Source organism: Leucobacter chromiireducens subsp. chromiireducens (assembly GCF_016758255.1).
GTDB classification, from domain to species: domain Bacteria; phylum Actinomycetota; class Actinomycetes; order Actinomycetales; family Microbacteriaceae; genus Leucobacter; species Leucobacter chromiireducens.
The window spans coordinates 169,899-226,222 of the sequence record NZ_QYAD01000001.1 but is presented as its reverse complement, the minus strand read 5'-3'; the positions used below and the strand labels follow the sequence as shown (position 1 = coordinate 226,222).

The 56,324-nt window shown below is 69.0% G+C and carries 54 protein-coding genes (2 of these 54 cut by a window edge); 24 read left to right on the top strand and 30 right to left on the bottom strand.

The window, feature by feature from the left end:
- The 4 genes from D3226_RS01085 to D3226_RS01070 all read right to left on the bottom strand — a co-directional run.
- Positions 1-858, bottom strand: the 5' portion of a protein-coding gene (locus D3226_RS01085) for an SMP-30/gluconolactonase/LRE family protein (RefSeq protein ID WP_202380590.1). The gene continues 27 nt to the left of window position 1, outside the view; the window shows 858 of its 885 coding nt (coding positions 1-858); the start codon lies at positions 856-858; its stop codon lies off the left edge, out of view.
- 2 nt (positions 859-860) lie between these two features.
- Positions 861-1,532, bottom strand: coding sequence for a GntR family transcriptional regulator (locus tag D3226_RS01080; RefSeq protein WP_202380589.1), 672 nt, complete (start codon positions 1,530-1,532; stop codon positions 861-863).
- Positions 1,533-1,665: 133 nt separating this feature from the next.
- On the bottom strand, positions 1,666-2,556 hold the full coding sequence (locus D3226_RS01075) for an aldose epimerase family protein (RefSeq protein ID WP_202380588.1): 891 nt from the start codon (positions 2,554-2,556) through the stop codon (positions 1,666-1,668).
- Positions 2,557-2,593: 37 nt separating this feature from the next.
- Positions 2,594-3,175, bottom strand: a complete 582-nt coding sequence (locus D3226_RS01070; protein WP_202380587.1) for a TetR family transcriptional regulator — start codon at positions 3,173-3,175, stop codon at positions 2,594-2,596.
- A gap of 97 nt (positions 3,176-3,272) precedes the next feature.
- On the opposite strand from D3226_RS01070, the gene D3226_RS01065 reads away from it, so the two are divergent.
- Both D3226_RS01065 and D3226_RS01060 read left to right on the top strand, forming a co-directional pair.
- Positions 3,273-3,659, top strand: coding sequence for a DUF1304 domain-containing protein (locus D3226_RS01065; protein ID WP_202380586.1), 387 nt, complete (start codon positions 3,273-3,275; stop codon positions 3,657-3,659).
- Positions 3,660-3,758: 99 nt separating this feature from the next.
- Positions 3,759-4,781 carry an NADP-dependent oxidoreductase gene (locus D3226_RS01060; protein WP_202380585.1) on the top strand — a complete coding sequence of 341 codons (1,023 nt, stop codon included), beginning with the start codon at positions 3,759-3,761 and terminating at the stop codon, positions 4,779-4,781.
- A gap of 29 nt (positions 4,782-4,810) precedes the next feature.
- Here D3226_RS01060 and D3226_RS01055 read toward each other — a convergent pair whose 3' ends face one another.
- The 5 genes from D3226_RS01055 to D3226_RS01035 all read right to left on the bottom strand — a co-directional run bounded on the left by D3226_RS01055 (position 4,811) and on the right by D3226_RS01035 (position 9,251).
- Positions 4,811-5,134, bottom strand: coding sequence for a thiamine-binding protein (locus D3226_RS01055; RefSeq protein ID WP_202380584.1), 324 nt, complete (start codon positions 5,132-5,134; stop codon positions 4,811-4,813).
- A gap of 51 nt (positions 5,135-5,185) precedes the next feature.
- Positions 5,186-6,688, bottom strand: coding sequence for a DHA2 family efflux MFS transporter permease subunit (locus D3226_RS01050; protein WP_474197892.1), 1,503 nt, complete (start codon positions 6,686-6,688; stop codon positions 5,186-5,188).
- A gap of 43 nt (positions 6,689-6,731) precedes the next feature.
- The gene (locus tag D3226_RS01045; protein WP_202380583.1) at positions 6,732-7,133 is read right to left on the bottom strand and encodes a cytidine deaminase; all 402 of its coding nucleotides are present in this window, start codon (positions 7,131-7,133) and stop codon (positions 6,732-6,734) included.
- 121 nt (positions 7,134-7,254) lie between these two features.
- On the bottom strand, positions 7,255-8,355 hold the full coding sequence (locus D3226_RS01040) for an ABC transporter permease (RefSeq protein WP_202380582.1): 1,101 nt from the start codon (positions 8,353-8,355) through the stop codon (positions 7,255-7,257).
- The gene (locus tag D3226_RS01035) at positions 8,352-9,251 is read right to left on the bottom strand and encodes an ABC transporter ATP-binding protein (RefSeq protein ID WP_202380581.1); all 900 of its coding nucleotides are present in this window, start codon (positions 9,249-9,251) and stop codon (positions 8,352-8,354) included. The genes D3226_RS01040 and D3226_RS01035 overlap by 4 nt, the downstream gene beginning before the upstream one ends.
- Before the next feature lie 148 nt (positions 9,252-9,399).
- On the opposite strand from D3226_RS01035, the gene D3226_RS01030 reads away from it, so the two are divergent.
- Positions 9,400-10,695 carry a sensor histidine kinase gene (locus D3226_RS01030; protein WP_202380580.1) on the top strand — a complete coding sequence of 432 codons (1,296 nt, stop codon included), beginning with the start codon at positions 9,400-9,402 and terminating at the stop codon, positions 10,693-10,695.
- Positions 10,692-11,423, top strand: a complete 732-nt coding sequence (locus tag D3226_RS01025; protein WP_202380579.1) for a response regulator — start codon at positions 10,692-10,694, stop codon at positions 11,421-11,423. Before D3226_RS01030 ends, D3226_RS01025 begins: the two co-directional genes overlap by 4 nt.
- Positions 11,424-11,454: 31 nt before the next feature.
- Here D3226_RS01025 and D3226_RS01020 read toward each other — a convergent pair whose 3' ends face one another.
- Positions 11,455-12,459, bottom strand: coding sequence for a LacI family DNA-binding transcriptional regulator (locus D3226_RS01020; protein WP_202380578.1), 1,005 nt, complete (start codon positions 12,457-12,459; stop codon positions 11,455-11,457).
- A gap of 215 nt (positions 12,460-12,674) precedes the next feature.
- On the opposite strand from D3226_RS01020, the gene D3226_RS01015 reads away from it, so the two are divergent.
- From D3226_RS01015 to D3226_RS00980, 8 genes are all read left to right on the top strand, one after another.
- Entirely contained in the window at positions 12,675-14,204 is a 1,530-nt protein-coding gene (locus tag D3226_RS01015; protein WP_202380577.1) for a sugar ABC transporter ATP-binding protein, read from the top strand.
- Positions 14,201-15,241, top strand: a complete 1,041-nt coding sequence (locus D3226_RS01010) for an ABC transporter permease (RefSeq protein ID WP_202380576.1) — start codon at positions 14,201-14,203, stop codon at positions 15,239-15,241. The genes D3226_RS01015 and D3226_RS01010 overlap by 4 nt, the downstream gene beginning before the upstream one ends.
- Complete coding sequence (locus tag D3226_RS01005) at positions 15,238-16,308, top strand: ABC transporter permease (RefSeq protein WP_202380575.1); 1,071 nt, start codon at positions 15,238-15,240, stop codon at positions 16,306-16,308. Before D3226_RS01010 ends, D3226_RS01005 begins: the two co-directional genes overlap by 4 nt.
- Positions 16,309-16,368: 60 nt before the next feature.
- Positions 16,369-17,418: a rhamnose ABC transporter substrate-binding protein gene (gene rhaS, locus D3226_RS01000; protein ID WP_202380574.1), complete on the top strand. Its 1,050-nt coding sequence runs from the start codon at positions 16,369-16,371 to the stop codon at positions 17,416-17,418.
- Between the two features lie 80 nt (positions 17,419-17,498).
- The gene (locus D3226_RS00995; RefSeq protein WP_202380573.1) at positions 17,499-17,834 is read left to right on the top strand and encodes an L-rhamnose mutarotase; all 336 of its coding nucleotides are present in this window, start codon (positions 17,499-17,501) and stop codon (positions 17,832-17,834) included.
- A 28-nt stretch (positions 17,835-17,862) separates the two neighbouring features.
- Positions 17,863-19,032, top strand: a complete 1,170-nt coding sequence (gene rhaI / locus D3226_RS00990) for an L-rhamnose isomerase (RefSeq protein WP_202380572.1) — start codon at positions 17,863-17,865, stop codon at positions 19,030-19,032.
- A 48-nt stretch (positions 19,033-19,080) separates the two neighbouring features.
- The gene (locus D3226_RS00985) at positions 19,081-21,114 is read left to right on the top strand and encodes a bifunctional aldolase/short-chain dehydrogenase (RefSeq protein ID WP_202380571.1); all 2,034 of its coding nucleotides are present in this window, start codon (positions 19,081-19,083) and stop codon (positions 21,112-21,114) included.
- Complete coding sequence (locus D3226_RS00980) at positions 21,111-22,544, top strand: rhamnulokinase (RefSeq protein ID WP_202380570.1); 1,434 nt, start codon at positions 21,111-21,113, stop codon at positions 22,542-22,544. The genes D3226_RS00985 and D3226_RS00980 overlap by 4 nt, the downstream gene beginning before the upstream one ends.
- Before the next feature lies 1 nt (position 22,545).
- On the opposite strand, the gene D3226_RS00975 is transcribed toward D3226_RS00980, so the two are convergent.
- Entirely contained in the window at positions 22,546-23,175 is a 630-nt protein-coding gene (locus D3226_RS00975; protein ID WP_202380569.1) for a GNAT family N-acetyltransferase, read from the bottom strand.
- Between the two features lie 108 nt (positions 23,176-23,283).
- On the opposite strand from D3226_RS00975, the gene D3226_RS00970 reads away from it, so the two are divergent.
- On the top strand, positions 23,284-24,093 hold the full coding sequence (locus D3226_RS00970; RefSeq protein ID WP_202380568.1) for a DUF1684 domain-containing protein: 810 nt from the start codon (positions 23,284-23,286) through the stop codon (positions 24,091-24,093).
- Here the strand turns inward: D3226_RS00970 and D3226_RS00965 are convergent.
- The 8 genes from D3226_RS00965 to D3226_RS00930 form a co-directional block, all read right to left on the bottom strand.
- The gene (locus D3226_RS00965) at positions 24,077-26,146 is read right to left on the bottom strand and encodes an FAD/NAD(P)-binding protein (RefSeq protein ID WP_202380567.1); all 2,070 of its coding nucleotides are present in this window, start codon (positions 26,144-26,146) and stop codon (positions 24,077-24,079) included. The two genes, D3226_RS00970 and D3226_RS00965, sit on opposite strands and share 17 nt — an antisense overlap.
- Positions 26,143-27,186, bottom strand: coding sequence for a transporter substrate-binding domain-containing protein (locus tag D3226_RS00960; protein WP_202380566.1), 1,044 nt, complete (start codon positions 27,184-27,186; stop codon positions 26,143-26,145). The genes D3226_RS00965 and D3226_RS00960 overlap by 4 nt, the downstream gene beginning before the upstream one ends.
- 62 nt (positions 27,187-27,248) lie before the next feature.
- Positions 27,249-28,268, bottom strand: coding sequence for an ABC transporter substrate-binding protein (locus D3226_RS00955; RefSeq protein ID WP_202380565.1), 1,020 nt, complete (start codon positions 28,266-28,268; stop codon positions 27,249-27,251).
- Positions 28,269-28,360: 92 nt separating this feature from the next.
- Entirely contained in the window at positions 28,361-29,281 is a 921-nt protein-coding gene (locus D3226_RS00950) for an amino acid ABC transporter ATP-binding protein (protein ID WP_202380564.1), read from the bottom strand.
- 58 nt (positions 29,282-29,339) lie between these two features.
- Entirely contained in the window at positions 29,340-30,383 is a 1,044-nt protein-coding gene (locus D3226_RS00945) for an amino acid ABC transporter permease (RefSeq protein ID WP_237462167.1), read from the bottom strand.
- Positions 30,380-30,907: a GNAT family N-acetyltransferase gene (locus tag D3226_RS00940; protein WP_202380563.1), complete on the bottom strand. Its 528-nt coding sequence runs from the start codon at positions 30,905-30,907 to the stop codon at positions 30,380-30,382. The genes D3226_RS00945 and D3226_RS00940 overlap by 4 nt, the downstream gene beginning before the upstream one ends.
- The gene (locus tag D3226_RS00935; protein WP_202380562.1) at positions 30,904-32,349 is read right to left on the bottom strand and encodes an NtaA/DmoA family FMN-dependent monooxygenase; all 1,446 of its coding nucleotides are present in this window, start codon (positions 32,347-32,349) and stop codon (positions 30,904-30,906) included. The genes D3226_RS00940 and D3226_RS00935 overlap by 4 nt, the downstream gene beginning before the upstream one ends.
- A complete protein-coding gene (locus D3226_RS00930; RefSeq protein ID WP_202380561.1) occupies positions 32,346-33,626 on the bottom strand; it encodes an LLM class flavin-dependent oxidoreductase in 1,281 nt (426 codons plus the stop codon). Before D3226_RS00930 ends, D3226_RS00935 begins: the two co-directional genes overlap by 4 nt.
- A 252-nt stretch (positions 33,627-33,878) precedes the next feature.
- Between D3226_RS00930 and D3226_RS00925 the strand changes: the two genes are divergently transcribed.
- Together D3226_RS00925 and D3226_RS00920 are read left to right on the top strand one after the other, a co-directional pair.
- On the top strand, positions 33,879-34,400 hold the full coding sequence (locus D3226_RS00925) for an NAD(P)H-dependent oxidoreductase (RefSeq protein WP_202380560.1): 522 nt from the start codon (positions 33,879-33,881) through the stop codon (positions 34,398-34,400).
- Positions 34,397-34,915 (top strand): flavin reductase family protein, encoded by a 519-nt coding sequence (locus tag D3226_RS00920; protein ID WP_202380559.1) that lies wholly within the window; start codon positions 34,397-34,399, stop codon positions 34,913-34,915. Before D3226_RS00925 ends, D3226_RS00920 begins: the two co-directional genes overlap by 4 nt.
- Positions 34,916-34,922: 7 nt before the next feature.
- Here D3226_RS00920 and D3226_RS00915 read toward each other — a convergent pair whose 3' ends face one another.
- Entirely contained in the window at positions 34,923-35,855 is a 933-nt protein-coding gene (locus tag D3226_RS00915; protein WP_202380558.1) for an alpha/beta fold hydrolase, read from the bottom strand.
- Positions 35,852-36,469, bottom strand: coding sequence for a TetR/AcrR family transcriptional regulator C-terminal domain-containing protein (locus tag D3226_RS14520; RefSeq protein ID WP_202380557.1), 618 nt, complete (start codon positions 36,467-36,469; stop codon positions 35,852-35,854). Before D3226_RS14520 ends, D3226_RS00915 begins: the two co-directional genes overlap by 4 nt.
- A gap of 127 nt (positions 36,470-36,596) precedes the next feature.
- On the opposite strand from D3226_RS14520, the gene D3226_RS00905 reads away from it, so the two are divergent.
- The 5 genes from D3226_RS00905 to D3226_RS00885 all read left to right on the top strand — a co-directional run bounded on the left by D3226_RS00905 (position 36,597) and on the right by D3226_RS00885 (position 42,243).
- On the top strand, positions 36,597-37,802 hold the full coding sequence (locus tag D3226_RS00905) for an MFS transporter (RefSeq protein ID WP_202380556.1): 1,206 nt from the start codon (positions 36,597-36,599) through the stop codon (positions 37,800-37,802).
- A gap of 163 nt (positions 37,803-37,965) precedes the next feature.
- Positions 37,966-39,606, top strand: coding sequence for an amidohydrolase (locus D3226_RS00900; protein ID WP_202380555.1), 1,641 nt, complete (start codon positions 37,966-37,968; stop codon positions 39,604-39,606).
- Positions 39,607-39,735: 129 nt separating this feature from the next.
- Positions 39,736-40,605 carry an alpha/beta fold hydrolase gene (locus D3226_RS00895; protein ID WP_202380554.1) on the top strand — a complete coding sequence of 290 codons (870 nt, stop codon included), beginning with the start codon at positions 39,736-39,738 and terminating at the stop codon, positions 40,603-40,605.
- A 67-nt stretch (positions 40,606-40,672) separates the two neighbouring features.
- On the top strand, positions 40,673-41,722 hold the full coding sequence (locus tag D3226_RS00890) for a lipoate-protein ligase LplAB (RefSeq protein ID WP_202381471.1): 1,050 nt from the start codon (positions 40,673-40,675) through the stop codon (positions 41,720-41,722).
- Between the two features lie 47 nt (positions 41,723-41,769).
- Complete coding sequence (locus D3226_RS00885) at positions 41,770-42,243, top strand: P-loop nucleotide/nucleoside kinase family protein (protein WP_202380553.1); 474 nt, start codon at positions 41,770-41,772, stop codon at positions 42,241-42,243.
- Here D3226_RS00885 and D3226_RS00880 read toward each other — a convergent pair.
- Genes D3226_RS00880 through D3226_RS00870 form a run of 3 tightly spaced genes read right to left on the bottom strand, consistent with a single transcriptional unit; the run spans position 42,240 to position 48,247 of the window.
- Positions 42,240-43,205, bottom strand: a complete 966-nt coding sequence (locus D3226_RS00880) for a quinone oxidoreductase family protein (protein ID WP_202380552.1) — start codon at positions 43,203-43,205, stop codon at positions 42,240-42,242. The genes D3226_RS00885 and D3226_RS00880 overlap by 4 nt on opposite strands.
- 9 nt (positions 43,206-43,214) lie before the next feature.
- Positions 43,215-45,425: a YhgE/Pip domain-containing protein gene (locus tag D3226_RS00875; RefSeq protein ID WP_202380551.1), complete on the bottom strand. Its 2,211-nt coding sequence runs from the start codon at positions 45,423-45,425 to the stop codon at positions 43,215-43,217.
- Positions 45,422-48,247 carry an MMPL family transporter gene (locus D3226_RS00870; protein ID WP_202380550.1) on the bottom strand — a complete coding sequence of 942 codons (2,826 nt, stop codon included), beginning with the start codon at positions 48,245-48,247 and terminating at the stop codon, positions 45,422-45,424. The genes D3226_RS00875 and D3226_RS00870 overlap by 4 nt, the downstream gene beginning before the upstream one ends.
- Before the next feature lie 165 nt (positions 48,248-48,412).
- Here D3226_RS00870 and D3226_RS00865 point away from each other — a divergent pair, with 165 nt between their 5' ends.
- Both D3226_RS00865 and dcd read left to right on the top strand, forming a co-directional pair.
- Positions 48,413-49,108, top strand: a complete 696-nt coding sequence (locus tag D3226_RS00865) for a TetR/AcrR family transcriptional regulator (RefSeq protein ID WP_202381470.1) — start codon at positions 48,413-48,415, stop codon at positions 49,106-49,108.
- A 10-nt stretch (positions 49,109-49,118) separates the two neighbouring features.
- Complete coding sequence (dcd, locus tag D3226_RS00860; protein ID WP_202380549.1) at positions 49,119-49,724, top strand: dCTP deaminase; 606 nt, start codon at positions 49,119-49,121, stop codon at positions 49,722-49,724.
- Positions 49,725-49,782: 58 nt separating this feature from the next.
- Here the strand turns inward: dcd and D3226_RS00855 are convergent, their stop codons facing one another.
- The 6 genes from D3226_RS00855 to D3226_RS00830 all read right to left on the bottom strand — a co-directional run bounded on the left by D3226_RS00855 (position 49,783) and on the right by D3226_RS00830 (position 53,998).
- On the bottom strand, positions 49,783-51,777 hold the full coding sequence (locus D3226_RS00855; protein ID WP_202380548.1) for a cytochrome c oxidase assembly protein: 1,995 nt from the start codon (positions 51,775-51,777) through the stop codon (positions 49,783-49,785).
- Between the two features lie 149 nt (positions 51,778-51,926).
- Complete coding sequence (locus D3226_RS00850) at positions 51,927-52,205, bottom strand: HU family DNA-binding protein (RefSeq protein ID WP_105805591.1); 279 nt, start codon at positions 52,203-52,205, stop codon at positions 51,927-51,929.
- Positions 52,206-52,431: 226 nt separating this feature from the next.
- Positions 52,432-52,737 (bottom strand): 30S ribosomal protein S14, encoded by a 306-nt coding sequence (rpsN, locus tag D3226_RS00845; protein ID WP_025134217.1) that lies wholly within the window; start codon positions 52,735-52,737, stop codon positions 52,432-52,434.
- Between the two features lie 2 nt (positions 52,738-52,739).
- Positions 52,740-52,907 (bottom strand): 50S ribosomal protein L33, encoded by a 168-nt coding sequence (rpmG, locus tag D3226_RS00840; RefSeq protein ID WP_025134216.1) that lies wholly within the window; start codon positions 52,905-52,907, stop codon positions 52,740-52,742.
- Positions 52,907-53,143, bottom strand: coding sequence for a 50S ribosomal protein L28 (rpmB, locus tag D3226_RS00835; protein WP_202380547.1), 237 nt, complete (start codon positions 53,141-53,143; stop codon positions 52,907-52,909). The genes rpmG and rpmB overlap by 1 nt, the downstream gene beginning before the upstream one ends.
- A gap of 225 nt (positions 53,144-53,368) precedes the next feature.
- A complete protein-coding gene (locus D3226_RS00830; RefSeq protein WP_202380546.1) occupies positions 53,369-53,998 on the bottom strand; it encodes a hypothetical protein in 630 nt (209 codons plus the stop codon).
- Between the two features lie 122 nt (positions 53,999-54,120).
- On the opposite strand from D3226_RS00830, the gene D3226_RS00825 reads away from it, so the two are divergent.
- Together D3226_RS00825 and D3226_RS00820 are read left to right on the top strand one after the other, a co-directional pair.
- Entirely contained in the window at positions 54,121-54,918 is a 798-nt protein-coding gene (locus D3226_RS00825; protein WP_202380545.1) for a GDSL-type esterase/lipase family protein, read from the top strand.
- A gap of 218 nt (positions 54,919-55,136) precedes the next feature.
- Positions 55,137-56,324 carry the start of an efflux RND transporter permease subunit gene (locus D3226_RS00820; RefSeq protein ID WP_202380544.1) on the top strand. Its footprint extends 2,682 nt past the window's final position, so the window shows 1,188 of its 3,870 coding nt (coding positions 1-1,188); its start codon is at positions 55,137-55,139; its stop codon lies beyond the right edge, outside the window.

The following is a 56,324-nucleotide window of genomic DNA, read 5'->3' as shown; positions in this document are numbered from 1 at the left end:
CGCGCGCACGCGGGCCACGTCGGCGGCAGAGACGACGGCGAGTGCGCCATCGCCCGCATCGTCCGCTGCGCGAGTGATCACCAGCCCGCCGTCTGGCAGCTCGGCGAGGGCGCTCGGCCGCGCACCGGGTACGCGAATCGCGCCCACCGCACGCCCATCACGGAGCCGCAGCACCGCACCGCCGCCCCACATCGCGCTCCACAGGGCACCACTGTCGTCAACGATCAGGCCGTCGGGCAGCACGCTACTGTCCGCGCCGGGCACGGGGAATCGGCCGAGCGGCTCCCCGTGCGCGGAGTAGCGACGGATCTCGCCGCCAAGGGTGTCCGTGACGTACGTCTCGCCACCGTCCGGGCGCCAGCCGATCCCGTTCCAACAGGCGACCGGCGCGTCGAGCGCGGCCACCTCACCGCCCGCGGCGCGATAGAGCACGCCGGCTGGGGGATCTTCCGCACGCAGATTCATCGTGCCGAACCACACCGCGCCGTCGGCCGCCACCGCCCCATCGTTGATGCGCACCGGCACTTCGGCCGCGGGCAACGCGCGCGCGAGCTGCAGCTCGCCGCTCACCCAGTCGAAGCGGTACAGACCATCCGGCAGGCCCACGGTTACGATCCCATCGGCGTGAGCGTCGGGCGCGACGAAGCCGGGCTCGCCGAGCAGCTCCCGCGACTCGTAGGCCGCGCGATCGTGCAGCCGCGCAATCGGCACGCGCCAGAGCTGCTGCGCCGTGATGTCCACAAACCAGAGCGTGCGCCCGTCAGCGGACACCCGTGGCGACTCGGGAAGTTGCAGGCCGCGCGGGCCCGCCAGATCGCTCGCCGTGGCCTCCGCCCCGGCGGGCCAGACGGCGCGCACGGTTAGCTCGCGTCGTCTCGGCCGGTGGCGGAGACGCGCGTCACCGCGTCCTCGATGTGCTGCGTCATCGACTCCTGCGCGCGAGCCAGGTCGCCGCTCGCGATCGCCGTAATGAGGTCGGCGTGCGCCTGTACGTGGCGCTCAAGCTCGTCGCGCGCCAGTGCCGCGTTCGCGGCCTTCAGGAAGCTGTTGATGCGGCCGCGTAGCTGCGAGGCGATGTCCGCCAGCACCGAGTGCTCGGCAAGCGTCCAGAGCGCCTCATGGAACCGACGATCCTGCGTGAAGAGCAGATCGACGTCACCCGCCGCGGCTGCCTCACCCATGCGATCCACAATCGCCCGGAGCTCGGCCTCGTGCTCCGGCTGCCAGCGCGCCTGCACCCGCTCCACCACGAAGCGCTCGAGCACCGAGCGCAGGCTCGACACCTCCTCGAGCTCGGTTTCGCCCAGCTCGGCAACGCGCGCACCACGGCGCGGCTCGCGCTCGACGAGCCCCTCCTCCGTAAGGCGGGCGAGCGCCTCACGCACGGGGATGTGGCTGACGCCCAATTGCTCGGCAAGGTGCCGCTCGACGAGGCGCGCACCGGGTTCGAAGTCGCCGGCGAGGATCGCCTCGCGCAACTCGGTGGTCACCGTGTCCGAGATACTCGAACTCTTCAGATTGCTCAGCGACATGTAGGTCCAATCGTGGGTCAACAGTGACCATCCCAGGGGTGGCGGGTCACAGGACGCGCAGCCCGAGCAACCAGCCTACCCCATCGCTATAGCAACGTCCCGAGCAGCGGCTCGGCACTGAGCCCAGCTCAGTTCACACCTCAGTTGGCCTCACGGCCCAGCTCAGCTCGAAGCGCAGCTCTGCAACCACCCCCGGCCCCACCGCCCAGGTGCGATCGGGCTGCAGGCCATCCGGCGCCGCGGTGAGCGGCTCCACGCAGAACGCCGGCCGCTGCCCATCAAACACATGCCATACATCGTGCGAGGAGCGCAGCGTGAGTTCGAGGTCACCCCACGCGATCACCGGGTCTCCCGCGTGCAGGTACGAGTGGTCCCGGGCACCATCGCCTGGCCCGGCATCCGCCCCCGCAACCGGCTGGGCGAACAGCCCAGGGCCGATCTCCGCGAAGCGCGCCTCGGGCGCGAAGCGCAGCTCGGCAACCACGCCCCCAACTTCACGCCGAAACCACGGGTGGTACCCGAGCGACACCGGCATCTCGCGCTCGTCATTGCCACATCGCAGCACGAGCTCGATCGCGTCGTCGCGGAGCGTAATGCGCTGCTCCGCCCAGCCACCGAACGGCCAGGGCGCCGCAAGCTCGGTGCGCAGGAGCGCTCGCTCAGGCGTCGCCTCGCGCACGGTCCATGCCGCGGCATCCACGGTGCCGTGCGCGGCCTCGACCTGCGGGGCCGGCCGCGGCAGTGCCACCGCCTCCTCAGCCCACACGACGCGGTCGCCCGTCAGCCTCCCCGCAAAGGGTGCCATGGGAAAGCAGCCCGAGAACCACGATTCGGGTGCGCCGCCGCCCACGATTCCCGCGCCGAGCACCTCTCGCCCGTCGATCTTCAGGCTCGCGAGCCGGCCACCCCACCCCGGGAGAACGGTCGCCCGGGCCGCACCGGCGCGAAGCTCCACGGGGCGATCCCGAGCTGATGCTGTCCCGGGGGCACGGTCCCGCTGCGTCGCGGTCACTGCGTCATTCACGGGGACAGTCTGTCACGCCGCCGCTCAGCTCACCGCGTCAGCCGCGGTGCTCGATCGCGTGGAGCGCGGCGTCGAGGCTCGCGCCCGCCGCATCCGGGTCGACGCGCACCAGGGCGAACGCCGAGACGACGAGGCCGGTCACGACCGTGGCAAGCTGCGCAATCTGCTCGGGATCGCGCCCCGGCTGCGCAGCCACACCGCGGCGCAGGGCCCCGTGGAGCTCAGCCCGGTAGTCCGCAATAACTCGCGCTACCTCGGGGTCTGCGCCCACCGGGCCCGCGGCGGTGTTGATCAGCAGGCAGCCGGGGACGGGCGCGATCGCGTCGATGCTGGCGAACGCTTCGCGCAGCCCGAGCAGGTACTCGCGCAGTGCCGTGGGGGCAACCTCGTCCGCCTGCAGCGGGGCGAGACGTGGGCGCACCACCTCGTCGAGGTAGTTCTGCACCACCTCGTCGAAGAGCCCCCGCTTCGAGCCGAACGCGCCGTAGAGGCTTGAGCGGCTGAGCCCCGTGGCGTCTTCCAGTCGGGGGACGGCGGCCGACTCGTAGCCGTCGCGCCAGAACACGGCACGCGCCGCGCGCACCACGGTTGCACGATCGAAGCTCGGAGTTCTCGCCACGGCTCCCCCTTTCCAGAATGGTCGTTCCAGTATATATTGGAACGATCGTTACGGAAAGCCGTTCGAGCATCCGCTCGCGGCGCGGAAGGGACAGCGCATGCTCATCACCGGTTTGGTGCTCGCGGGGGCCGCCGCCCTGCTGCACGTGTTCATTTTTTATCTCGAGTCGATCGCGTGGACCTCAGCGCGCGCCCGCGCCGTCTTTGGCATCACCGCCGAGGAAGCGCACGCCACGCGCGAACTCGCCTTCAATCAAGGGTTCTACAACCTCTTTCTCGCCGTGGCGGCGCTGCTCGGCGCGCTCCTCACCGCACTCGGACACCAGGCCGTGGGCCTCACGCTCGTGTTCACGGGAGTGGGATCCATGCTCGCCGCGGCCCTCGTGCTCGCGCTTTCCAGCCCAGACAAGCGGGCCGCCGCGTTCAAGCAGGGGGCGCTGCCGCTCTTCAGCGTTGCCGCGCTCGCGCTGAGCTTCGCGTTCTAGGCGGACGGCCGCGCGCCACACGTCGCGCCGCCGCCCACGCTCCCAGCACCACACCGGCTTCAGCACCACACCAACCCCAGCCCGAAAGGCCACCGCCCCATGAGCACCACGTCTCGCACCCAAATCCAACTCGTGTCCCGCCCCACCGGCTGGCCGAGCGCGGAGAACTTCCGCACGGTCACCGACGATCTGCCCGAGCTCGCGCCCGGCCAGATCCGCGTGCGCAACGAGTACATTTCGGTCGATCCGTACATGCGCGGCCGCATGAACGACGTGCGCAGCTACGTCGCCCCTTACGCGCTGGGTGAGACCATCACGGGCGGCGCCGTGGGGCGCGTCACCGCGTCCACCGTCGCGGAGTATCCGGTCGGCGCGGTCGTGCTGCACCAGCACGGCTGGAGCGATCTGGCGCAGGGTGACGCGAAGACCTTCCGCGTGATCCCCGAGCTGCCGGGCGTCCCCCTGTCGCTCAACCTGCACGTGCTCGGCATGACCGGGCTCACCGCCTACGTGGGGCTCACCGAGATCGCACACATGCAGGAGGGGGACACCGTGTTCATCTCAGGCGCGGCGGGCGCGGTCGGCACCGCGGCGGGTCAGATCGCAAAGTTGCTCGGCGCGAAGCGCGTCATCGGCTCGGCCGGATCCGACGAAAAGGTGGCGCTCCTCACCTCGAAGTACGGGTACGACGCGGCGTTGAACTACAAGAGCGGCAATGTGCGCGAGCTCCTCGCCGAGGCAGCCCCGGACGGCATCGACGTGTTCTTCGACAACGTGGGCGGCAGCCACCTCGAGGCCGCGCTCGACGCGTTCAACGACGGCGGCCGCGCGGCGCTGTGCGGGGCGATCGAGAGCTACAACACCACGGAAAAGCCCGTCGGCCCCGACAACATGGCCAACCTCATTACTCGCGCCCTCACGCTGCGGGGCTTCACGATCGGCGCACACTGGCATCTTGCTCCCGAGTTCCAGGGGCGCATGGCCGAGTGGTTCGCGCAGGGCAACATTGCCTACGACGAGACCGTGGTCGACGGGATCGAGCACACGGTCGACGCGTTCCTCGACATGATGCGGGGCGCCAACACGGGCAAGATGCTCGTCCGAGTGGCGCCCGCGGCGTAGGCCGCGACGGAGCCTGCGGTGGATTGGAGCTAGGCCCCCTCCACCGCGCGCTCGAGTCGCTCGAGCTTGCCGTCGAGCTCGCCCTCGAAGCCCGGGCGAATGTCGGCCTTCATCACGAGTGACACTCGTGAACCGAACGGCAGCACGGCCTCGGTGGCGCGCTTCACCACGTCAAAGACCTCGTCCCACTCGCCCTCGATCTCGGTGAACATCGAGGAGGTGCGGTGCGGCAGACCAGAGTCGCGCACCACCCGGATTGCGGCGGCAACAGCCTCGGAAACCGAGCCGGTCTCGCTCATGGCGGGGCCGGCAGGGCCCACGCCGCTCGGCGCGACGGAGAATGCAAGAATCATGAGGAGTCCTTTCAACCCGGGAAACGAGCCCGGCAGCGCCGAGCCCTGAGGCTAGTCTGCCGCCACGACGCGCACCTCGCCCGTGCGTGCGGGGCGCGGGCCAAACAACACGGCGATGAAGGCCCCAACGAGGATGACGCACATCGGCAGGATGAGCGACTGCATCATGGCCTGGCTAAACGCCTCGCGCGCGGGCCCGGGCAGCTGCGTGAGCCCGCCCTCGCCGCCCATCGAGTGCGCGGCGCCCTGATCGCCGAGCAGTGCAGAGAGGCGCGACTCCATGAGCACGGCCATCGCGGCCGAGCCGAGCACGGCGCCCACCTGGCGGCTCGTGTTGTAGACCCCAGATCCCGCGCCGGCGAGCCGGGGATCCAGCCCAAACGTGGTGATCGACGAGAGCGGACCCCACATGAAGGCGTTGCCCACGCCGAGGATCGCGCTCGGGATCAGGAACATGAGCACCGGGGTGTCCGGCTTGAGCAGCAGCGCGTAGCCGAGCACACCGATCCCAACGAGCAGCAGGCCGATCACAGGGATGCGGCGCGGGTCGCGGCGGTCGATGAGCAGCCCGACGGGTCGCGCGAGCACGATGGAGAGCACCGCCATCGGGATCATCAGCAACGCCGACTGCGTGGGCGTCAGCCCCATGACGAGCTGCAGGAAGAACATGAGCGGCAGGTTCATACTGGTGACGCTGAAACCCACCATCACAATCGCCGCCGAGCCCACCGAGAAGTTGCGGTCGCGGAAGATCTGGAGCGGGATCAGGGGTTCGCCGCGCTGCACGCGCTGCCACACGACGAAGAGGGCGAGGATCACGATGCCCGCGATGATGAGTCCCCACACACTGATGGGGCCCCAGATCATGCCCCACTCGTAGCTCTGCCCCTCCTGAATGCCGAAGACCAGGAGGAACATGCCGAGTGCGCTGAGGATCACGCCGAGCCAGTCGAAGCGATGCGCGTTGGTGGGCAGCTTTGGCACGAAGCGCATCGCGAGCACGAACGCGATGACGCCGACCGGCACGTTGATGAAGAAGATCCACTCCCAGCCCCACGCGTCGAGGAGGAAGCCGCCGAGGATCGGGCCGACGAGCGTGGCAACGCCCGCCGTGACGCCCCAGACCGCCATCGCCGATCCGCGCTCGCGCGGCGCGAAGATGCGCGTGATCACGGCCATCGTCTGCGGGGTCATGAGCGCCGCGCCGAGGCCCTGCAGCACGCGGGCGAAGATCAGCACCTCGATGCTGTCGGCGAGGCCACACATGAGTGAGGAGATCGTAAAGACGGCGAGGCCTGCGAGGTAGATGCGGCGCGTTCCGAAGCGGTCACCGAGGCGGCCGGTGATGAGCAGCGGAACAGCGTACGCGAGCAGATACGCGCTCGTCGCCCACAGGGTTGCCACCATCGTGGTTTCGAGGCTCTGCATGATCGACGGGTTTGCGACAGACACGATCGTCGTGTCCACCAGGATCATGAAGAAGCCGAGCACCATGGACCAGAGTGCGGCCCAGGGGCGGATCGGGGATTGCTGTGCGGGCTGCTCGGAGTTCACCCGGACAGCCTACTCCGGCCCTCCGACAGCGACCGGATGCGTACTACCGCGCGGGGAGCGCGCTCGGGCCGAAAGCGTCGGGCAGGAGCTCGTCGATCGTGCGCGCACCACTCGCCGTGTCAACGAGCAGGCCGGGAGCCGCGGCCTCGAAGAGCAGCTGGCGGCAGCGCCCGCACGGGGTGAGCGTGTTGCCTGAGCCGTCGACGCACGCGAACGCGACGAGTGTTCCGCCGCCGCTCGCGTGCAGCGCGCCGATCATCGTGCACTCGGCGCAGAGGGTCAGCCCGTAGCTCGCGTTCTCCACGTTGCAGCCGGTGACCACACGCCCATCGTCGGCAAGCGCGGCGCAGCCCACCGAAAGCCCGGAGTACGGGGCGTAGGCGTTCTCCGCTGCGGCGAGCGCGGCGGCGCGGAGTCCGGCCCAGTCGATCGCGTGTTCGGTCATGCCCACAGCCTACGCGTCGCCGCTCCCTCGGATCGGGGTCACTTGGGCAGGGTGTCGGCGGGCCGGATGGCGCGACACCGTGCCCAAGTGACCCCGATTCGGGAGACGGCGGGGAGGCGGGTCAGCCGCGGATCGCCTCGCCCAGCTTCACCCGCGTGCCCGTGCGCAGGATCGAGTTCTCATAGATGCGCGCGCCAATCCAGAGGACCACCGCAATCGATACCGCCAGCACGCCGAGCGACAGGAGCGGCTCCCACCACTCCGCAGTGCCGAGGTACAGGCGCATCGGCATTGCGACGGGTGCGGAGAACGGAATGTAGCTCATCGCGGTGAGCACGGGGAGGTTGTCGAAGAACACGATGATGCCGATGTAGGGGAGCATCACGAGCATCATGACCGGGCTCGTCACGGACCCGATGTCCTCCTGCCGGGAGACGAGCGCCGCGAGGGCCGCGTAGAGCGTGGCGAGCAGCACGAAGCCGAACGCAAACAGGATCCCGAACCAGATGAGCGCGGTGCCGAGCTCGCCGAGCAGCAGGTCCTGCCCCGTGGCGAGCATGCCCACCGAGGCCAGCGCGACAATCGCCACAACCTGCGCGAGCGCGAGGATGCTGTTGCCCAGGATCTTGCCCGCGAGGAGCGTGCGTGCGGAAATCGTGGCGAGCAGGATCTCGACGATGCGCGTCTGCTTCTCCTCCACGACGCTCTGCGCGATCGTCGTGCCGAAGGTCACCGCGCTCATCATGAACACGACACCGAACGAGATCGCGATGATGTAGGCGAGGAAGGGGTTGCTCGTCAGGGGGTCAAGCAGTACGACGGTCGGCGCCGCCGAGAGTGCCTGCAGCAGGCCCGTGGGCGCGCTGTCGTTCGCGAGGACCGTGAGATCGACGGGGGTATCCCCGCCCGGCACCACCGCGGCTTCAACCTCGCCGTCGCGCACGAGCGCTTCGGCGGCGGCGCGATCCGGCGCTGCGGTGACCTCAAATGCCTCGGAGTCGAGTCCCGTGGCGGCCTCACCCACGACGGCCACCTTCGTGGGCCCGGAGAAGCCCCCCGAGCTCGCCATGAACCCGGAGAACAGCACACCACCGAGCACCAACAGCAGCAAGAAACCGGTGGAGATCAGGAAAGCCTTGCTGCGCAGCCGTGTGGTGATCTCGCGCTCGGCGACTAGCCAGGCGCCCTGGGGGCCGCTCACCTGTCGGTGTGACGTGCTCATCGAACTACCTCCGTGAAGATCTGTGCGAGCGAGGGCGTGACGGGCGTGAAGCTCCGCACCGTCGTATTGGGCTGCTGCATCGCTGCGGCCAGCACCGCCTGAGCCGCGGCATCCGTGTCCGCGTCGAAGCGAGCGAAGCCGCCATCCAAGTGGGTGACCGTGACACCGGGGCGCTCACGCACCCACCCGGCGTCGCCCCCGCTGCCGGCGAGCTCGATCTCGAAGCTTCGGCCGGCATGCTCAGCGCGGAGCGCCTCGCGGGACCCGTGCGCGCGGATCTGCCCATCGCCAATCACCACAACGTCGTCGCAGAGCCGCTCAACGATGTCGAGCTGATGCGACGAGAACAGCACGGGCGCGCCCTGCGCCGCGTAGTCGCGGAGCACCCCGAGCACCACCTCGACGGCCATCGGGTCGAGCCCCGAGAACGGCTCATCGAGCACGAGCGCGATCGGCTCATGCACCAGCGCCGCGGCGATCTGCGCGCGTTGCTGGTTGCCGAGGGAGAGGCTCTCGAGCGTGTCGCCCGCCCGCTCCCCCAGGCCGAGCCGCTCGATGAGCGCCTGTGCCGAGCGACCAGCGTCCTGCCGACTCATGCCGTGCAGGCGGCCGAGGTAGACGAGCTGCTCGAGCACCTGCATCTTCGGGTAGAGCCCGCGCTCCTCCGGCATGTAGCCGAAGCGGGCACGGTCGCGCCCCGTGAGCGGCTCGCCGTCCCAGGTCACCGCGCCCGCATCCGCGGCGAGCACGCCGAGAATGATGCGCATCGTGGTGGTCTTGCCCGCGCCGTTGCCGCCAACAAACCCGGTCATGCGGCCCCGCTCCACGCGGAAGCTCACGTCGTTCAGTACCTGGCGTTCCCCAAAACTGCGGGAGATGCCTGCAACCTCGATCATCCCGTTCCTTTCCCTCTGCCCCCACGCTACGGCCCCGAGCAAGCCCGCCGCCTCCGCCGCGGGGCGGATTGTGGTGGGCACCCGGCGCGCACCGCTTCCGCCGCGCGGGGGAGGTCTGCACGGTGGCGGAGCGCATACGCTGGTGTGCATGACAGAGCCCCCCGCTGCGTGGGCGCGCCCGCGGCCGGGGCGCGCGGTGCTGCGTCTCGACGCCGTCCTCGCGCTGGTGCTCGCCCTCGGCGCAACGACGACCTCGCTGCTGTACGCGCGTATCGAGCTCATCCCCGAGCCGGCGGGCCCGTGGGTGTGGGCGCTCGGCATCGCCCTGTGCACGCTGCCGCTCGCGCTGCGTCGCATCGCCCCGATCCCGGTCGCGATCGTGGTGAGCATCGGTTTCTTCGTGTGCGGCCAGTTCGGCGTGCCTGAGGTGCTGATCATCAACATCTGCCTGTTCCTCGCCCTTTACACGGTGGGGGCGTGGGAACCGCGGCGCACCGCTGCGTTCTGGACGCTGGCGACGCTCAGCGCGGCGCTGCTGATCTGGCTCATCGTCGCGCTGATCATCGCGTCCTCCACTCAGGACGCGTTCCCCGGCATGTCTCGCTCCGGCCTGTTCTCCGCGTATGCGACGTTCGCGGTGATTCAGATCATCACGAACCTGCTCTACTTCACCGGGGCGTACTGGTTTGGGCTGCGCGCCTGGCGAGCGGCACGCACGCAGGCACAGCTCGAGGCGCAAGGCGAGGAGCTGGAGCGTGAGCGCCGCACGAGCGCGGCACAGGCGGTGGCCCTCGACCGACTCGGCATCGCGCGCGAACTGCACGACGTCGTGGCGCACCACGTCTCCGTGATGGGAATCCAGGCGGCAGCCGCGCGGCGTGTGCTCACGCAGGATCCCGATCGAGCCGCTGCCGCGCTCACGGTCGTCGAGGAGAGCGCACACACGGCCGTCACCGAGCTGCGGCAGCTCGTGCACACGCTGCGCACCCCCGACGAGGAGGAGAGCTCCACCGCGGTGGGGATCGCCCAGCTTGGCGCACTCGTCGCCGAGGCGCAGCGCGCGGGCGTGCCCACCACCCTCATCGTTGCCGGCGACACCCGCCCGCTCCCCATGCTCGTCGACGTTGCGCTATTCCGTGTGGCCCAGGAGGCGCTCACCAATGTGCGCAAACACGCGGGGCGCGGCGCCGAGGCGGTGGTGCGGCTCCGCTTCGAGGCCGACGCCGTCGAGGTGGAGATCAGCGATGACGGCGTCACACAGCGACTCGATAGCAGCGTGGGATCGCTGAGCCCAGGCGCGCTCCCCGCTGTCTCCGGGCTTGGCCTGCGCGGCATGCGTGAGCGCATTGGGGCCGTCGGAGGTTCCGTGGCGAGCGGCCGACGCGAGCGTGGCGGATTCATGGTGCGGGCACGCGTGCCCCTGAGCGCGGAGGTGGTCATGTGATTCGCGTGCTGCTCGTCGACGACCAGGCGCTCGTGCGCTCGGGGTTCAAGATCATCCTCGAATCGGAGCCAGATCTCACCGTGGTGGGAGAGGCCGCCGACGGCGCGGAGGCCGTTACGCTGGCCGCCGAGCTGACGCCCGACGTCATCTGCATGGACGTGGAGATGCCCGAGCTTGATGGCATCGAGGCGTCGCGCCAGATCCTGTCGGGGGCAGGCGCAGCGCAGGGCAACGCCCCCGCGATCCTCATCCTCACGACCTTCGGGCACGAGCGCTACCTCTTCGATGCACTCGCGGCTGGGGTGAGTGGTTTCCTCCTGAAAACCTCGCGCGCGGAGCAGCTGATCGAGGCTGTGCGGCAGCTCGCAGCGGGGCACGCGCTCCTCGGCCCCGACGTCACCCGAGCGGTGCTCGGCCGGGTCGCGTCCTCCGCGGAGTCTCACCCGAGCGGCACGGGCGACGCGGCCGCGAATACCCCAATCGCTGACGGCGACGCGGCAGCTTCCGCCGACCCCACCGAAGAGGCGATGCTGCGCGCCGGGCTCACGGAGCGCGAGCGCGAGGTGCTCGCGCTCGTGGCCAAGGGCCGCTCGAATGCGGAGATCGCCGCGGCGCTCTTCCTCGGCGAGGCGACCATCAAGACGCACGTCTCAAACGTGCTGCAGAAGCTCGGCGTGCGCGACCGCATTCAGGCGGTCGTGTGGGCTCACACGCGCGGCGACCGGTAGCGGAGCCGCGCAACAACGCTCACACCGTTGGCTATGCGCCCATGGTCGACGCTCGCACCACAAGCTCGGGCTGGAAGACGATCTGCTCACAGTCTGCCCCCGCACCACGCTCCCGCAACAACAGTTCAACCGCGGTGCTTCCGATAGAAAACGCCGGCTGCCGCACTGAAGTGATCGGCACTACAGCCGAGTGGGCGAAGTCAATGTCGTCGTACCCAATCAACGCAATCTCTTCCGGCACACGCAGCGAACTGCGCATCACCAGCGCCTGCAGAATACCCAGCGCGAGAAGGTCATTTGCAGCGAAGACACCATCAGGGCGCTGCTCCGGGGAGAGTCGCGCAATTTCCTCGCCGACGCGCCGCCCCTCCAGGACGCTCAGTCCCTGGGTTTCGAAAATCTCAAGGGCGGTATCCTGACGCTCCGCAACAACGGCACGCACCCCAGACAGACGGTCGCTCACCTGCTCAATCTCGTGCGGGCCACCAACGAAGGCAATGCGCCGTCGCCCGATCTCGACGAGATGACGGGCCGCAATCCGGCCGCCTTCAACGTCGTCAACGGACACCGACGGGAAAGTTCGATCGTGCGATCCACGGTCAACGAGAACCACGGGAATCCCAGCGTCACGAAGCGAGCGAAGCTGGTGAAGATTGGCATGAACGGGGGTCACCAGCACCCCCGCAACGCGATGCTCCTCGAACATTTCCAGCAGCGCGGCCTCACGTTCGGGCGAGTCGTCGCTGCCACCCATCAGCACGGTGTAGCCGTCATCAAGCGCTCGACTCTGTGCACCGTGCGCGACATCCATGAAGAACGGGTTGCGCGTATCGAGCACGACGAGGCCGAAACTATGGCTGCGCCCGGCGCGGAGCTGCCGGGCCGCATCGTTACGCACAAACCCAAGCTGCTCGATCGCTGCGTGGACCCGAGCGCTCGTCGCGGCAGCAACGCGATCCGGGCGATTCAGTACATTCGAAACGGTACCGACGGAGACGCCCGCCTCGCGTGCAACGTCTCTGATGCTCGCGGTCATACTGCTCCTCTCGCCGTGATCTGCTTCATCATAATTGAGCGTGCCGACAAATTGAAACGCTTCAATAACGGATCCATCCCGTCGGAAGCAGCCGCTTGACGGAAGAAAAGTACTGTGTTTAAACTCTGCGTAACGCGATTGAAACGATTCATTTACACAATCGCACGCCCCACAGCCGAGATGTCGCACCTGCGACAGGAAGCCCCGTGAATTCAATGAAGAGATCACCTAGCACTGAGCCATTGCTTGCGCTCTCCGGCGTGACCAAGGCATTCGGCGCCGTGGTCGCGCTGCGTGACGGCACGCTCGCCCTCCACCCAGGCTCGATCCACGCACTCGTGGGCGAGAACGGCGCGGGCAAGTCGACCATTGTCAAGATCATCGCCGGCCTCTACCGGCGCGATGGGGGCGATATCCGTCTTGCGGGATCCCCCGTCGACTTCACGAGCACCGCCGAAGCGAAGGCTGCGGGTATCGCGGTCATCTACCAGGAACCCACGCTCTTCCCGGATCTCTCCGTCACCGAAAACATCTTCATGGGCCGCCAGCCGCGCGGTCGCTTCGGACGCATCGACCGGACGCGCATGCGCATCGAAACTGAGGCGCTCTTCGCACGGCTCGGCCTACGCATGGATCCGGAGCGCACGGCGGACGGCCTGTCGATCGCCGACCAGCAAATGATCGAGATTGCGAAGGCCATCTCGCTCGATGCGCAGATCCTCATCATGGACGAACCGACCGCGGCGCTCTCTGGCATCGAGGTCGATCGCCTATTCGACGTTGCCCGCGCGCTCCGCGACGAGGGCCGCGCTCTCGTCTTCATTTCGCACCGCTTCGACGAGGTGTTCGCGCTCTGCGACACGATTACGGTGATGCGCGACGGCAGTTACATCTCCACGCGTGCGATCACGGAGACGGATCCCGACAGCGTCGTCGCCGAGATGGTGGGGCGCGAGATCACCGAGCTCTTCCCCAAGCTCGAAACGACTATCGGTGATCCGCTGCTTGAGGTGACCAGTCTCACGAGCCCCGGCATCTTCAGCGACATCAGCTTCACCGTGCGCGCCGGCGAGATCGTCGGCCTCGCCGGGCTCGTCGGGGCCGGTCGCAGCGAAGTCGCACGCGCAATCTTTGGCGTCGACGACTATCAGAGCGGTGAGGTCCGCCTCACTGGCACGCGCATCCGCAAGAGCGCTCCCACCGCAGCGATGCGTGCCGGCCTCGCCCTCGTGCCCGAAGACCGCCGCAAGCAAGGGCTTGTGCTCGATGAGAGCGTCGCGCGCAACACCGCTGCGGTAATCCTCGACTCGATCGCGAGGCTTGGGCTCGTCACCGCGCGCGCCGAACAGCGCGCCGCGCGCCCCTGGGCTGAGCAGCTGGAAGTGAAGACCACGGCGCTCAGCACGCTCGCGGGGACGCTCTCAGGTGGGAACCAGCAGAAGGTTGTGCTCGGCAAGTGGCTCGCCACGAACCCGCGCGTGCTGATCATCGACGAGCCGACTCGCGGCATCGATGTGGGCACGAAGTCTGAGGTGCACCGCCTCCTTTCGACCCTCGCGAGCCAGGGCATGGCCGTGCTGATGATCTCAAGCGAGCTGCCCGAGGTGCTCGGTATGGCTGACCGTGTCGTCGTGATGCGCGAGGGCCGGATCACCGCCACGATCGACCGTGCCGAAGCGACACCGGAGAACGTGATGCGCGCCGCCACCCAGACCCCCAGCACGCAGACGGAGCAAGCCGCATGACCGCAACGCCCACGGCCACAGCCCCGACCGCTCGCGGCGCATTCAGCACCGCACTCGGCCGACTGACTCGCGCACGCGAAGCAAGCATCCTGCTCGCAGTGATCCTCGTGATCGCCGCGGCGACCCTGAAGAACCCGAACTTCCTGTTCTCCGTCGACGGCTACCGGGATCTTTGGCTCACGCCATCACTGCTGATGCTCGTTGCGGTGGGCCAGGCGGTCGTGCTGATCACCCGCAACGTCGACCTGTCGGTCGGCTCAGTGCTCGGGCTCAGCGCCTACCTCACTGGCCGGCTGTTCATCGACCTGCCGGGAATCCCCGTGCTCGCGGTCGTGCTGATGGCGGTCCTCTTCGGCGGTCTCCTCGGTCTCATTAACGGCGCCCTCGTCGCGCTTGCCCGCGTTCCTGCGCTCGTGATCACTCTGGGCACGATGTACGCGTTCCGTGGCATCAACGTCTGGTGGACGGGTTCGGACCGGATCAATGCCTCCGACATGCCCAAGGAGTTCCTGGGGCTCGGGACCGCACAGGTGTTCTCGATCCCCGTGCTGACCATCATCGCTGTCGTCGTCCTTATCGCTGTCGCCTGGTGGATGCGCAATACGCGCGCTGGCCGTGAGAATTACGCGATCGGATCCGACCCCGACGCCGCGCAGCTCTACGGCCTGCCGGTAACGCGTCGCATTATCACGGCGTTCGTACTTTCAGGCGCGCTCTCAGGCTTCGCCGGCGTGCTCTACGCCGCGCGCTACGGCACGATCAACTCGCAGGCGGGTTCCGGCTGGGAGCTCGACGCGATCGGCGGGGCCGTGATCGGCGGCGTCGCGATCTTCGGCGGAGTTGGCTCAGTATGGGGCGCCGCAATTGGCGCGCTCCTGCTGCTCACGATCAACCGGGCACTGCCCGTACTCGGAGTTCCCGACTTCTGGCAGCGCGCCGTCGTCGGCGTCCTGATTATCAGCGCGATCGTGCTCGACCGGGTGATCGCCGTCAGACAACATCGAAAGCTGATCGAAGCACGGGAGACAACGCGATGAGCGCACAGGTAACCGCGACAACCCCCGTCACCGCCGGGTTCCGCCCCATCGCCGATCACGATCGGCCGCTCTGGCAGCGCCTCCTCCTCACCCGCGAAACCGCGATCATCGCGTTGTTCATCGTTGTCGTGATCGCCGCGTCGACGATCGTGCCAAACTTCGGCAGCCAGATCACCATGACGTATCTGCTCCTTGATATGTTCCCCATCCTCATCATCGCGCTGCCAATGACAGCAATCATCGTGACCGGTGAGATCGACCTTTCAGTAGCAAGCGTCGTCGGCTTCTCGAGCGTACTCACCGGGGTACTCACGCAGGCCGGCGTACCATTCGGGGCCACTATCATCATCGCCTTGCTTGCCGGGGTGCTCTGCGGGCTGTTCAACGGTTTCCTGATCACCACGGTCGGCCTGCCATCGCTCGCCGTCACGATCGGCACGCTTGCCCTCTATCGAGGACTCGCCGTGGGGCTGCTTGGCACCACTGCGGTCACCGACTTCCCTGAGTTCTGGACCGGGCTCGCGAAGGCAAAGCTCGGCTCAACCGGAATCCCCGTTGTGATCATCCTCTTCGTGCTACTCGCCGCAGTGTTTGTGGTTCTGCTGCACTTCACCCGCTTCGGTCGCGGCATCTTCGCGATCGGCCTTTCGCCCGAGGCGGCGCGGTTCTCTGGCGTCAACGTCGCGCGAACCAAGCTGCTGCTCTTCACCCTGAGCGGCGCGGTCGCGGCGCTCGCCGGAATCTATTACACGCTCCGCTACGGCAGCGCACGCGGCGACAACGCGACCGGCATGGAAATGCAGGTCATCGCCGCCGTGCTCCTCGGGGGCGTCTCGATCTTCGGCGGCCGCGGCGCGCTGCACGGTGTCATCGCAGGCGTTTTGCTTATCGGGGTGCTCGCCAGCGCACTGCGGCTCGCAAACGTCACTTCCGACGTGATCAACATCATCACGGGTGTGCTCCTCATTACCGCGGTCGTGTCGTCGAGCGTGTTCGCTGCGATCAAGAACAGGCGCCGTGCCGGCCCGAAACTCACGCTCGCCGGCACCCCGAGCGCCACCTCCTAGCTTCCACTCCCTCATCCATCTCATCCCGGCTCCGAGTCGCGGGCCCGAAAGGAACGAACAATGTGGTTCACAAAGAATAAGAAAGCTGGCGCACTCGTCGCGCTTGCGGCGAGCGCCGCCCTCCTCCTCGCCGGTTGCTCGAGCAGCCCAGACACGACAGGCGGATCCGGATCCGATTCAGGCTCCGGTGACGCCGCAGGAGCGAGCGTCACGTTCATCCCCAAGAACCTTGGCAACCCGTACTTTGACACGTCAAGCAAGGGCGGCAAAGCCGCAGTGGAGGCGTTCGGCGGGACATTCAACGAAGTCGGCCCAGCTGAGGCAACGCCAGACGGGCAGGTCAGCTTCATCAACACCGCAACCCAACAGGGCGTCGACGCGCTCGCCGTCTCGGCGAACGACCCGAAGGCGATCTGTGACGCGCTGACCGAGGCCCGCGACGCTGGGCTCAAGGTCGTCACCTTCGATTCAGACACGAACACCGATTGCCGCGACATCTTCGTGAACCAGGCCGACGCCGCTGGCATCGCGAAGGTGCAGGTCGACATGATCGCTGAGCAAATCGGCGACGCCGGCGAGATCGCTGTGCTGTCGGCCGCCGCGAACGCGACGAATCAGAACGCATGGATCGACATGATGAAGGAGGAGCTCGCCGCGAGCCACCCGGACATCAAGCTCGTCGAGGTCGTGTACGGCGACGACGATGACCAGACCTCGTTCGACAAGACCGCCGCGCTACTGCAGACCTACCCGGAGCTGAAGGGCATCGTGTCTCCGACTACTGTCGGCATCGCCGCTGCCGCACGCTACCTCTCCACCTCCGAGGCAAAGGGGAAGGTTGCACTGACCGGGCTCGGAACACCGAACCAGATGCGTGAGTACGTCGAGGACGGCACCGTCACCGAGTTCGCGCTGTGGAACCCGGAGGAGCTCGGTTACCTGACCGCGTACGCAGCGAACGCGCTCGTCGCGGGCGACATCACGGGAGCGGAGGGCGACACCTTCACGGCCGGTGACCTCGGCGAGTACACCGTTGGCAAGGACGGCGTCGTGCTGCTTGGCGACCCGTACCGCTTCAACAAGGACAACATCGGCGACTTCGACTTCTAGTCACCTCGGGTCCCGGCCGGGCAGCGCCGGGACCCGACCACCGCCCAACCGAGGAGGATCACGTGCGCGTCTGTTTCGAAATGCAGCTACGCCCCGAACGCATCGCCGAGTACATCGCACGCCACGCCGCAGTCTGGCCGGAGATGCTCCACGCGATTCGGGACGCTGGCCGCCGCAACTACTCGCTGTTCCTCCGCGAGGACGGTCTCCTCATTGGCACCTATGAGACGGACGACGATGCCGCGGCACAGCGCACCCTCGCCGCCGACCCGCGCACCGCCAGGTGGGAGGCAGACATGGCGGAGTTCTTCGTCGCCGAGATCGGCCGCCCAGATCAGGAGGCACCCCGACTCACCGAAGTTTTCAACCTCGAGGACCAACTCGCCCGCACCCCGTCGGGCCCGGACCGCGCATAGGCGCGAGACACGAAAGAAAGCGCAGATCATGAGTACGCAGCTGACTCCCGAACACTTTGCCGCCCTCGCACAACAGGCGGTTGAGGTCCCCTCCTGGGCCTACGGGAACTCGGGCACGCGGTTCAAGGTGTTCGGCACCCCGGGTACGCCCCGCAACCCGTTCGAGAAAATTGCCGACGCCGCGCAGGTGCACCGCTACACCGGCCTCGCGCCCGCGGTCGCCATCCACATTCCGTGGGACCGGGTCGATGACTACGCGGCGCTCCGCGCGCACGCGGAAGACCTCGGCGTCACCCTCGGCACGGTCAACTCGAACGCGTTCCAGGACGACGATTACAAGTTCGGCTCGCTCACGCACGCGGACGACGCGATCAGGCAGAAGGCGATCGATCACCACCTCGAGTGCATCGACATCATGGACGCAACCGGCTCCCGTGACCTCAAGATCTGGCTAGCCGACGGCACGAACTACCCCGGCCAGGCCGACATGCGCGCCAGGCAGGATCGGCTACACGACTCGCTGCAGCGTATTTACGACCGCCTCACGGGCGAGCAGCGACTCGTGCTCGAGTACAAGTTCTTCGAGCCAGCGTTCTACCACACCGATGTTCCCGACTGGGGCACGTCATACGCACAGGTGAGCGCGCTCGGCGAGCGGGCACTGGTCTGCCTCGACACCGGTCACCATGCGCCAGGCACCAACATCGAGTTCATCGTGATGCAGCTGCTTCGCCTCGGCAAGCTCGGTTCCTTCGACTTCAACAGTCGCTTCTACGCCGACGACGATCTCATTGTTGGCGCCGCCGACCCGTTCCAACTATTCCGGATCCTGGTCGAGGTAGTGCGCGGCGGCGCTCTCAACAACCCGGATGTGTCGTTCATGCTCGACCAGTGCCACAACATCGAGGATAAGATCCCCGGCCAGATCCGCTCCGTGCTCAATGTGCAGGAGATGACCGCGCGTGCCCTGCTGCTCGACCGCGCGGCGCTCGAGGCCGCGCAGGCCGCGCACGACGTGCTCGGTGCGAATGCGGTGTACATGGACGCGTTCTACACGGACGTGCGTCCGGCGCTCGCGGAGTGGCGCGAATCGCGCGGTCTGCCGGCCGATCCGATGTCGGCATACGCCGCTTCCGGCTACCAGCAGCGCATCGCCGCCGAGCGCGTCGGCGGCGCGCAGGCGAGCTGGGGAGCGTAGCGCGGCTGCGCGCCCCGACCATTCTCAACGTTTCAAGGAGTACACCGCATGACCACCACCGTTGACGACCTCATCTCTCGCTCAAACCGCCTGGGTGCTGACACGAAGAACACGAACTTCGCCGGGGGCAACACCTCGGCGAAGGGCCCCGCTGTCGATCCCGTCACTGGCGAGACCGTCGAGCTCATGTGGGTGAAAGGCTCGGGCGGCGACCTCGGCACGCTTACCCCTGCCGGGCTCTCCGCGTTGCGTATCGATCGCCTCCGAGCGCTCACCTCGGTCTACCCCGGCATCGAACACGAGGACGAGATGGTCGCGGCCCTCGACTATTGCCTGCACGGGAAAGGCGGGGCGACCCCGTCGATCGACACCGCCATGCACGGCCTCGTCGACGCCGCGCACGTCGATCACCTCCACCCGGACGCAGGTATCGCCATCGCCACCGCGGCCGACGGCGAGGCCCTCACCGCGACGATCTTCGGTGACGCAGTGGTCTGGGTGCCCTGGCGTCGCCCGGGCTTCCAGCTCGGACTCGACATCGCGGCGATCAAAGCCGAGCACCCTCAGGCGATCGGCTGCATTCTCGGCGGACACGGCATCACCGCGTGGGGCGACACGAGCGAAGAGTGCGAGCGCAACTCGCTCTGGATCATCGACACGGCGGCCAACTACATCGCCGAGCACGGCAGCCCGGAGCCGTTCGGGGCGACCGTAGCGGGCTTCACGGCGCTACCCGCGGCCGACCGTCGCGCTCGCGCAGCGCAGCTCGCCCCAGTAGTCCGAGGCATCGCATCGCACGACACACCGATGGTGGGTCACTTCACCGACAGTGCAGAAGTACTCGACTTCTTGGCACGCGAGAAGCTCGCACCTCTCGCGGCGCTCGGCACCAGCTGCCCGGACCACTTCCTCCGGACCAAGGTCAAGCCGCTGGTGCTCGACCTCCCCGCCACCGCGTCGCTCGAAGAACAGGTCGCGCGCCTCCGCGAGCTGCACCAGACATACCGGGCCGACTACCGCGCCTACTACGACGCGCACGCCGATGACGCGTCGCCGGCGATGCGCGGCGCCGACCCGCTCATCGTGCTCGTACCCGGCGTGGGCATGTTTAGCTTTGGCGCGAACAAACAGACGGCGCGCGTCGCGGGCGAGTTCTACATCAACGCCATCAACGTGATGCGCGGCGCAGAATCACTCTCGAGCTACGCCCCAATCAACGACGCAGAGAAGTTCCGTATCGAGTACTGGGTGCTCGAAGAGGCGAAGCTGCAACGACTTCCCCGACCGAAGTCACACCAGGGGCGGGTCGCATTCGTTACAGGCGCAGCTTCCGGCATCGGCAAGGCGATCGCCACGCGGCTCGCTGCTGAGGGCGCTTGCGTTGTCGTTGCCGATCTCGATCTCGAAAAGGCCCAGGCCACGGCGGCCGAGCTCGGCACCACCGACGTGGCCATCGGCGTCGCGGCGAACGTTGCGGACGCCCAGGCAGTGCAGGCGGCGGTCGACACGGCCGTACTCGCGTTCGGTGGCATCGACCTCGTGGTGAACAATGCGGGGCTTTCTCTCTCGAAGCCGCTACTCGACACAACAGAGGCAGACTGGAACCTGCAGCACGATGTCATGGCGAAGGGCTCATTCCTTGTCTCGCAGTCCGCGGCGCGCGCAATGATCGCGCAGGGAATGGGTGGCGACGTAATCTACATCTCGTCGAAGAACAGTGTCTTCGCCGGGCCGAACAACATCGCCTACTCAGCGACCAAGGCAGACCAGGCTCACCAGGTTCGGCTGCTCGCTGTCGAACTTGGCGAGCACGGCATCCGCGTCAATGGGATCAACCCCGACGGTGTTGTGCGCGGATCCGGCATCTTCGCTTCCGGGTGGGGCGCCAACCGCGCCGCGACCTACGGCGTCAACGAGGAAGACCTTGGCCAGTTCTACGCGAACCGCACGATCCTGAAACGGGAGGTCGTGCCAGAAAACGTCGCGGACGCTGTGTACGTGCTCACCGGCCCCGAGCTGACGCGCACCACCGGACTCCACATCCCGGTTGATTCCGGCGTCGCCGCCGCGTTCCTGCGATGACCAGCGCGCGGCCGAACGGTGCCGTAGCCGCGGTCGATCTGGGAGCGACCAGCGGCCGGGTGATCATCGGACGGATCGAGGATGACACACTGGAGATGCGGCACGTCGCACGATTCGCCAACGATCCAGTGCGCACGCGTGACGGTCTGCACTGGAACATCCTCGGGCTCTACCGAGAAGCGCTCGCCGGCCTGGCATCCGCTGAGCGCGATCACCCAGGCGAGATCGCTTCGGTCGGGATTGACTCGTGGGCAGTTGACTATGGGCTGCTGCGCGGCGCCCGACTCCTCGGTGCCCCGTTCCACTATCGCGATACGCGCGGCGCGGCAGCGGTATCGAGCGCACACAAACGGGTCTCAGCCGCCGAGCTGTACGCGCGCTCCGGCCTGCAGCATCTCTCGTTCAACACGGTGTTCCAACTTGCTGCGGAGGGCGAGATGCTCGCCATCGCTGATCGCATGCTCCTCGTCCCTGACCTCCTCACGTTCTGGCTCACCGGGGAGCAGCATGCCGAGCGCACGAACGCCTCAACCACAGCGCTTCTGGATCCGGTTCGTCACGAGTGGGACGTTGACCTTGCCGAACGACTGGGAATCCCCGCCAGGCTTCTACCGCCGCTCATCGAGCCTGGAACACTGGTGGGATCGTTCACCCCTGAGGTTGCTGCGGTGGTCGGGAGGGCCATCGATGTGATCGCAGTCGCCTCGCACGACACAGCCTCGGCTGTTGCAGCAATCCCCGCGACAACCACCGACTTCGCGTACATCTCGTGCGGCACCTGGGGCCTCGTGGGCCTCGAACTCGACGCACCGGTCATCACCGAAGCAGCGCGGGCCGCTAACTTCACCAACGAGGGTGGCGTCTTCGGCACGACGCGGTTCCTGCACAACGTCGTGGGCACGTGGCTCTTCTCGGAATCATTGCGCCATTGGGAGCCAGGGGCCACAGACGCCCAGCGCTCAAGCTTGCTCGGCGAGCTGCTCTCCGAGGCTGCGGGCATCTCCGGGAGCGTGCCCGTCTTCGACGCGAACGACCCGCAGTTCCTTTCTCCGGGCGATCTGCCCGAGCGTATCGTGCGGTGGTTCGAGGCGCGCGGTGAAGCAGCCCCGCGCGGTCGGGCTGCGATTGTGCGCTCGATCGTTGAAAGCTTGGCCGTCGCTTTGGCTGCGGCCGTGCGGACCGCATGCCGGCTCGCCTCCAAATCAGTGTCGGTCATCCACATCGTCGGAGGAGGATCTCAGAACACGCTGCTCTGTCAGCGTCTGGCCGACCACTCCGGGCTCACCGTGCTCGCGGGCCCAACGGAAGCAACTGCCATGGGCAACATGCTCGTCCAAGCACAGGCGCTCGGGTGGATCTCATCTGGCCTCGAATCACTGCGCGCCGTCGCGGCGCGCTCGAGCATGCCCGTGGCGTACACCCCGCGGTAGGCTAGCCGAGCTGCAGACCGGCGTCGGGCGCGTCGAGCGCAGCGTAGTAGCGGGACAGCCGGTGCTCGAGGCCGCGGCGCACTCCCGGCCACTCGGGCTGCGTGATCGAGAAAACCACGGTGTCGCGCAGGTAGCCAGGGGCGCGGCGGTGCGCGCGGAGAATGCCATCCTGCTTCGCGCCCAGGCGGGCGATCGCTGCCCGCGACTGATGGTTGTGGAAGTCGGTGCGGAACTCGACGGCCGGGCACTCCCACACGTCGAATGCGTGGCTGAGCAGCAGCAGCTTCGACTCGGGGTTCGTGCCCGTGCCCTGCGCACCCAGACGGTTCCACGTGGAACCGATCTCCACTCGCGGCACCTCAGCCTCGATGTTCATGAACGTGGTCATGCCGATGATCTGTCCCGTGTCCGTGCGGCGCGCGGTGAAGGCGATCATGCTGCCCTGATCCTGCAGCTCGAGGCGGCGCCGAATCTCCGCCGACATCTGCTCCGGCTGCGGCACGAGCGTGTACCAGAGGTTCCACAGCTCGCCATCCCGCACCGCGTCGACAAGCCCGTCGTGGTGCTCGTGTGAGAGCGGCTCGAGCGTCACAAGGCGGCCGCTCAGGGTTCCGGGATGCACAAGACTCATGGGCCCATTGTGCCGCGCGGCACGCTCCGAGCGAAACCTCCGGTCACATTGACCCGATTCTCACTCACTCGTGATGTGCTGGGGGTCCACGAAGTCGTAGGGAGCAAGATGTCCGAGCACGAGCCGACCCCGTTCACCGACGCCCACGCCGCCTGGCACGCGAGCGTCGAGTCCGCGCGCACCGCCCCATACGGTCCGCTGAGCCCCACTGCGATGCACTGGCTCAGCGCGGGGCCGCAGCGTCTCCCCGATCTGCCCGGCGTGTGGTCCGCCAACGCTGGGCTCGTCACGGTCGAGCTGGGCGAAAACGATCAGGTGACGCGCGGGGGTGAACCCGTGTCGGGCACCGTCGAGCTCGGCCCGCTCACGGGCACCGAGGGCACGGCCCTCGCCTGGGGGGACGTGCAGATCGAGGTCGCGGCGCGCAGCGGCGGCATCATTGTGCGCCCGCGAGATCCGGGCTCGAAGGACCGCACGGGCTACACGGGCACGGCGACCTTCCCACCGAGCGAAGAGTGGGTGGTAACCGCGCGCTTCGTCCCCGCACCACGCGACTCCGTCGAGGTGTCGTCGGCCGCGGGTCCCGGGCGCACGCAGGACTTCACCTCGCCAGGCACCGCCGAGTTCACGCTCGCAGGGCAGGAGCTCTCACTCACGCTCTTCGGCTCGGTTGAAGGCGACGACCTCCGCGCGATTTTCGCCGACGCGAGCGGCGCCGACCTCACGTTCCCGTCGGCGCGCTTCGTTGACGTCGACGTGGTCGACGCGAACACCGTGCGCATCGACTTCACGCGGACCACGAACCCGCCCTGCGCGTACTCCGCAAGCGCGACCTGCCCGTTCCCGCCGCCCGAGAACCGCCTGCCGGTGCGGGTGGAGGCTGGCGAGCTTCGCCCGGGCGTCACGCTCGCCGCATAGCCGCGCCGCCGCTCGGCACCAGCTCGCGGGCGTCCTCGCCGCGCTCGGCCCAGACCTCCGTGGCCGCGGCGAGGACCGCGCGGGCGCAGCGGTCGTGCACACGGAACGGCAATGAGTTCAGTCCGGGCCGCGTGAACGCTCCGCCCGTGAGCCCCGCGACGAACGGCCCCAGCGCGAACTGGCGCGCTGCGCCGGGCAGGCTCCCATCGGGGGCAGCCTCGATCTGACCGGTCGTCTCGACGGTACCCAGTTGCGGGTCGGCCACCGCGAGCTCACGCGCGCGTCCGCTCACCACGAGGTGCCGAAGCAGTGGGTTGTCGCTCGCTGCGGCGCGCGCCTCGGGCAACCACGCATCGATCAGGATCCCGGCACTCACGTTCGCGGACGCGGCCCCGTGGGGCCCGGTCACCGCGCTGCCGGCTGCCCGGAACACCCCCGCCGCGTCATCCGCTTCGAGCGTGACGTCGCCGCCGAGGAAGCGCACAACCCCAGCTTCTGCGAGCGCGATCAGCTCCTCCAGGCGATGCCCGGGAGGCCCGCTCGCGAGATAGCTGAAGTAGCTCGCCCAGCGACGGGGCAGCGCGCGGGTGCGGCTGCACGCGTTCCAGCGTTCGGGAGCGACCTCGGCGAGCGCGAGGAAGGCATACAGCCCCGTGAGAAAGAGCGCCTGCGTGGCGCTGTTCTCGGGCCGCGTGCGCAAGCGCAGATCCTCCGCGATGTGCGCGAGCACCCGCTCGTGCACGGCGCGACCACCCTCGGCACCTGCCGCGTCATGATCTTCGGGGAGGAAGCGCAGCGGGTGGTCGAACGCGGCGAGCTCGAAACGATCGCGCGGGTCGCGCACGTGTGCGCGGACGAGGGCGGCGAGCGTGTGGCCATCCGCGCCAGCATCCGCAATGGCCGCGCGCATCCGCGGTGCGAAGGCGTCCCAGGTGCCACGCACGCGCTCCGGGTGCCCGGTGAAGAGCTCGCGGTAGTAGCCGGTGGTCAGCTCTGCGGCGATGCGCGGCCACGCGTCGCGCTCGAAGTCGAGCGGTTCGCTCCGCGCCGCCACCGCGGCCTGAAACTCCGGGCCGAGGTACTCGAGGCGCACCGCATCACCCACAACCTGGCTGGTGATCTTCGAGCGGTACGGAACTCCGCGCCGCGACGCAAAGTGGAGCACGGGTTCGCGGCCGCTCGGTGCATAGTGCAGCGAGCCGTCCGCGCGCCGCGTGAACGTTCCGCCCCGCCCTTCCGCGAGCAGCACGCTGAGGTCGATCGCCGCGAGACCCATGCCGCGCACGATCACGTCGGCGCCGGCGGGCACCCCGGAGAAATCGACGTCCGCGGTGAACGCTGGCGGGACGTAGCGCAGTGCGTGCTTGCGCGCGAAGGTGCTGAGCCGCACCGCTTCAGGCGACGGGTCCGTGCCCGTGTGCCCGAGCGCGTACACCACCGCGTCTGCGGCGAGCGCGCGGCCCGAGGCGAGCCGCACCACGTGCCGCGCCGAGCCATCCCCCGGCTCCTCCACGGTCACCGCGGTGTCTGGGCACCAGCTCACCCGCAAGCTCGGTGCCGCGCGGCGCAGCGTCTCCTCGAGCGCCCACCCCAGGTATGCGTTGTTCAGGCGGCGGGTGGGAAACTCGTCGTCGGCGATCTCCGCGATCTCGCGTAGCAGGAGCTCGTCGGCGCCCTCGGGGAGCGGCAGTCTACCCTCGCGCACCCCGCGCACCCAGTCGGCGAGCGCGGGGCCAGGCGCCACGGGCCCGGCAAGCTGGCACGATGCGTCGGTGAAGAACGCGACGTCGCGCAGCATGGAATTGAGCTTCAGCAGCGGGGACTGCTCACGCCGCCAGATGCGACCGCCCCCGGGCGGGTACGGGTCGACGAGCCGCACGTGAAGCGGCAGCTCGGGCGTATCGCGCGCGTGGCTCGCGGCCAGGCGTTCGAGCAGCATCGCGGCGGCGGGGCCGGCCCCCACGAACACCACCTCAACGGGGGTGAGTGCTCCCGGTTCGGCAGGCGCGGGCTCCCCGATCCCGATCGAGAACGCTGCAGTTTCGGGCGTCATGGCTTCGGGAGACCGGGCGGGTTGATGAGCGATTCAGTGATGGCTTCCTCGTCTTGCCCCCAGCGATCGAGCACTTCGTCGTACGTGCCCGAGTCGATGAGCGACTGGATGACGATGCTCACGGCTTCGACGAGGCCGCTGCCCTTCGCGGTGACGGCACCCACCTCGCCGTTCACGGGGTAGGCGCTGTTGAAGCTGCCGACCACGCGGGTTTCGCCGAGCGTGGACTCGCGGAACTTCGCGAGCGCGTGCGGCTCGATACTCACGTCGGCGCGGCCCGAGCTAAGCGCGAGCGAGCCTGCGGCCGAGTCCTCGTAGTAGACGGGCTCACCCGGATCGATCCCGGCCGCCTCATTCTGCGCGAACCAGTCGAGCAAGAACTTCTCCTGGTTCGTGCCGCTCCCCACAATGACGCGGAGCCCGGACACGTCCTTCGGCTCCGAAATCTCAGAGATCTCCGAATTCGCAGCGACGGAGAACCCCATCACCGCGTCGCGATAGGTGGCGAAGTCGAAGAGCTCCTTCCGCTCCTCCGTCACCCCAATGTTCGTGAGGGCGAGATCGTACTTGCCGGACTCGATGCCGAGCGGCCAGTCCGCCCACGCCACGTTCTCGGGCGCGTAGTCGAGGCCGAGGCCCTCGGCGATCAGCGAGGCGAAGTCGGCATCACTGCCGATGATGGTCTGCGCGTCGTCCTCGGCGAAGAACGAGGTGGGCGGGGAGCCGGCCCCGCCGAGCGCGACCGTGAGCTTGCCCGCCTGCGCGGGCGTGAAGCCGCTCGCCTCGAGCGCGGCGACGGCCTCGGGAACCGGATCGATGTGCGGCCGTGTATCGAGGTTGCCGGTAGTGAGGTCGAACGAAGCGCTGGGCGCGGATCCGGCCGCGTTGCCTGGAGCGGCCGGATCGCTCGGCGCGGTCACCGAGCTGCACCCGGTCAGCCCGACAAGCGCGAGCGCGGAGGCCGCCGCGAGCGCGGCGATGAGGAGCGGTGCGCCTGCGGCGCTACGGGGCGTGCGAGCGGAGGAAGGTGCGGAGGGCATGGGCGTCCTTTCGGGATGCGGTGCGGTGCGGTGCGAACGGTCGCCCGCACCGCACACGTGAGCTAGGGGCGGGGCAGCCCGGGCGGGTTAACGAGTGATTCGGTGACGGCCTCATCGCTCAGATCCCAGCGTTCGAGGGCCTTCGCGTACGTGCCATCCGCGATGATTGCGTTCAGCACGATGGCGACGGGATCGATGAGGCCGTTCCCCTTCGCAGTGGTCACTCCGATCTGCGCGTTCTCAGGGAAGCCGCCGTTCAGGGTGCCGACCACCTTCGACTCGCCGCTCACCGCGGCAGCGAACGCCGCCGTGGGGTTCGGCCCGAAGAGCGCGTCGACCCGACCCGATGCGAGTGCGAGCTGAGCGGCCGCGTTGTCATCGAAGTAGACGGGTTCTCCCGCGGGGAGCCCGTTCTTCTCGTTCTCGGCGAACCAGTCGAGCAGGATCTTCTCCTGGTTCGTGCCGCTTCCCACCACGACCTTCAGGCCGGCGACATCCTTCGCCTCGCTGATCGAAGTGATGTCGCTGTCGCGCTGCACGGAGAACGCGAGCACGTCGTTGCGGTGCGTCGCGAAATCGAAGAGGTCCTTGCGCTCCTCGGTGACGGTGACGTTCGAGACGACTGCGTCGTACTTGCCCGACTCGACCCCCAGCGGCCAGTCGGCCCAGGCCACATTTTCGGGGGCGTATTCGAGGCCGAGCCCATCCGCCACCAGCTGGGCGATGTCGGGTTCGATGCCGAGCAGCGTGCGGTTGTCGTCTTCGGCGAGGAATCCGAGCGGCGGCTCGTAGGCGGCGTGCGCCACAGTGAGCTTGCCTTCCTGAATCGGGGTGAAGCCGCTCGCTTTGAGCGCTGCAACGGCCTCGGGGATGGGGTCGATGCGCAGCCGATCCTCGGCGTTCGCGCTCGTGAGATCGAACGGAGACTCGGCGGCGACGGCCGGGGCGCCCGCGTCGCCCTCGCCTGCGCTGCCTTTCCCGTCGGTCGTGACGACCGCGCTGCAGGCGGTGAGGCCGCCAAGCGCGAGCGCGGTGAGTGCGGCGAGGAGGGCGCCGGTGCGGCGGCGTGAGGTGGGGAGCATGTGCTGACTTTCGTGTGGGTACTGAATGAAGTTGGGCAGTGAACGAGGTTGAGCAGTGCAGTGGTGGTGAGCGGTGGCGCTTTAGGTCGGCGTCAGATCACCCAGTCGAGGAACTCTTGGGTGCGTGCTTGCTCGGGCGCACGGAGCACCTGCGCGGGCGGCCCCTGTTCGACAACGCGGCCCGCGTCGAGGAAGACCACGTGGTCGGCGATCTCGGCGGCGAAGCCGATCTCGTGCGTGACGATGATGAGCGTGGTGCCGCCGGTCGCGAGATCCCGGATCACACTGAGCACCTCGGCAACCAGCTCGGGATCGAGGGCGCTCGTCGGCTCGTCGAACAGCAGCACGTCGGGTTCCAAGGCGAGCGCACGCGCGATGGCGACGCGCTGCTGCTGCCCGCCGGAGAGCTGCCGCGGATAGTGCTCTGCACGGTCGGCGAGCCCCACGCGCTCGAGCAGCACCCGGGCCTGAGCGGTTGCCTCGGCCTTGCTCGCGCGCTTCAGCCCGATGGGCGCCTCAATGATGTTTTCGAGCGCGGTGAGGTGCGGAAACAGGTTGAAGTTCTGGAACACCATGCCGACGCGAGTGCGCCGCTCGAGCACCTGCTTCTCGGGGAGCTCGTGAAGCTGCCCGCCGCGGCGTTCGTAGCCGATGTAGTCGCCATCGATGGTGATGGAGCCCGCATCGATCGTTTCGAGGTGGTTGATTGCACGCAGCAGGGTCGACTTCCCCGATCCGGAGGGGCCGAGCAGCGTGATCACCTGCCCCGGCTCGATGCGCAGCGTGATGCCGTGGAGCACCTCGTGCGGGCCATACGACTTGTGCACGTCGGTGATCTCCACGAGCCCGGTGCGCGGGCTCTCGCCGGGTGCGGCTGCGGGGTCGGGTGTCGTGGGGGCGGCGGCCTGGGTGGGCGACGCGGCGGCTGAGTCGGGCGACACGGGCGAGGCAGGCGCTCCTGGTGTTTCCAACGCGGAATCTGCCCGGGTCTCGAGTGCGGTGTTGCTCGTCATGGGGGCCTCCTTCAATTCGGGATCGGGTTCGGGATCGGGGTGGTGGCCGGTGCGGCCGCTAGTGAGCACTCGTGTTGAGTGCGGCGACGGTGTGCGCGGAAGGGGTGCGCACGGCGGCGGGCTGCGGCTCGGCAGCAGGCGACCTCGCAGCGCTGCGGCCCACGAAGGCAGCCCGCAGCGCGCGGCGCAGCCGCTGGATCGGGGTGGGCGGCAGCTCGCGGGCAGTGCCGCGGGAGAAGCGGCGCTCGATGTAGTACTGCGCAATGCTCAGCACGGTCGTGAAGATCGTGTACCAGACAGCCGCGACGAGCAGCAGCGGCACGACCTGCTGGTTGCGGTTGTAGATCACCTGCACCGTGTAGAACAGCTCGGGCAGCGCAACGATGAACACCACGGAGGTGCCCTTCAGCAGCCCGATCACCTCGTTGAAGGCGTTCGGCAGGATCGCGCGCGCGGCCTGCGGCAGCACGATTCGGAAGAAGCGGCGGCTGCGCGGGATCCCGAGCGCCTTCGCGGCCTCGATCTGTCCCTGGTCGACGGACAGGAGACCACCGCGGATGATCTCCGCGGAGTACGCGGCCTGGTGGAGCGAGAGCCCGAGGATCGCGGCGACCGTCGAGGAGAGCAGCCGCACCGTGTCGAACTCGACCACCCAGAAGTCGTAGCTGAAAGGCCAGCCGATGCCGAGCGTTGGGAAGAGGTACCCGAGGTTGAACCAGATCACCAGCTGCACAACGAGCGGCACCGAGCGGAAGAACCAGATGAACCCCCAGGCGAATGAATTCAGCAGCCCGGAACCGGAGAGACGCGCAAGCGCCAGCACCCCGCCCAGCGCAAAGCCGATCACGGCGGAGACCGCGGTGAGCCACAGCGTGAGCCACAGGCCGCGGAGCACGGCGTCGTTGAAAAAGTACTCGGCGAACACGGGCCAGCGCCACTGCGGGTTCGAGAAGAACGTCCACACGAGCTGGGCGAGGAGGAACACCGCGATCGCGCTGAACGCCCACCGCCACCAGTGGCGCAGGGGCACCACGTGCTCGGCGGTGCCGCTCGTCGTTCGGTTGACCACCCCCGCGGGCGGTGTCTCGGTCACTGCGGTCATGATCGGTTCTCCTTTGCGAGCGGCGCGAGGTGCTTGGTGAAGGGGTGCACGCCCACCTCTGCTGCGGGGCGTGCGGGGTCGAACTGGGGCTCGTACCCCGTGCCGAGGTAGAGCGCGACGGCCTCGGGCTGGCGGGGCCCGGTCGTGAGGAACACGCGGTCGTAGCCGAGCCGTGCGGCTTCGCGCTCGAGGGATGCGAGCACGCGCTTCGCGAGTCCGCGCCCACGCACATCGGCCCGCGTCCAGATGCGCTTGAACTCCGCGGTGCGCTCGTCGTAGCGCATGAACGCCCCACCGGAGAGCACCTCCCCGCCCGCGAGCAGCACGAGGAACGTGCCGTTCGGCGCGGTGAACGCGGTCTCCGGGTAGCGGTTCAGCTCGACGGCGGCGGGCTCGCCGAACACCTCAACCCCGTAGCGCGCGTCGTACTCGCGCTCAAGATCTGCGAGGAGGGGCGCGGCGAGCGGGTCGCTCGGATGGACGACGCGCACCACAAGCTCGTCGGCGCGCTGGCTCGCGCTCATGCGACGGCCTCGCTCTCGCGTGCAGGCTCAGCCGCGTCCGTCCATGGCACGTGCGGCGGAGTAGGCAGCCCGAGGGTGTGGCGCAGGGTCGGGTTCGCCCCGGTCTCGGGGTCGGTGTCGTAGCTCGTACGGAACACGCCGCGCTCCTGCAGCAGCGGCACCACGCGGTCGACGAACTCGTCGAGCCCGCCGGGGGTGAGGTGCGGCACGAGCACGAAGCCGTCGGATACCCGCTCCTGCACCGCCCGGTCGATGTCCGCCGCGATCGTCTCGGCGGAGCCGACAAACGTGTGCTGCGCGGTCTCCGCGGCGACGAGTTGACGGAGCGTGAGCCCCTCCCGCTTCGCGCGGTCGCGCAGCTGCGCGGCCCGCTGGGTGCGGTCGGCCACCTGCGTGGACACCTGGCCCTGCCGCTGGGCACCGTCGCTCGGTTCCGTGCTCGGCAGCGCACCATCGGGGTCGAGTCCCGGGAGCTCGTGCCCCCAGATCGCCTCGACCCACGCGATGGCGGTCTGCGGGCTGGTCTGTGCCAGGGCAATCTCGCGGGATCGCTCGCGGGCCTCAGCGTCGGTGTCGCCGAGCGCGAAGCTCGCGCCGGGGAGGATGAGGAGCGAGTCTTCCGTGCGCCCCACGCCGGGCAACCGGCCCTTCACGTCACGGTAGAACGCTTGTCCACCAGCGAAGCTCGTGTGCCTGGAGAAGATGATCTCGGCATTCGCCGCAGCGAAGTCACGCCCCGCTGGCGAGTCACCCGCCTGCACGATCACGGGGAAGCCCTGCGGGCTCCGCGGCACAGTGCTCGTGGCGGCGACCGTGAACTGCGGGCCGCGGTGCTCCACTCGGCGCACGCGCTCGGGGTCGAGGAAGCGGCCGCTCGCGCGGTCCGCGATGATCGCGTCGGCGTCCCACGAGTGCCACAGCTCCTTCGCGAGCGCGACGAACTCCTCCGCGCGCGTGTACCGCTCGCCGTAGGGCAGGAAACCGCCGCGGCGGAAGTTGCCGCCGTGGAACGCGTCGGGCGAGGTCACCACGTTCCAGCCCACGCGGCCCTGTGAGAGGTGGTCGATGGTGGCGAGCTGCCGGGCGAGCTCGTACGGCTCGTTGAAGGTGCTCGTCAGCGTGCCCACCACCCCGATGTTCTCGGTGACCGACGCCATCGCGGTGATCACCGCGAGCGTGGCAGGCCGGCCCGCGACGTCGAGGTCGTGGATCTTGCCGCCGTGTTCACGCAGGCGCAGGCCCTCGGCGAGGAAGACGTAGTCGAAGAGCCCGCGCTCGGCGGTCTGTGCGAAGTGCCGGAAGGACGCGAAATCGATCTGGCTTCCGGCAGCTGGGTCGCTCCACACGGTGGCGCTGTTCACTCCGGGGAAGTGTGCGACGAGGTGCACCTGGCGCGGCGCAGTCGTCGAGGGTCGGTGCTGGGTGGGCTGGTCGATCGTCATGCCGCGTGCTCCTGGTTCTCGGGGGTGGCGTGTTCGCGTAGGCGCTGCGGGGCGGGGTCGAGGCCGAAGCGCTCGCGGAGCGACCGCGGTGCACCCACGGCACTCGCGATCCCCCGCGCTCGGAGCAGCGGGAGGAGGGTCGCGGTGATCTCGCGCAGGTCGCCCGGCAGCGTGAGTGGCCGCAGCCGCACCCCATCGACCCCGGCGTCACGCAGCCGCTCGATCTCGTCGGCAAGCTGGGCGACGCCGCCAGTAACGATGCGGGCATCGCTCTCAAACGTCTCCCCCGCTGCCGCATCGAGCCGTGCAAGCCGATCGGCCGCTGCCTCGCTCGCGGTGTCGAGCGCCACCACGAGGTCGACCACGATGCGCAGCGGCTCTCGCGCACTGCCCGCGCGGCCCACGCGTCGCTCGGCGGCGCGCACCCGCGCGATCACCTCGGCGATCGTCAGCTCGCGCGATGCGCCCGCCCGTGCCGACGGGCTCTCGGGGGTCACGAACACCACGTCGGCGGCCTCGGCAGCGAGCTCGTGCACCCGTGGGGAGTGCGACAGTACCGTGATGGGCAGCTGGCCCTGCGGCGAACGCGGCACGATCGATGGGCCGGCCACGGAGAAGCGCTCGCCCGCGAAGTTGATGTGGTGCACGCGGTCGCGGTCGAGAAAGCGGCCGCTCGCGTCATCACGGATGATGGCGTCGGCGTCCCAGCTCGCCCACAGCCGCCGGGCGACCTCGGCAACGTCTCCCGCCTCACTCAGCAGCTCATCCAGCGCGGGATCGGGGCGCCCCGCCGCCACCTCCCCCAGGTCCACCGCGGGGGCGGGCCGGCGGCCGAACGCGTCCGCCGAGGCCGCGTCGCCGGAGATGCGCAGCTGCCATCCGCCGCGCCCCTCGGACACGTGGTCGAGGGTCTGCAGCGCGGTGGCGACGTGGAACGGCTCCGTGTGCGTCGTGGTGACGGTGGGAATCAGACCAATGCCGGTGGTGCGCGGCGCGACCCAGCTCGCGGTGAGCAGCGCGTCGAGCCGCCCGCCCACACGATCGGCACGCGGGGTCGCGGCTTCGTCAGCTGCGGGGTGCGGCAGGCTGAGCGAATCGTCGAGGGTGGCGTAGTCAAGCCCCGCAGCGTCGGCTGTGCGCAGCAGCTCGGTCCAGTAGCCGGCGGTGAAGAGCGCCTCGGGCTGAGCGTCGGGTTCGCGCCAGGCGGCGGGATGCTGGCCGGCCCCATCGAGGGCCACCCCGACGGTGAATGCGGTGGGTTGAGTTATGGGAGACATGCGGAGAGCTTATGTTTATGCCGCCCACCCCTGTCCACCAATGTGACGAAGAATGACCGTTACGTCGTGTTGCGCGCGCCCTGAACGGGCACCCCGGGTCGACCTACACTGGCCCCAGTTCCGCGGGATGAGATCCCCGGCCACTCCGCGACATCACACCGTGGATCAGACCTATCTGCCGTGGCTCCCAGCGCCACACACGGACGAGCGTGCGCCGCGTCTTCGGACGCGCAACGCCAGAAAGGGATCCTCGTGTCCACCATCTCCGTCATCGTCGGAAACCCGAAGCCACACTCCCGCACCCGCCAGGTCGCGGAGGAGCTCGCGCAGCGGGTGGCGCAGCGCACGGGCGCGGCCATTCACCCCACGGTCGACCTCATTGACCACGCCACCGAGCTGTTCGCCTGGCCCTCGGCCACCCTCGACCCGGCACTCGATCAGTTGCGCGAGTCCACGCTCGCGGTGATCGCCACCCCGACTTACAAGGCCAGCTACACCGGCCTCCTCAAATCGTTCCTCGACCGTTTCCCGGCGCGCGGGCTCGAGGGGGTCACCGCGATCCCGATCTTCACCATCGCCTCCGAGGAACACACCCTGGCCGTCGAGTTCACGCTCCGCCCCCTGCTCGTCGAGCTCGGCGCGAGCGTGCCCACCCGCGGCCTCGCCTTCCCCACACCGAAATTCGATCGCCGCGCCGAGATTCTTGACGAGTGGGCGAGCACCCAGCTCGATCTCCTCCCCTCAGCTGGCGCAGCGGCGGGGGCACGCGCATGAGCGCCCAGGCCACAGCGGCGGCCACCCCGCTGCCCTTCGACGAGCGGAGCTACCGCGACGCGATGGGCGGCTTCGCTTCCGGCATCACCGTGATCACCACGCACGGCGCCGACGGCCCGGTGGGCTTCACCTGCCAGTCGTTCTACAGTGTCTCCATCGAGCCGCCGCTCATCTCGTTCTCGATCGCGCGCACCTCGCGCAGCCTCGGCGCGGTGCGCGCGCACGGCCGCGTGGTGGTGAACTTTCTGAGCGCCGAGCAGCAGCACCTCAGCGGCCAGTTCGCGCGCTCGGGCACCGACAAGTGGCAGGGCGTCGAGTGGTCGCCCTCGCCGAGCAACGGCGCACCCGTGCTCGACGGGGGCACGGGCTGGGTGGCGGGCGAGATCGAGCGCGAGATCGAGGCGGGCGACCACCTGATCTTCCTCGTCCGGGTGAGCGGGCTCTCCACTGATCCGGATCGCGCGCCGCTGCTGTTCTACCGCGGCGCCTACCGCGAGCTCGAGTACATGATCTGAGCTCGCGCTACGCGGTGATCCGTCGCAGCTCGGCGACAAAGTGTGCGATCGTCGCGCGCGCGTCGTCGCGGGCACGCTCGTGCTCCTCGGGGCGGTTCAGGTACCCGTGCACGGTGCCCCGCTGCACGGACTCGGCAACGTCCACGCCCGCGGCGCGCAGCTGTTCGGCGAACTGCTCGCCGGAGGCCCGCAGGTCGTCTGCGTCGGCGTGCACGAGGACGGTGGCGGGGAGCAGCGCGAGGCGCTCGGGCGGAAGCTCACCCGCCACGCAGGCGCCGCCCGCGAGCGGCTCACCGGCAGCGGACCCCAGATAGAACGCGTACATCTCAGCGATGCGCTGCGCGTCAAAGCGGCGCTGCGCGGGCAGCGTCGCGGTGGCCGCGCTGATCGCCGCGTCGGCGCGCTGCACGCGATGCAGGGTGGGGTATTCCAACAGCAGCGCGTCGGCGGGCCGACCATCGCCCAGGGCGGCATGCTCGGCGCGGTTCAAGGCGGCGAGCACGGCGAGGTGCGCGCCGGCGCTCGCTCCGCCGATGACGAGTGGCGTGGGCCCCGCCCCGCGATCCCGGTCTGCTCGCGCGCGATCCTCGCGCGCCACCCAGTCGAGCACGGCAGCCACGTCGTTGCCCGGGGCAGGCGCCTTGACCCCGTCGCTCGCGAGCGCGTAGTCCACCGAGTACACCCGGATGCCGGCCGCGGCGAAACTCCGCGCCACCCAGTCGGCCTCCGGCCAGTCCAGTGTGCCGCGCACAAACGATCCGCCGTGCGCCCAGACGAGCGTCGCCCAGGCACGCGCCGGCTCGTAGACGCGCACCGGCACCGATTCCGATCCCACGCGATTCGGCGCACCCACCTCGCGGCCGCGCGCGGGACCTGGCACCGCGATGTCCGTGATGTGCAGACGGCGCTTCTCGGCCCGCCGGCGCAGCCAGCCGATCACTCCTGCACTCCCGCCGCGACCCGCGCGCGGATGCCCGCGATGATGAAGTCGAGACCCCGGTCGAACACGCGCCGGTTGCGCTCGGCCCCTAAGGGGTGGCGGCGCAGCAGCGGGCCGAGCACGGGACCCGAGTGCTCGGGATCGAGGATCGTGTCGGGTGAGAGCGCGTCGAGCGCGGCACCGAAGGTGAACGCGTCGATCACCTCGATCGTGGTGAGGATCTCGGTGTCGGGCACGCCGGCGTCGCCAAGCGCTGCGGCGAGCGCACTGTAGAACCGCAGCACGTCAGGCTCGTCGATCACCACCGTGAGCATGAGCTCGAGTGCGCGCGGGTGGTCGGCGTACATGCGCCAGGTGAGCTCCACCTCGCTGCGGATGCGGCTTTCCCAGTCGGTGTGCTCCGGCGCGACCGCGATGTACTCGGTGACGAGCACCTCGCGCAGCGCACGAATGACGCCGTCGCGCCCATCGACGTGGTGGTAGAGGGACGAGACACTGACGCCGAGGCGCTTGGCGAGGGGCACGAGTTGCAGGTCGTGGCCGGCGTCGACGTAGTCGAGCGCGGCCCTCCCGATGATCTCTCGGCTGAGCCGGGCGGTGCGGGGTCTCGCCACGGGGGTCCCTTCGTTGGTGCTGCTTGACAGATCCTCCCACACGGGGCACGATACACACTAAAACCGAAACCGTTTCGATTAATTCGCTCGAAGCGTCTCACCGCCAGTGCAGCCGGAGAAGATTCCCGTGACCATCACCCCCACCGCGACAGACCCGCGCCACCCGCTCACCGTTCGAAACGGCAGCGCGACGTTCATCATCGCGCTCGCGAGCCTCATGATGGCCAACCTCGCGCCGTTCGTCATGACCGCCCTCGCGGGCCTCGGCTTCGACGTCATCGCGAGCGGCAACATCCTCACCTGGGCGCTACTCGCGTCCGCCGTCGTCGGCCTCGGCACCTCGCGCCTCGCGGCGGGACGCGCGCGACGCCCACTCGCGGTCGCCGGCCTCGCGGTCGCGGTGCTGGCCTTCGGCGTCGCCGCCCTCGTGCCTGCCCCGGGCGCTGCCGTCACCGGCCTCATCGTCGGCGGTGCGGGCGTGGGCGCCGCGATTTCCACCTCCGGTGCGGCGATCGCGGCCCTGCGCAACCCAAACCGGGTCTCCGCTACGAGCGGCCTCGTCAACCGGGTGCTCATCACGATCATCCTGGCTATCGTGCCCGTGCTCGGCATCACCCAGGGCAGCGTCTTCGGCACCCTCGCGCTGATCTCACTCGCGGGCCTCGCGCTTGCCGCCTGGCTGCCCGACACCCCGGAGCACGCCGCTCCCGTTGACGTGACCACAAGCCTGCAGATCGCGGAGCCGCGTCGCATCACGATCGCGGGCATCGCGATCCTCATCGTGTTCCCGCTGTGGGGCACGAGCGAGGACGCGATCTGGACCATGGCGCCCGTGCTCGGCGACGCCGTCGGCCTCGGGGAGCAGCCGCTCGGTTTCGCCCTCAGCCTCGCCGCTGCCGGCGGCATTCTCGGCATGCTCATCGTCTCAATCTTCGGGGCACGCATCGGCCGCGCCGTCCCCCTCGCCATCGCCCTCGCCCTGGGCGGCGCGTTCAAGATCGCCATCGGCTTCGCGACGGATCCCATCCTGCTCGCGGCCCTGATCATCGCGGTCAACACGATCTACGCGTTCGCCTTTGCGCTGTTCATCGCCACCGCCGCCGGGCTCGACGCGCGCGGCCGCTGGTCGGGCCCCCTGCTCGGCGCGTACCTCGTCGGCTCGAGCTTCGCCCCGCTCATCGGCGGTGCACTCATTGAGGGGATCGGGATCCCGGGCTTCACCCTCATCACCGGGCTCGTGAGCTTCCTCGTGATCGTGCCCACCGTGATGATCGCCCGCGTCTCGGTCGGCGCGGAGCGCGCCCTGGCCCGCGCAAGCGAGCGCGCGAGCTAGCCGCCGCGCCCAGAGGCGCCCGGCGGCGGCGGCCCGCTCGCGAACGCGCCGCACACCCAGCACCCGGCCGTACCCCGTACGATCGCAGCAGGCCCTCCGATTTCCCCGGGGACACGCGCCGTGACGGCGAGGTCCCGATCCCAATCGAAAGAAAGCGAGTCCCATGAGCTCCGAGACCACCCTTTACCGCAACGCAACCGTCTTCACCGGCGACGCAGCGGTTGCTCCGCGCGAGAGCTTCGCCGTGCGCGACGGGCTGGTGCTCGCCGCGGGCGATCTGGAGTCGGTGCGGCTCGCCGCGGGCCCCGACGCGACCGAGGTCGATCTCGGCGGCGCCGTGGCCACGCCTGGCATCGTCGAGGGCCACGCCCACATGCTCATGCTCGGCGAGTCGCTCTCGAAGGTACAGCTGCGCGACGCGAAGACCCTCGCCGAGGTGCAGCAGCGCCTCGCCGCAGCCCGCGCGGCGGCCCCCGACGCACCCCGCCTCCTCGGCACGAGCTGGCTCTTCGACATCTTCCCCGCCGGCGTGCAGCCGTCCGCAGCCATGATCGACGAGGTCGTCGCCGACGTTCCCGTCATTCTCGACGCGAACGATCTGCACTCGGTGTGGGTGAACACCGCGGCGCTTGAGGCGATGGGCATCACACGCGACACCCCGAACCCCGTGGGCGGCGAGATCGTGCGCGACGAGAACGGTGACGCCACCGGGTTCCTGCTCGAGACCGCGGCGATGACGCACGCATGGGGCTACCTCGATGCGGTGCGCAGTCAGGATGATCGGGATCGTTACCTCGCCGCCGCGTTCGACGCGTACCTCGAGACCGGGGTGACCGGCGCGACGGAAATGTCGTTCGGCGAGGCCGAGGTGGCGACCTACCGGCGCCTGCTCGACCGCGACGGGCGTCTCCCCTTCCCCGTGAATGCGCACTGGCTGCTCACCGCCTCCGGCGATGTTGCGACCGACGTCGCGCAGATCGCACAGATCGCGCGGGTGCGCGACGAGCTTGCCGCCGAGTATGGCGACGCCTGGCTGAAGATCGTCGGCGTGAAGTTCATTCTCGACGGCGTCATCGATGCCTGCACCGCGAGCATGCGCGCGCCCTACGCGAACGGCGCGCTGCCCGGCCCCATCTGGGAGCGCGAGTTTGCCCTTCCCGTGGCCGTCGCGGCCGACGCTGCCGGGCTGCAGCTCGCGTTGCACGCGATCGGCGATGAGGCGAGCACCATCGCGCTCGACATGGTGCAGGAGTGCATCCGGGTGAACGGCCCGCGCGCCGACCGCCGGGCGCGCGTTGAGCACCTCGAGTACGTTGCCGACGACACGATTGCCCGCATGGCGGCGCTCGGCGTCACGGCCTCGATGCAGCCCGTGCACTGCGACCCCGCGGTGCTCGACAACTGGCAGGCGGTGCTCGGCGACGAGCGCGCCACAACCGGCTTCCCGTGGCACAAGTTCCGGGAGTCGGGCGTCGCGCTCGCGCTCGGCACCGATGCGCCCACCGCGCCGCACGTCGCGCCCGACAACCTGTTCATCGCGCTCACCGCAGAGTCGGCGCTCGATCGCAGCCGCGCGCCCTACCAGCCCGAGCGCGTGTTCACGCCGGCGCAGGCGCTCGAGGCGCTCACCCTCGGCGCGGCCACCGCGACCGGCCGTGGCGAGGAGCTCGGACGCATCGCCTCCGGGTACCGCGCAAACGTTGCGGTGTGGACCGCCGACCCGCTGGCGGGCGCGCCCGCCGAGCTGCTCGGCACCGGCGCCGCCCTCACGCTGGTGGACGGCGCGGTGGCGCACCGCCGCTAGCCTGCCCGGCTTCCCCGCCCGCCCTGGCCCTGCGAATCGGGGTCACTTTGGCAGGGTGTCGCACGCTCTCCCCAGGCGACACCCTGCCAAAGTGACCCCGATCGGGTGGGCAGCGGGGAGAATGGGGGCATGAGCACCGCACCCGAGGCACGCACGGAGTTCAGCTATGTCGACGCGCACGGCGTCGAAATCTCGGCCTACGAGTGGGCCGCCGCTGAACCGATCGCAATCGTGCAGATCGCACACGGCATTGGCGAGCACGCGCTGCGCTACGACGCATTCGCGCGCCAGCTCACCCAGGCTGGGTTTACCGTGATCGCGGATGATCATCGCGGGCACGGCGAGACCGGCCGCCGCCAGCACGGCGGCGAGCTCAGCCTCCTCGGCAAGCTCGGCCCGGGTGGCCTCCGCGCGACGGAAGCGGAGATCCTCCAGCTCACCGACATTGCGCGCGAGCGCACCCCCGGCGTGCCGCTGGTCATGTTTGCGCACTCGTGGGGCTCGCTCATGGCGCAGCGCATTCTGAACGCACACCCGACCGAGTGGGATGCCCTCGTGCTCTCTGGGTCTGCGTACCGAACGCCCCGCTTCATGGAGAGCGGTGACTTGAACGCGGCGTGGGCGGGCAGCGAGGCGAGCGGCTTCGAGTGGCTCAGCCGCGACCCGGAGGTTGCTCGTGCGTTCATTGCCGATCCGCTCTGCTTCGAGGCCGACATTCTGAAGCTCTTCGGGATCGCGGATGGGCTCCGACTGTTCGGCACTCCCGGAGCCGAACTCGATCCCGACCTGCCACTCCTCATCACCGCGGGTGCGGCCGACCCGCTCAGTCGGCGTGACGGGCTGCAGCGCCTCGCCGCCGCGTACCGCGCGCGCGGCCTGCGGGACGTGACGCTCAAGCTGTACCCCGATGCCCGGCACGAGATCCTGAACGAAACAAACCGCGACACGATCATCGCCGACATCACCACGTGGATGCTGGAGCGCGTCGCGGCAGACTGAGCGGGCGCGCCAGCGGGGAAAACCACTCGCCGGAAACTCGCCGGAGGCGTACCCTGAGAGCATGAGCATGCACGGCGAGTACAAGGTTCCCGGCGGCAAACTCGTTGTCGTTGACTTCGAGGTGGAAGACGGCCGGATCAGCAACTTCCGTCTGTCCGGTGACTTCTTCCTCGAGCCCGACGACGCACTCGCGTGCATCAACGACGCCGTCGAGGGGATGAGTCCGAACGGCACAATCGAGCAGTTCGGCGAGGCCATTCACGACGCGCTTCCGAGCGAGGTCCACCTGCTCGGCTTCACGCCCGCGTCCGTGGGGGTGGCGATCCGCCGTGCGATCACGGGGGCGGCGCACTGGCGCGACTACGACTGGCAGATCATCCACGAGCGACCGATCACGCCTGTGTTGAATGCGGCACTCGATGAGGTGCTGACGACCGCCGTGGGCGAGGGCCTACGCGGCCCAACCCTGCGCATCTGGGAGTGGAACGAGCCCGCCGTGATCATCGGCAGCTTCCAGTCGGTTCAGAACGAGGTTGATGAGGCGCAGGCTGCCGCGCACGGCGCTCAGATCGTGCGTCGCATTTCCGGCGGCGGGGCGATGTTCATGGAGCCCTCCGCGAGCATCACGTACGCGCTCTACGTTCCCGGCGAACTCGTGCGGGGCATGAGCTTCGCGGACTCCTACGCGTACCTCGACGAGTGGGTGCTCGAGGCGCTGCAGTCGCTCGGCATCGATGCGCAATACAAGCCGCTGAACGACATCACGAGCCCGCAGGGCAAGATCGGCGGAGCCGCGCAGAAGCGCCTCGGTTCGGGCGCCGTGCTGCACCACGTGACCATGGCGTACGACATGGACGGCGAGGCGATGACCGAGGTGCTGCGCATCGGCCGCGAGAAGCTCTCCGACAAGGGCACCACGAGCGCGCAGAAGCGCGTCGACCCGCTGCGCAGCCAGACCGGCCTTCCCCGCGAGGAGATCATCGCGAAGATGATCGACGTGTTCAAGCGGCGGCACGGCGGCACCGAGAGTTCCGTCACCGAGGGCGAGTGGGATGCTGCGGAGCGTCTCGTCGAGCAGAAGTTTGAGACCGAGGAGTGGCTGCGCCGCGTCCCCTAACCGGCCGCGTGAGCGGCTCCGGTTGGGGCGGGCGTGAGCCAGCGCACATGAGCGAGCCACAGCGGCCTCGCGTTGTCATGATGTGTGGTCCGGCTGGCGCCGGCAAGACCCACCACGCTCAGCGTCTGGAGGCCGCGGGGTTCACCCGCCTCTCGTTTGAGGTGGAGTTCTGGGAACGCGGCATCACCACGATGCCCTCCGCGGAGGTTGTCGCCGACGTGGCCTCGGCGCTCAAGGAGCGCCTGCTGCACCTGAACGAACAGGGGCACGATGTTGTGCTCGATTTCGGGTTCTGGTTCCGGCGGCAGCGTGACGAGTACCGCGCGCTGCTCGCCCCGCGAGGTGTCGTGCCGGAGACCGTCTACATTGCGACGAGCCTTCCCGTCATCCTGAGTCGGGTAGGCAATCGCCACGGTCGGCACGCGGACGATTGGCCGCTCACCGAGCAGACGGCGACGGCGTACTTCGAACGCTTCGAGCCGCCCACTCTCGACGAGGGCCCCCTCACGGTGATTCGTTAGGGAACCAGGATGACCTTCCCCGTCGTTGCGCGCCCCTCCAGCGCCGCGTGCGCCGCACCAGCTTCGGCGAGCGGGAAAGTGGCCCCGACGCGCACGCTCAGCTGACCCGCGGCGATCGCGTCGAAGAGCTCGCCATACCGCCACGCGCGCTCCTCGGCGCTGAGCAGGAAGTGTCCGAGCGACGGCCGCGTGACCGACAGGGATCCCCCGGCGTTGAGGCGCTGCAGGTCGAAGGGCGGCACGGGCCCGCTCGCGGCGCCAAAGAGCACGAGCTCCCCGCGCACACGCAGCGCACGCATCGACTGGTCGAAGGTGTCCTTTCCGACTCCGTCATACACCACCGCAACGCCGGCGCCATCGGTCAACTCGCGCGCACGCTCGGCGAAGTCGGCATAGTCGAGCACCTCGGCGGCGCCCGCCTCTCGACTGAGCGCCTGCTTCTCAGGGGTCGAGGCTGTCGTGAGTACGCGCACGCCGCGAGCGGTGAGGAGCTGCGTCAGGAGCAGCCCCACGCCACCCGCGCCCGCGTGCACAAGCACCGTGTCACCGGGCTGCGGCGTAGCCGCGGAGGTTGCGAGGTAGTGGGCAGTGAGCCCTTGGAGCGGCAGCGCGGCAGCAGTTTCCGCCGTGATCCCCTCGGGCACGCGCACCGCACGCTCCGCGGCGACAACGAACTGCTCCGCGTAGCTCGCGCGCGCTTCCGCGGTGGTGACGAGATCGCCCACCGCAAACCCGGTGACACCGTCACCCAGCGCGATCACCCGACCGGCTGCCTCGGCTCCCGGCGTGAACGGGAACGGCACTGAGTACAGCCCCGTGCGCTGATATGTCTCGATGAAGTTCACGCCGACCGCAGCGGTCCCGACGAGCAGCTCGCCGGGACCCGCCTGCGGCTCCGCAACCTCGCGAACCTCGAGCACATCGGATCCGCCGGGGGCCTGGGCAACGATTGCACGCATCATGCCCTGAGCCTACGCCTTGCGCTGCTTCCCCACCGCAAATGCGGTGAGCGCGAGGCCCGCGAGGGCCCAGAGGATCAGGATCGCGGCTGCGCCGCCCGCACCCGAGGCGCCCGTCGCAATTGCCTGGAAGCCGCCCAGCGCCGCACCAATCGGACTGAGATCCCCCACCGCGGCGAGCGGCGCGGGCACAGTCGAGACGATCCCCACCGCGAATGCCACGACGAGCAGCACGAAGGCAATGAAACGCCCGAAGCCGCCGAGAAGCGCCGAGAGGCCCTGCACGAGGAGCGCGAACGCGATCCCGGCGAGCAGCGCGAGCCCGAAGAACCCGACTCCCTGCGCGAAACCGTAGCCCAGCGCAATAGGCAGGATCACACCGGCGATTGCGCCCTGCGCGGCCCCCAGGCCGAGCGCGGGCAGCGCACTCCGCAGCGTGATGAATCCGACGCCGCGGGCAGCCTCACGCGTGCGGCGCCACAGCGGCGCGAGCACGAGGAACGAGGCGAGTGCGCCAGCCCAAAGGGCGATGCCAGCGAAGAGCGGCACACCGGACGCGTTGAACAGCTCATCGCTGCCACCCTCCGCCTTCACGGGCGCGAGCGCGGTCTCGGCGAGCTTGTCGCGCTGCGACTCCGTGTAGTTCGGGATTCCGCTCGCGGCCTGCCCGAGCCCCTTCGCGAGGTCCGCGGTGCCCTTAGCTGACTGGCCGGCGCCGTCGGCCAGCTTCTCAGCGCCGTCGGCAAGCGCGGGGGTGCCCGCCGCAAGCTCGGCGGTGCCCGAGGCAAGGCCGCTCGCCCCACCGGCGAGCTCCGAAGCGCCGCCGGCCAACGCAGACGCGCCGTCGGAGAGCGCGTTCGCGCCCGAGGCCACCCCGTTCACGCCCGCAGACAGCTGCGCGGCGCCTCCCGCGAGCGACTCTGCGCCGCTCGCCAGGTCATTCGCTCCCGCGGAGAGGTCGTTTGCCCCGCTTGCGAGTTCGGCAGCTCCTGCGGCGGAGGCCTGCGCGCCAGCCGCGAGGTCTTGTCCGGCGCTCTGGAGCGCACCGATCTTCTCGCCCGCAGCACTCATCTGCCCAGAGACCTGCGCGATCGCATCAAGCGCCTGCTGCTTCAGAGCGGGATCCGGGATCGGGATCACGCCGTTTTCAATGTCCGCCTGCAACTGCGTGAGCATTGCCTGCACCTGACCACCGCCAGCGACCACCTCGCCCAAGATCTCGTTGATCCCGCCCGTGTACCCGGCGACCCCGGCCGAGAGCTTGTCGGCGCCCGCCGCGTAGTCCTGCACCCCGGCGGCGTAGCCCGCCAGGCCCGGGTTGTCAGGCCCAGAGCCGCTCGCAAACGCCCGAAGCCCTGCAGCAAGCTGCCCGCTGCCACCGGCCAGATCGTTCGCACCGCCCGCGAGGGCGCCCGCGCCGGATGCCAGCTCAGAGACGCCGCCCGCGAGTTGGCCCGCACCGCCGGCGAGCTCGCCAGCGCCACCCGCGAGCTGCTGTGCACCGCTCGAGAGCTGCTGCGTCCCGTCCGAGAGCTGCTGCGTACCGTCGGCCAGCTCCTTCGCCCCGCTGGAGAGCTGCTTGCCGCCGTCGGCGAGCTTCGTCGCCCCGTCGGCCGCGCCCCCAATGCCGCTGTGCAGCTCGTTCATGCCCACGAACACGCCGCCAACGAACTGCTCGCCGAGCTGCTGGTTGAGCAGCCCCGTCGCGGTCTGCGTGACCGCCTGCGAGAGCGCCGTGTCGATGAGTCGGCCCCGCTCACTCTCGCGAATGTCGATCGTCGCGGTCTCTGCATCGTCCGGGTCCCCCGACATCGAGGTTGCGGCGGCGGAGAAGTTCTTCGGGATCGTCACAACGGTCGTGTAGCGGCCCTCCTTCAAGCCTGCGTCGGCGTCCTCCTCGTCGGTGAGCACCCAGGTGAAGTTCTTCGCCGGGTCGACGGTGTCGTCCTTCGCGGCGTCCGTCTGCTCGGCAGCCCCGGCCCCGCCACCCGCGTCGATGAGCTCGCCCGCGAGAAGCCGCCCAAGCGGCACGAGCTGCCCATCAACCTCAACGGGCTCATCTTGGTTGACCACCGCGGCGGTCACCGAGTCGAGCCGCTCGGTGGGGTTCCAGAGCCCCCACAGCAGCACGCCGGCCACGGTGAGCGGCACGAGGATCAGCCCGAGCAGGGTGGTCCAGCGAACGGGCTTGCGCCCGGAGAGCCGAGCGAGTGCGGCGCTCATCGTGCGCCTCCTTCGAAGATCGGGGTGGTGGGGGTGAGGGCCGGCTCAGCCCCAGCGGGTGGTGTGGGCGCGGGCCCCGCATCGGCGGGCCGCAGCAGGCGGATCCCCTGCGGAAGCACCCGCTCCGCAATGTCGCGCTCACCGAGCACCACGAGCGCAAGCTCACCAATCTGGTCGCGGCTCGCCTCAGCGGCGCGGGCTGCGAGGCCGGAGCGCATCGCATCAACTGTCTCGAGTGGGATCGGGCCCTCCGCTGCACCGCGCAGGTCCAGCAGCAGCAGTGCCGGGCGGTCGCGCAGCGCCTCCCGGAGAGTCTCGGGCGTCGCCCAGCCCGAGCGGGCACGCAGGGAGCTCGCCCGCTCGGGCAGCAGGAGTCCGGTGACCTTGGCGGTGCCGTGCACGACGGGCGCGCGGCCGACGAGCGCCGTGGCAAGCGGCAGGCTCACCGGGTCACGCGGGTCGAGCAGCAGCACATCGCCCGCGCCGATCCGCAGATCCGGGATCGCCGGCCCCGAACCAATGTGCGCGCGCTCAGTCGCGATCACCGCGTCGGGTCGGTCGGCGGGCCACTCCGCGTGCGCGAGCTCGCGGGCGAGGCCCTCGCCCTCCACGTCGAACGACGGAAGCACCTTCGCGAGCCAGCGCGGCATCTGCCAGGCCCGATCGCCGAGCAGCGCGAGTACGGCGGGCACGAGGGTCATCCGCACGACGAACGCGTCAACGAAAACGCCGACGGCGAGGCCGAGCGCAATGACCTTGATGCTCGGATCGCCCTCTGGCACGAACGCGGCGAACACCGCGAACATGATGAGCGCGGCGGCCGTGACCACCTTCGCGCTGCCGACGAAGCCGCGCTGAATCGCGGTCTGGGCATCGGCGCCGTGCACGTACTCCTCGCGGATGCGGGCCACGAGGAACACTTCGTAGTCCATGGCCAAGCCGAAGAGCACGCCCATGAGGATGATCGGCATGAAGCTGAGCACGGGCCCGGTCGATGGCACGTGCAGCAGGTCTGCGAACCAACCGAGCTGGAACACCGCGACCACCGCTCCGAAGGCCACGCCGACGGAGAGGAGGTACCCGAGCGTCGCTTTGATGGGCACCCAGACGGAGCGGAACACCATGGCGAGCAGGATCAGCGAGAGGCCGACGACCAGGATGCCGAAGGGCACGAGCGCGTGCATCAGCATCTCGGACACGTCGATCCCCACCGCGGTAAAGCCGGTGACTGCGAGGCTCACGCCGTACTTCTCTTGCCACTCATCGTGGTGCTCACGGAGTTCGTGCACGAGGTCTGCGGTGCTCGCAGCGTGCGGCCCCTCCTCGGGCACCACCTGGATGATGCCGGTGTCGGCCCCGCGGTTCGGCGTCGACAGGGGAACCTCGGCAACCCCGGGCACCGCCCGCACCTCATCGGCGAGGTCCTCCATGAGCCCGAGCGGATCGGTGCTCGAGATGATGGAACCGGTGAGCAACAGCGGGCCGTTCGCGCCCTCGCCGAAGTGCTCGCCGGTGAGCTCGTACGTAACGCGCGCGGGGTCGTCCACGGCGAGCGAGGTCGCGTTCGGCAGCGCAAGACGCAGCTGCAGCGCGGGCACCGCGGCGAGGCCGAGGAGCACGAGCACACCGAGGATCGTGACGATCGGCTTGCGCGTGACCGTGCGCACCCAGCCCGCAAAGAAGCGGTCGGCGCGGGACGGCTGCGTGCCGTTCGGCGCGCTCGCGGATCCCACGCTGGTGTCCACGGAATCGCCAGCGGCATCCAAGTCTCCGCTGGCCTCAAGTGCGCGGCGGTGGCGCTTCGGCAGGATCTTCATGCCGGCCATGGCCATGATTGCCGGGGTGAGGGTCACCGCGATGAGCACCGCGACCGCGACCGCCGCGGCAGCGGCAACGCCGAGCGCGGTGAGGAACGGGATGCCCGCGACCGAAAGGCCGACGAGCGCGATGATCACGGTGAGGCCGGCGAACACCACCGCGGAGCCTGAGGTCGCCGTGGCGCGCGCAATCGACTCCTCGACAGGCACACCAGCGCGCAGCTGCTCCTGGTGCCGGCTGACAATGAAGAGCGTGTAGTCAATGCCGACGGCAAGGCCGAGCATCAGCGCCAGCATCGGTGTCGTCGAGGTGAGGTCAACAAACGCCGTCACGAAGAAGAGGCCAGCGATCGAGACGCCCACGCCGATGATCGCGATGAGCAGCGGCATGCCGGCGGCGATGAGCGAGCCGAGCGTGAGGATCAGCACGACGAACGCGATCACCACGCCGACCGCTTCCGTGGGCGAGATGCCCGGGATCGCGGCGGAGAAGGCGTCGCCACCGTACGAGGTCTCGCCGCCCGCGGGGAGCGCCGCGCGAATGTCGGCGGTCGCGTCCTCGATGCCCGTCACCGTCGCGTCCGGGATGCTTCCGGACGTGGCGTCGAGCTGGATGGTGAGCAGCGCGGCGCTGCCATCGTCCGCAAGGCCTCCGCTCGCCTGCTCGCTGAACGGCGTCTGCACCGTGATCACGTCGGGCACGTTCTCTAGCTGCGCTGCGGCGTCCGTGATGATGTCGCGGTACGGTGCGTCCTCGACGCTTTCGCCATCGGCCGCGACCACGATGATCGTTGCGCTTGTGCCGCTCACCTCGGGGAACGTGCGCCCCAGCGAGGTGATCGCCTCCTGCGATTCGGTGCCCGGGATCGTAATCGGTGCATTGGCGCCCTGACCGAAGACCACGGCGCCCGCGCCGAGCAGCGCGAGAACAGCGATCCACAGGATGAGCACAAGCTTGCGTGCGCGAATGGCCCAGCGGCCGATCGCGTACAGGAGGGTCGACATGAGAGGGAAAGGGCCTTCCGGTCGCTAACGGGTTCGATACACGAGTGCATCCGTTTCGATACACTAATGTATCGAGGCCTGCTCCGAGCAGGCTGAACGTGAGAAAATGGGGCCATGATTCCTTCACCCGAGCGCGCTGCGGACGCCACCGTCCGTGAACCGGGTATGCCCACCGGCGCCCTCGCCGCGGTTCACGCCGATGCGCCGCCGAGCGCCCGGCGGCAAGAGACGCGCACTCGCCTGCTCGATGCCGCCATCGAAGTGTTCGCCGAGGAGGGCCTGCAGGGCGCCGCGGTCGAGTCGATCTGCGCGCGCGCCGGCTTCACGCGCGGCGCGTTCTACTCAAACTTCGAGAGCAAGGAGCAGTTGTTCCTCGAGCTCCTCGCCCGCGAGTTCGATCGCCGCGCCGAAGACCTCGCGGAGAAGGCGCACGAACTTGCCCCCACGCTTCGGGAGCGCAGCGGCTGCGTATCCCCGACGGAGGCTGCGGGCTACATCGTGCAGTTCTTCTCCCCGTCAGAGGACGCGACAGCGTGGTTCGTGCTGGAGGCCGAGTTCCTGCTCCTCGCAATGCGGGATCCCTCACTCGCCCCCGGGCATCACGATTTCATGGACGGCTTCTACGCGAACATCTCCGGCGTGGTCGAGCGCGTGCTCGCCGCTGCGGGCAGGCGCTTCGTGATCCCGGTTGAGCGGGCGATGCCGGTGCTGAGCGGCGTGTACGAGCAGGCGCTCCGCGCGGCGGCCCTCGCCGGAACGGCCCACACCCAGTCGAGTGCGCTCGACGAACTGGGCGATCGGCTGGCCGAGCTGCTCTTCGCCCTGACCGAAGAGATTCCCGAGGGCGCCGAGCTCGCCTAGGATAGAGGGCGTGCTGCTCTCTGACCACGACATCAATGCCGAACTCGCATCTGGCCGGATCCAGCTGTCCCCCAGCGAAGCCTCGATGGTGCAGCCGTCGAGCGTGGATGTGCGCCTCGACCGCTACTTCCGCCTGTTCGATAACCACAAGTACGCGGTAATCGACCCCGCCGAGGAGCAGCCCGAGCTGACCCGCCTCATCGAGGTGGATCCCGAAGAGGGCTTCATTCTTCACCCCGGCGAGTTCGTGCTCGGCTCGACGTATGAGCAGGTGGGCCTCCCCGATGACGTCGCTGCGCGCCTCGAGGGGAAGAGCTCGCTCGGTCGCCTCGGCCTGCTCACGCACTCGACTGCCGGCTTCATCGACCCCGGCTTCGAGGGGCACGTGACGCTCGAGCTGTCGAACGTCGCGACGCTGCCGATCCGCCTCTGGCCAGGCATGAAGATCGGACAGCTCTGCTTCTTCCGGCTGACCTCGCCCTCAGATCGCCCGTACGGCGCTGGCGCAACGTACTCGCGCTACCTCGGGCAGCGCGGACCGACGGCATCGCGCTCGCACATGAACTTCCACCGCGCGGACGTGACCGGCACCGAGGCGGGCGCCCCCGGCGCGTAGCCGCTGGACGCGTTCGGCCGCAGCACAGACCGTGCCACGGCCGAACGCCGCGTCGGCTCTAGCGCTGGGCGATCTTGCCGTCGCGCTTCGCCTGGGCCGCGAGCATCTCGTTGTACGCCACGAGCTCGGCGTCGCCCGAGCGATCCGCTGCACGGTCCTTGCGCTTCTGCTCCTTATCGTCGCTGCGCGACCACTGCACCGCCACCACGAGGGCGAGCGCGAGCGTCGGCAGCTCACCGATGCCCCAGGCGATGCCGCCGCCCGTTGATTGATCCTCGAGCGGGGTCGCACCCCACGTGCGGCCCATGGCGCCGTACCAGTCGGCGAGCATGAGCGCGTCGCCCGTCATGATCGTCACGCCGAAGAACGCGTGCGACGCCATGGTGGCAAAGAGCGTGACGAGGCGCAACGGGTACGGGAAGCGGTACGGCACGGGGTCGATCCCGATCATGGACAGGCTGAAGAGGTAGCCCGAGATCAGGAAGTGAATGATCATCCACTGGTGACCCAGGTGCTCGGACGCCGCCCAGCGCGCGATCGGTGTGAAGTAGAACACCCACAGCGAACCAGCAAAGACGACTGCGGCAACCGCCGGGTGCGTGATGAACTTCGAGTAGGGCGTCTGCACGGCCCACATGATCCACTCACGGCCGCCCCATGAGCCGTCGTGGCGCTTCTCCGTGGCCCGCAGCGCAAGCGTCACCGGCGCACCGAGCACGAGCAGCAACGGGATCAGCATGGTGAGCGCCATGTGGCCGAGCATGTGCGTGGAGAACAAGTACTGCTCGTAGGCGTTGAGCGCGCCGTTCGTCGTGTAGAAGAGGAACGCGATGCCGAGAATCCACGGGATCGTGCGGCCGATGGGCCAGCGGTCACCACGGCGAGCCAGCCGGATCACGCCGGCCAAGTACAGCGCGAGCCCGAAGACGCACACGAGCGCCCACGCAAGATCGAACTTCCACTCGGTGAGGTAGCTCATGGGCGTGAGCTCCGGGGGCAGCGGATCGCCCGTGAGCCACTCGGCCGGGCTCACCTTGCTGCCGCCGTCGCGGGCCGGCTCGAACGACACGGGGGTCGCGGTACGGCCGAGCGCACCCGCCACACCGCTCGCCACGCCCATCACGGCGAGCTCCGCGATCACGAACCAGGCGAACACGCCACGGCCACGATCCGAACTCGCGATGCGCGGGATCAGCCAGCTGCGATGGATCGCACCGAAGATGCCGAGGCCAACGAGCGACACCGTCTTCAGGATGACGAGCTTGCCGTAGCCCGTGCCGAAGAGCGCATCGAGCGTGCCGACGCGCAGCCACGCGCTCACGACGCCGGAGGCAGACACCCCGATGAAGGCGAACAGCGCAAGCGTGGAGTAGCGCGAGGTGAGCAGCGCGAGCCGCTTCCGGTCGACCACGAACGCCACGAAGATGAGCGTGAGCAAGCCGCCCAGCCAGACCGCCGCGCCGACGAGGTGCACGAGGAGCGAGTTGACGGCCTGCGCGTGGCCGGACGCGCCTGCAGCGTGCCCCTGCTGCGCGAGTGGCAGCGCGGTGACGAGGGCCGCGACGAGCACGAGCAGCGTGAGCCGGCGCCCGCGGATCGCGAAGGCCAGCACGGTGGTCGCCGCGGCGAGGAGGAGCTCAATGAGCCACAGCTGGCCAAGCTCAATCTCGGTGACAAACTGCGCGAGGCCCGCGCCAAAGGTCGAGTCGCCGGAGAAGGGCAGCCCCGAGAGGTCGACGTACGTGAAGATGAGGGTCGCCGCGCTCGCGACCGTCAGCACGGCCGCGGAGCCCGCAGCGAGATCAAGCGCGACGCGCGTCTCGGGCTTTTCGCTCGCGAGCGCCCACACGGCCATCACCACCGAACCGATGAGCCCCGCCATTGCGACGTTGACGATGGTGCGCGCCGTCGGCACTGCGAAGCGGATGAAGGTACCCGGGTCGGCGAGCGTCCGCTCTGCAGCGGCCCCACCGATCGCGAGACCCACCAGCAGGGCCGCGAGGGTCGCCGCGAGCAGGATGGCAGGGGCGAGGACACGCATATACCGAGGCACGCTTCTAGCCTACGTGCTCGCTGATGTGAGCCGGGTCAGTGGCGGGCAGCGTGGGATCCGGAAGCGTCCGCACCCTCCTCGTTTTCCGGCGGCATACACGAAAACGCCCCCGCCGAAATTCGGCGGGGGCGTTTTCCAGGAAGCCTGAGTTACTTCACGGCAGCCTTCAGCTTCGAGCCGACCGACACCTTGACGCGCTTGCCAGCGGGGATGTCGATGGTCTCGCCCGTGCGGGGGTTGCGGCCGGTGCGTGCAGCGGTGGTCGCGGTCTCGAACGAGATCCAGCCGGGGATCGAAACCTTGTCGCCACCGGCAACGGTCTCGGAGACAGCGGCGAACAGCCCGTCGATCACGCTGGAAACGGCGGCCTGGCTCTGGCCGGTCTCAGCGGCGATCTTTGCGACAAGCTCGGTCTTGTTGAGTGCCATGTTGTGTCCTTCCAGGGCGACGACACCAAGTGGCCGAGCCCCTGATCTGGTTCAGGTGTCCCACCGATTTGGAGGGTCCGATCGGTTGATCGCTACGAATCTACCCCAGATCGGCGGGTTTCCGCGGATCTGGGCAGGGTTTTTTCAGTCTGGCGTGTCGATTCACATACAAAAGCGGGCGTAGATCCCTGAGGATCCACGCCCGCTTCAGTGTTGCGGTACTGGCTTACCAGCTCGACTTGGTGATGCCGGGCAGCTCGCCACGGTGCGCCATGTCGCGGAAGCGAACACGGGAAACACCGTACTTCGTGAGGACGCCACGGGGACGGCCGTCGATGACGTCACGGCTGCGCACGCGAACGGGCGAAGCGTTGCGGGGAAGCTTCTGCAGGCCCACGCGAGCGGCCTCGCGGCTCTCGTCGGTGCCGTTCGGGTCCACGAGGGCCTTCTTCAGCTCGAGACGCTTCTCGGCGTAGCGCGCGACGATGGCCTGACGCTGCTTGTTCTTGGCGATCATGCTCTTCTTAGCCATGCTTAGCGCTCCTCTCGGAAATCAACGTGCTTGCGAACCACCGGGTCGTACTTCTTGAGCACGAGGCGGTCGGGGGTGTTGCGGCGGTTCTTCTTCGTCACGTACGTGAACCCGGTGCCTGCCGTCGAACGGAGCTTGATGATCGGACGTACGTCCTTATCCTTAGCCATTAGAGCTTCACCCCACGCTTCTGCAGATCAGCAACGACGGACTCGATGCCACGAGCATCGATCACCTTGATGCCCTTGACCGACAGGGTGAGCGTCACCTTGCGGCCGAGTGAGGGCACGAAGTAGGTCTTCTTCTGGATGTTCGGATCGAACCGACGCTTGGTGCGACGGTGCGAGTGCGAAATGTTGTGTCCAAAGCCGGGAACGGCTCCGGTCACCTGGCACACTGCTGCCATGATGTTTCCTCTCATACCGTGAGACCGGACGGCCTCACCCAAGATTTCTTGTCTGCACGGGCCGCCTCTCGCGCTCAACCTGAGTCGAGCACGGGCGAGGACACCCGCGCGGTCTATGCACTGGGACGGCGCACAGCCAAGGGGAAAGCTTACGCGACCGAGCGACCCGACGCAAGCCGGGCGTGTCGGCACGATTGGGCACGCCGCCACCGCGAGCGCGTGGGGCTAACCGAAGACGAGGCCGAACAGCAGCACACCGAGGAGGCCGGCAACGCACGCGACTACCGTTGCCGGGCCGCCCTGGCGCACGAACATCGACGGCACCCGCACGGTCGCCCAGCGCCCATCAGCCGCGATCGCGCGCAGCGTGTCGAGGGGCACGCGGTCGTCAAGGATCGCGATGTCCGGGTACGCGGGATCAAGCACCACCGCGGCAGCGGCACCCTTTTCGATGCCGTAGCGCATCGGCAGGAGCGCGTACACGCTCCGCGGCGGCGCGTTCTGTGGCAGCACGTGCAGAATCGCGAGACGCGCGGGCTCTTGCGCACCCGGCCACACCATCGTTGCGACCTCGCCCGCGGCGCGGCCAAACACGCGGTGCACGCGTGCCGGTGCGGGCTCGCCGGGGGCGTACCCCGTTGCGATGAGCTGCGTGCGCTGCGCTGCGAGCGTGATGACCCGGCTGACCATGCGCTCGGACACGATCAGGTTCACCACGAGCACCACGAGGACGAGCCCCGCAATAATGATCGCGAGCGGTGTGCCGCGGGAGGCGGAGAGCAGGATGAGGCCCAGCATGACGCCGAGCAGCGCTCCCGCGCCCGCCCCAAACACACGTTGCCCCGACCACTCCATCGCCCCATCCTCGCACGCCTCCCCCGGGTTCCGGTGTGTGCACCACTGCTTCCGCTGCACGTCACCACCAGTTCTGCCCCGACAGGGCCCCACCCGGTTCCGCGCGGGCGTAGGCTGACAGCGTGAACGAGCACGAGCAGCAGGCAGCGATCCGCTACGTCGCGATCGGCGACAGCTTCACCGAGGGCGTCGGCGACGAACAGCCCGACGGTTCGGTGCGAGGCTGGGCCGATCTCGTGGCACAGGGGCTCGCCGACGCGAGTGGGCAGCCGGTGCAGTACGCGAACCTTGCGATCCGCGGCCGCCTGCTCGGCCCCATCATCGCCGAGCAACTCGATCCCGCGATCGCGCTGCGCCCCACGCTCGTGAGCTTCAACGGCGGCGGCAACGATATGCTGCGCCCCGGCACGGACCTCGCGTGGATTGCGCAGGAGACGGAGACCGCGCTGCGCCGCATCCAAGACGCGGGCATCGAGCCACTCCTGCTGGCCGGGGCGAACCCAACGGGAGGCCTGCCCGGCGGCGGGCGCGTCCGCACGAAGGGGAACGAACTCACCGCGGCCGCCGGCGCGATCGCGAAGCAGCTCGGGATCCGCTTTGCGGACAACTGGAACGACGCCGAACTCACGGGACGCCAGTACTGGTCGCACGACCGGCTGCACCTCGCGCCGGTGGGCCACCACCGGGTCGCGGCCAACGTGCTGCGCGCGCTCGACACGCAGCCACCGGCCGACTGGGTGATCGACGCCGCCCCAGTGGGCGCACCCTCAACGCGGGATCAGCTGCGCTACACCCGTGAACACGTGGTGCCCTGGATTCAGCGCCGACTCACGGGGCGCTCGAGCGGCGATGGCCGCTTCGCGAAGTACGGCGACTGGGTGTGGGTGCACCCGCGCAGCGACACCTCACGCGCCGCGTAGGGATCGCGCCAGCGGGCGCGATGGGAGCACCGGGACGGGCGCGAACTCATCCCCAGGGATGACCTGTGTCGTACCAGGGGACGATGCGCGGTGGACACCACTTCCGAAAGAGTGGAATTCTCGACCGTTCTGTCCTGCCTCGTGCGGCCGAGCTCGGCCCCACGTGCGGCCGAAGCGTGCGGTATCCGCCGCGCTGAGGCCGCACCCCGAAAGGCCACATGTCCTTCCTCACCCGCACCAGCCTCAGAAACCGGCTGATCGTCGGCCTCGCGACCCTCGCGGTTGCGGTGCTCGGCATCTTCTCGATGGGCGCGCTCAAACAAGAGCTCATGCCCTCGATGCAGGTGCCGATGGCGTTCGTCTCCGTGCAGTCCCCCGGCCTCGCGCCAGAGGAGCTGTCGCGAACGGTCACTGAACCGACCGAGCAGGCGCTGAGTGCGGTGCCCGGGGTGACGAAGGTGTCCTCAACCACGTCGAGCGGTTCCGCAGACATCATGGTCGAGTGGCCGTTTGGCAGTGATGACGAGACTCTCGCGAAGATCCGCGCCGCAGCGGACGCAATGAAGCCGGCGTTCCCGCAGGGAACCGAGGTCACCGTGTTCTCCGGGGGCGCCGATGACATGCCGGCCATGATGCTGAGCGCAGGATCGGATCAGGATCCCGCGAAGTTCGGCGACGCGCTCGCGCAGACCGTGGTGCCGGCGCTGCAGGGCGTCGACGGGGTGCAGAAGGTGACGCTCTCCGGCCGCGAGGAGCAGCGGATCATGATCGATCTGCGCGCCGCCGACGTTGCGCGCCTGAAGGTGGACCCCGCCTCGATCGCCCCCACGCTCGAGGCGCACGGCGCCGCGCTGCCCGCCGGCCAGGCTGAGTCCCCCGAGGGCCCGCTCTCGGTGACGGTGGGCTCCGCGCTCACGACGGTGGACGAGATCGCGGCCCTCCCCATCCAGGCCGAGGACCGCGTGGTGAAGATCTCCGACTTCGCCGATGTGAAGACCGAGACGCTGCCCGCAGACACGATCTCGCGCGTCAACGGCAAGCCAGCGCTCACCCTGCAGGTCTCCCCGGGTCAGGGCGCGAACGTTGTGGAGATCTCGCACGGCGTGAACGCTGAGCTCGAGCGGCTGGCCCCGGGCCTGCACGCCGAGTTCGTGACCATCTTCGACCAGGCTCCCTTCATCGAGCAGTCGATCCACGACCTTTCGGTTGAGGGTGGGCTCGGCCTGCTCTTCGCCGTGCTCGTCATCCTCGCGTTCCTCGGCTCGTGGCGCTCGACGCTGATCGCCGCGGTCTCGATCCCGCTCTCGCTGCTCATCACCCTCATTGGGCTGTGGTGGAGCGGCAACACCCTGAACATCCTCACCCTGGGTGCGCTCACCATTGCGATCGGGCGTGTGGTCGACGAC

What these genes read in the sequence shown, in the direction of transcription:
- D3226_RS01080 (WP_202380589.1), bottom strand. Translation starts at nt 1,532, where the DNA reads ATGTCGCTGAGCAATCTGAAGAGTTCGAGTATCTCGGACACGGTGACC.
- D3226_RS01065 (WP_202380586.1), top strand. Translation starts at nt 3,273, where the DNA reads ATGCTCATCACCGGTTTGGTGCTCGCGGGGGCCGCCGCCCTGCTGCAC.
- D3226_RS01060 (WP_202380585.1), top strand. Translation starts at nt 3,759, where the DNA reads ATGAGCACCACGTCTCGCACCCAAATCCAACTCGTGTCCCGCCCCACC.
- D3226_RS01055 (WP_202380584.1), bottom strand. Translation starts at nt 5,134, where the DNA reads ATGATTCTTGCATTCTCCGTCGCGCCGAGCGGCGTGGGCCCTGCCGGC.
- D3226_RS01045 (WP_202380583.1), bottom strand. Translation starts at nt 7,133, where the DNA reads ATGACCGAACACGCGATCGACTGGGCCGGACTCCGCGCCGCCGCGCTC.
- D3226_RS01040 (WP_202380582.1), bottom strand. Translation starts at nt 8,355, where the DNA reads ATGAGCACGTCACACCGACAGGTGAGCGGCCCCCAGGGCGCCTGGCTA.
- D3226_RS01035 (WP_202380581.1), bottom strand. Translation starts at nt 9,251, where the DNA reads ATGATCGAGGTTGCAGGCATCTCCCGCAGTTTTGGGGAACGCCAGGTA.
- D3226_RS01030 (WP_202380580.1), top strand. Translation starts at nt 9,400, where the DNA reads ATGACAGAGCCCCCCGCTGCGTGGGCGCGCCCGCGGCCGGGGCGCGCG.
- D3226_RS01020 (WP_202380578.1), bottom strand. Translation starts at nt 12,459, where the DNA reads ATGACCGCGAGCATCAGAGACGTTGCACGCGAGGCGGGCGTCTCCGTC.
- D3226_RS01015 (WP_202380577.1), top strand. Translation starts at nt 12,675, where the DNA reads ATGAAGAGATCACCTAGCACTGAGCCATTGCTTGCGCTCTCCGGCGTG.
- D3226_RS01010 (WP_202380576.1), top strand. Translation starts at nt 14,201, where the DNA reads ATGACCGCAACGCCCACGGCCACAGCCCCGACCGCTCGCGGCGCATTC.
- D3226_RS01005 (WP_202380575.1), top strand. Translation starts at nt 15,238, where the DNA reads ATGAGCGCACAGGTAACCGCGACAACCCCCGTCACCGCCGGGTTCCGC.
- rhaS (WP_202380574.1), top strand. Translation starts at nt 16,369, where the DNA reads ATGTGGTTCACAAAGAATAAGAAAGCTGGCGCACTCGTCGCGCTTGCG.
- D3226_RS00995 (WP_202380573.1), top strand. Translation starts at nt 17,499, where the DNA reads ATGCAGCTACGCCCCGAACGCATCGCCGAGTACATCGCACGCCACGCC.
- rhaI (WP_202380572.1), top strand. Translation starts at nt 17,863, where the DNA reads ATGAGTACGCAGCTGACTCCCGAACACTTTGCCGCCCTCGCACAACAG.
- D3226_RS00985 (WP_202380571.1), top strand. Translation starts at nt 19,081, where the DNA reads ATGACCACCACCGTTGACGACCTCATCTCTCGCTCAAACCGCCTGGGT.
- D3226_RS00980 (WP_202380570.1), top strand. Translation starts at nt 21,111, where the DNA reads ATGACCAGCGCGCGGCCGAACGGTGCCGTAGCCGCGGTCGATCTGGGA.
- D3226_RS00975 (WP_202380569.1), bottom strand. Translation starts at nt 23,175, where the DNA reads ATGAGTCTTGTGCATCCCGGAACCCTGAGCGGCCGCCTTGTGACGCTC.
- D3226_RS00970 (WP_202380568.1), top strand. Translation starts at nt 23,284, where the DNA reads ATGTCCGAGCACGAGCCGACCCCGTTCACCGACGCCCACGCCGCCTGG.
- D3226_RS00965 (WP_202380567.1), bottom strand. Translation starts at nt 26,146, where the DNA reads ATGACGCCCGAAACTGCAGCGTTCTCGATCGGGATCGGGGAGCCCGCG.
- D3226_RS00960 (WP_202380566.1), bottom strand. Translation starts at nt 27,186, where the DNA reads ATGCCCTCCGCACCTTCCTCCGCTCGCACGCCCCGTAGCGCCGCAGGC.
- D3226_RS00955 (WP_202380565.1), bottom strand. Translation starts at nt 28,268, where the DNA reads ATGCTCCCCACCTCACGCCGCCGCACCGGCGCCCTCCTCGCCGCACTC.
- D3226_RS00950 (WP_202380564.1), bottom strand. Translation starts at nt 29,281, where the DNA reads ATGACGAGCAACACCGCACTCGAGACCCGGGCAGATTCCGCGTTGGAA.
- D3226_RS00945 (WP_237462167.1), bottom strand. Translation starts at nt 30,383, where the DNA reads ATGACCGCAGTGACCGAGACACCGCCCGCGGGGGTGGTCAACCGAACG.
- D3226_RS00940 (WP_202380563.1), bottom strand. Translation starts at nt 30,907, where the DNA reads ATGAGCGCGAGCCAGCGCGCCGACGAGCTTGTGGTGCGCGTCGTCCAT.
- D3226_RS00935 (WP_202380562.1), bottom strand. Translation starts at nt 32,349, where the DNA reads ATGACGATCGACCAGCCCACCCAGCACCGACCCTCGACGACTGCGCCG.
- D3226_RS00930 (WP_202380561.1), bottom strand. Translation starts at nt 33,626, where the DNA reads ATGTCTCCCATAACTCAACCCACCGCATTCACCGTCGGGGTGGCCCTC.
- D3226_RS00920 (WP_202380559.1), top strand. Translation starts at nt 34,397, where the DNA reads ATGAGCGCCCAGGCCACAGCGGCGGCCACCCCGCTGCCCTTCGACGAG.
- D3226_RS00900 (WP_202380555.1), top strand. Translation starts at nt 37,966, where the DNA reads ATGAGCTCCGAGACCACCCTTTACCGCAACGCAACCGTCTTCACCGGC.
- D3226_RS00895 (WP_202380554.1), top strand. Translation starts at nt 39,736, where the DNA reads ATGAGCACCGCACCCGAGGCACGCACGGAGTTCAGCTATGTCGACGCG.
- D3226_RS00890 (WP_202381471.1), top strand. Translation starts at nt 40,673, where the DNA reads ATGCACGGCGAGTACAAGGTTCCCGGCGGCAAACTCGTTGTCGTTGAC.
- D3226_RS00885 (WP_202380553.1), top strand. Translation starts at nt 41,770, where the DNA reads ATGAGCGAGCCACAGCGGCCTCGCGTTGTCATGATGTGTGGTCCGGCT.
- D3226_RS00880 (WP_202380552.1), bottom strand. Translation starts at nt 43,205, where the DNA reads ATGATGCGTGCAATCGTTGCCCAGGCCCCCGGCGGATCCGATGTGCTC.
- D3226_RS00875 (WP_202380551.1), bottom strand. Translation starts at nt 45,425, where the DNA reads ATGAGCGCCGCACTCGCTCGGCTCTCCGGGCGCAAGCCCGTTCGCTGG.
- D3226_RS00870 (WP_202380550.1), bottom strand. Translation starts at nt 48,247, where the DNA reads ATGTCGACCCTCCTGTACGCGATCGGCCGCTGGGCCATTCGCGCACGC.
- D3226_RS00865 (WP_202381470.1), top strand. Translation starts at nt 48,413, where the DNA reads ATGCCCACCGGCGCCCTCGCCGCGGTTCACGCCGATGCGCCGCCGAGC.
- D3226_RS00850 (WP_105805591.1), bottom strand. Translation starts at nt 52,205, where the DNA reads ATGGCACTCAACAAGACCGAGCTTGTCGCAAAGATCGCCGCTGAGACC.
- rpsN (WP_025134217.1), bottom strand. Translation starts at nt 52,737, where the DNA reads ATGGCTAAGAAGAGCATGATCGCCAAGAACAAGCAGCGTCAGGCCATC.
- rpmG (WP_025134216.1), bottom strand. Translation starts at nt 52,907, where the DNA reads ATGGCTAAGGATAAGGACGTACGTCCGATCATCAAGCTCCGTTCGACG.
- rpmB (WP_202380547.1), bottom strand. Translation starts at nt 53,143, where the DNA reads ATGGCAGCAGTGTGCCAGGTGACCGGAGCCGTTCCCGGCTTTGGACAC.
- D3226_RS00830 (WP_202380546.1), bottom strand. Translation starts at nt 53,998, where the DNA reads ATGGAGTGGTCGGGGCAACGTGTGTTTGGGGCGGGCGCGGGAGCGCTG.